This window comes from Mobiluncus porci (assembly GCF_009695935.1).
GTDB classification, from domain to species: domain Bacteria; phylum Actinomycetota; class Actinomycetes; order Actinomycetales; family Actinomycetaceae; genus Mobiluncus; species Mobiluncus porci.
In genome coordinates, this window is the sequence record NZ_VUMY01000007.1 from 1 (window position 1) to 57671 (window position 57671).

At 55.6% G+C, this 57671-nt stretch carries 54 protein-coding genes (1 of these 54 running past the window's edge); 24 read left to right on the forward strand and 30 right to left on the reverse strand.

Annotation, left to right across the window (positions count from 1 at the left end):
* Positions 1–120: 120 nt before the first annotated feature.
* From FYJ63_RS04710 to FYJ63_RS04720, 3 genes are read right to left on the reverse strand one after another with little or no spacing between them, the layout of a single operon-like run.
* A complete protein-coding gene (locus FYJ63_RS04710; protein ID WP_229769977.1) occupies positions 121–345 on the reverse strand; it encodes a plasmid mobilization protein in 225 nt (74 codons plus the stop codon).
* Positions 346–347: 2 nt separating this feature from the next.
* Positions 348–1424 (reverse strand): site-specific integrase, encoded by a 1077-nt coding sequence (locus tag FYJ63_RS04715; protein WP_052792091.1) that lies wholly within the window; start codon positions 1422–1424, stop codon positions 348–350.
* 3 nt (positions 1425–1427) lie between these two features.
* Positions 1428–1628, reverse strand: a complete 201-nt coding sequence (locus FYJ63_RS04720) for a MerR family transcriptional regulator (RefSeq protein ID WP_154544318.1) — start codon at positions 1626–1628, stop codon at positions 1428–1430.
* 191 nt (positions 1629–1819) lie between these two features.
* Here FYJ63_RS04720 and FYJ63_RS04725 point away from each other — a divergent pair, with 191 nt between their 5' ends.
* Positions 1820–2353: a helix-turn-helix domain-containing protein gene (locus tag FYJ63_RS04725; protein WP_004221664.1), complete on the forward strand. Its 534-nt coding sequence runs from the start codon at positions 1820–1822 to the stop codon at positions 2351–2353.
* 195 nt (positions 2354–2548) lie between these two features.
* Here the strand turns inward: FYJ63_RS04725 and guaA are convergent, their stop codons facing one another.
* Positions 2549–4135 (reverse strand): glutamine-hydrolyzing GMP synthase, encoded by a 1587-nt coding sequence (guaA, locus tag FYJ63_RS04730; protein ID WP_154544320.1) that lies wholly within the window; start codon positions 4133–4135, stop codon positions 2549–2551.
* A gap of 176 nt (positions 4136–4311) precedes the next feature.
* On the opposite strand from guaA, the gene FYJ63_RS04735 reads away from it, so the two are divergent.
* The 8 genes from FYJ63_RS04735 (at position 4312) to FYJ63_RS04765 (ending at position 11546) form a co-directional block, all read left to right on the forward strand.
* Positions 4312–5064, forward strand: coding sequence for a GntR family transcriptional regulator (locus FYJ63_RS04735; protein ID WP_154544322.1), 753 nt, complete (start codon positions 4312–4314; stop codon positions 5062–5064).
* A gap of 273 nt (positions 5065–5337) precedes the next feature.
* Entirely contained in the window at positions 5338–6327 is a 990-nt protein-coding gene (gene pta, locus FYJ63_RS04740; protein WP_154544324.1) for a phosphate acetyltransferase, read from the forward strand.
* 53 nt (positions 6328–6380) lie between these two features.
* Positions 6381–7568, forward strand: a complete 1188-nt coding sequence (locus FYJ63_RS04745; protein WP_154544326.1) for an acetate/propionate family kinase — start codon at positions 6381–6383, stop codon at positions 7566–7568.
* Between the two features lie 261 nt (positions 7569–7829).
* Positions 7830–8309: a MarR family winged helix-turn-helix transcriptional regulator gene (locus FYJ63_RS04750; protein WP_154544328.1), complete on the forward strand. Its 480-nt coding sequence runs from the start codon at positions 7830–7832 to the stop codon at positions 8307–8309.
* Between the two features lie 14 nt (positions 8310–8323).
* Positions 8324–10252, forward strand: coding sequence for an MFS transporter (locus FYJ63_RS04755; protein WP_229769978.1), 1929 nt, complete (start codon positions 8324–8326; stop codon positions 10250–10252).
* Between the two features lie 8 nt (positions 10253–10260).
* The gene (locus FYJ63_RS11435; protein WP_338106828.1) at positions 10261–10716 is read left to right on the forward strand and encodes an AzlC family ABC transporter permease; all 456 of its coding nucleotides are present in this window, start codon (positions 10261–10263) and stop codon (positions 10714–10716) included.
* Positions 10717–10779: 63 nt separating this feature from the next.
* Positions 10780–11217, forward strand: coding sequence for a hypothetical protein (locus tag FYJ63_RS11185; protein WP_229769979.1), 438 nt, complete (start codon positions 10780–10782; stop codon positions 11215–11217).
* Complete coding sequence (locus FYJ63_RS04765) at positions 11214–11546, forward strand: branched-chain amino acid transporter permease (protein WP_154544332.1); 333 nt, start codon at positions 11214–11216, stop codon at positions 11544–11546. Before FYJ63_RS11185 ends, FYJ63_RS04765 begins: the two co-directional genes overlap by 4 nt.
* A gap of 137 nt (positions 11547–11683) precedes the next feature.
* Here the strand turns inward: FYJ63_RS04765 and FYJ63_RS04770 are convergent, their stop codons facing one another.
* Positions 11684–11821, reverse strand: coding sequence for a hypothetical protein (locus FYJ63_RS04770; protein WP_154544335.1), 138 nt, complete (start codon positions 11819–11821; stop codon positions 11684–11686).
* A 47-nt stretch (positions 11822–11868) separates the two neighbouring features.
* Here FYJ63_RS04770 and FYJ63_RS04775 point away from each other — a divergent pair, with 47 nt between their 5' ends.
* The 6 genes from FYJ63_RS04775 to FYJ63_RS04800 all read left to right on the forward strand — a co-directional run bounded on the left by FYJ63_RS04775 (position 11869) and on the right by FYJ63_RS04800 (position 16605).
* On the forward strand, positions 11869–12804 hold the full coding sequence (locus FYJ63_RS04775) for an ABC transporter ATP-binding protein (protein ID WP_154544337.1): 936 nt from the start codon (positions 11869–11871) through the stop codon (positions 12802–12804).
* Positions 12801–13553, forward strand: a complete 753-nt coding sequence (locus FYJ63_RS04780) for an ABC transporter permease (protein WP_154544339.1) — start codon at positions 12801–12803, stop codon at positions 13551–13553. The genes FYJ63_RS04775 and FYJ63_RS04780 overlap by 4 nt, the downstream gene beginning before the upstream one ends.
* Positions 13550–14290: a hypothetical protein gene (locus tag FYJ63_RS04785; protein WP_154544341.1), complete on the forward strand. Its 741-nt coding sequence runs from the start codon at positions 13550–13552 to the stop codon at positions 14288–14290. The genes FYJ63_RS04780 and FYJ63_RS04785 overlap by 4 nt, the downstream gene beginning before the upstream one ends.
* Positions 14287–15519, forward strand: coding sequence for a sensor histidine kinase (locus FYJ63_RS04790; protein WP_154544343.1), 1233 nt, complete (start codon positions 14287–14289; stop codon positions 15517–15519). Before FYJ63_RS04785 ends, FYJ63_RS04790 begins: the two co-directional genes overlap by 4 nt.
* On the forward strand, positions 15512–16195 hold the full coding sequence (locus FYJ63_RS04795; RefSeq protein ID WP_154544345.1) for a response regulator transcription factor: 684 nt from the start codon (positions 15512–15514) through the stop codon (positions 16193–16195). The genes FYJ63_RS04790 and FYJ63_RS04795 overlap by 8 nt, the downstream gene beginning before the upstream one ends.
* A 104-nt stretch (positions 16196–16299) precedes the next feature.
* Positions 16300–16605, forward strand: coding sequence for a FitA-like ribbon-helix-helix domain-containing protein (locus tag FYJ63_RS04800; protein WP_154544347.1), 306 nt, complete (start codon positions 16300–16302; stop codon positions 16603–16605).
* Between the two features lie 464 nt (positions 16606–17069).
* Here FYJ63_RS04800 and FYJ63_RS04805 read toward each other — a convergent pair whose 3' ends face one another.
* The gene (locus FYJ63_RS04805; RefSeq protein ID WP_154544349.1) at positions 17070–17423 is read right to left on the reverse strand and encodes a transcriptional regulator; all 354 of its coding nucleotides are present in this window, start codon (positions 17421–17423) and stop codon (positions 17070–17072) included.
* On the reverse strand, positions 17423–18082 hold the full coding sequence (locus FYJ63_RS04810; protein ID WP_154544351.1) for a hypothetical protein: 660 nt from the start codon (positions 18080–18082) through the stop codon (positions 17423–17425). Before FYJ63_RS04810 ends, FYJ63_RS04805 begins: the two co-directional genes overlap by 1 nt.
* A 319-nt stretch (positions 18083–18401) precedes the next feature.
* Between FYJ63_RS04810 and FYJ63_RS04815 the strand changes: the two genes are divergently transcribed.
* From FYJ63_RS04815 to FYJ63_RS04825, 3 genes are read left to right on the forward strand one after another with little or no spacing between them, the layout of a single operon-like run.
* Positions 18402–20024 (forward strand): Na+/H+ antiporter NhaC family protein, encoded by a 1623-nt coding sequence (locus FYJ63_RS04815; protein ID WP_154544353.1) that lies wholly within the window; start codon positions 18402–18404, stop codon positions 20022–20024.
* A gap of 2 nt (positions 20025–20026) precedes the next feature.
* Positions 20027–21241, forward strand: a complete 1215-nt coding sequence (locus FYJ63_RS04820; RefSeq protein WP_154544355.1) for an NAD(P)/FAD-dependent oxidoreductase — start codon at positions 20027–20029, stop codon at positions 21239–21241.
* A 56-nt stretch (positions 21242–21297) separates the two neighbouring features.
* Positions 21298–23124, forward strand: coding sequence for a DUF6568 family protein (locus tag FYJ63_RS04825; RefSeq protein WP_154544357.1), 1827 nt, complete (start codon positions 21298–21300; stop codon positions 23122–23124).
* Between the two features lie 139 nt (positions 23125–23263).
* On the opposite strand, the gene FYJ63_RS04830 is transcribed toward FYJ63_RS04825, so the two are convergent.
* The 3 genes from FYJ63_RS04830 to FYJ63_RS04840 form a co-directional block, all read right to left on the reverse strand.
* Entirely contained in the window at positions 23264–24172 is a 909-nt protein-coding gene (locus tag FYJ63_RS04830; RefSeq protein ID WP_154544359.1) for a carbohydrate ABC transporter permease, read from the reverse strand.
* A complete protein-coding gene (locus FYJ63_RS04835) occupies positions 24169–25134 on the reverse strand; it encodes a carbohydrate ABC transporter permease (protein ID WP_154544361.1) in 966 nt (321 codons plus the stop codon). Before FYJ63_RS04835 ends, FYJ63_RS04830 begins: the two co-directional genes overlap by 4 nt.
* Positions 25135–25229: 95 nt before the next feature.
* Positions 25230–26522 (reverse strand): ABC transporter substrate-binding protein, encoded by a 1293-nt coding sequence (locus tag FYJ63_RS04840; protein WP_154544363.1) that lies wholly within the window; start codon positions 26520–26522, stop codon positions 25230–25232.
* A gap of 415 nt (positions 26523–26937) precedes the next feature.
* Here FYJ63_RS04840 and FYJ63_RS04845 point away from each other — a divergent pair, with 415 nt between their 5' ends.
* The 3 genes from FYJ63_RS04845 to FYJ63_RS04855 are packed head-to-tail and all read left to right on the forward strand — an operon-like array spanning position 26938 to position 29785.
* On the forward strand, positions 26938–27984 hold the full coding sequence (locus FYJ63_RS04845) for a FecCD family ABC transporter permease (protein ID WP_338106829.1): 1047 nt from the start codon (positions 26938–26940) through the stop codon (positions 27982–27984).
* The gene (locus FYJ63_RS04850; RefSeq protein WP_154544367.1) at positions 27981–28766 is read left to right on the forward strand and encodes an ABC transporter ATP-binding protein; all 786 of its coding nucleotides are present in this window, start codon (positions 27981–27983) and stop codon (positions 28764–28766) included. The genes FYJ63_RS04845 and FYJ63_RS04850 overlap by 4 nt, the downstream gene beginning before the upstream one ends.
* A 14-nt stretch (positions 28767–28780) precedes the next feature.
* Positions 28781–29785: an ABC transporter substrate-binding protein gene (locus FYJ63_RS04855; RefSeq protein WP_154544369.1), complete on the forward strand. Its 1005-nt coding sequence runs from the start codon at positions 28781–28783 to the stop codon at positions 29783–29785.
* A gap of 241 nt (positions 29786–30026) precedes the next feature.
* Here the strand turns inward: FYJ63_RS04855 and FYJ63_RS04860 are convergent, their stop codons facing one another.
* The 3 genes from FYJ63_RS04860 to FYJ63_RS04870 all read right to left on the reverse strand — a co-directional run bounded on the left by FYJ63_RS04860 (position 30027) and on the right by FYJ63_RS04870 (position 35422).
* Complete coding sequence (locus tag FYJ63_RS04860) at positions 30027–31016, reverse strand: malate dehydrogenase (protein ID WP_154544371.1); 990 nt, start codon at positions 31014–31016, stop codon at positions 30027–30029.
* A gap of 220 nt (positions 31017–31236) precedes the next feature.
* Entirely contained in the window at positions 31237–32916 is a 1680-nt protein-coding gene (gene pgi, locus FYJ63_RS04865) for a glucose-6-phosphate isomerase (protein WP_154544373.1), read from the reverse strand.
* A gap of 91 nt (positions 32917–33007) precedes the next feature.
* A complete protein-coding gene (locus FYJ63_RS04870; protein ID WP_154544375.1) occupies positions 33008–35422 on the reverse strand; it encodes a 6-phosphofructokinase in 2415 nt (804 codons plus the stop codon).
* A 213-nt stretch (positions 35423–35635) separates the two neighbouring features.
* On the opposite strand from FYJ63_RS04870, the gene amrB reads away from it, so the two are divergent.
* Positions 35636–37090 carry an AmmeMemoRadiSam system protein B gene (gene amrB, locus FYJ63_RS04875; protein ID WP_154544377.1) on the forward strand — a complete coding sequence of 485 codons (1455 nt, stop codon included), beginning with the start codon at positions 35636–35638 and terminating at the stop codon, positions 37088–37090.
* 60 nt (positions 37091–37150) lie between these two features.
* Here the strand turns inward: amrB and FYJ63_RS04880 are convergent, their stop codons facing one another.
* From FYJ63_RS04880 to FYJ63_RS04940, 13 genes are all read right to left on the reverse strand, one after another.
* Entirely contained in the window at positions 37151–37453 is a 303-nt protein-coding gene (locus FYJ63_RS04880) for a hypothetical protein (protein WP_154544379.1), read from the reverse strand.
* A complete protein-coding gene (locus tag FYJ63_RS04885) occupies positions 37446–37748 on the reverse strand; it encodes a hypothetical protein (RefSeq protein ID WP_229769980.1) in 303 nt (100 codons plus the stop codon). Before FYJ63_RS04885 ends, FYJ63_RS04880 begins: the two co-directional genes overlap by 8 nt.
* 158 nt (positions 37749–37906) lie before the next feature.
* Positions 37907–39043 carry a hypothetical protein gene (locus FYJ63_RS04890; protein WP_154544384.1) on the reverse strand — a complete coding sequence of 379 codons (1137 nt, stop codon included), beginning with the start codon at positions 39041–39043 and terminating at the stop codon, positions 37907–37909.
* Between the two features lie 152 nt (positions 39044–39195).
* Positions 39196–40383, reverse strand: coding sequence for an amidase domain-containing protein (locus tag FYJ63_RS04895; RefSeq protein WP_154544386.1), 1188 nt, complete (start codon positions 40381–40383; stop codon positions 39196–39198).
* A 137-nt stretch (positions 40384–40520) separates the two neighbouring features.
* A complete protein-coding gene (locus FYJ63_RS04900; protein ID WP_277027004.1) occupies positions 40521–41270 on the reverse strand; it encodes a succinate dehydrogenase/fumarate reductase iron-sulfur subunit in 750 nt (249 codons plus the stop codon).
* Positions 41267–43240: a fumarate reductase/succinate dehydrogenase flavoprotein subunit gene (locus FYJ63_RS04905; RefSeq protein WP_154544388.1), complete on the reverse strand. Its 1974-nt coding sequence runs from the start codon at positions 43238–43240 to the stop codon at positions 41267–41269. The genes FYJ63_RS04900 and FYJ63_RS04905 overlap by 4 nt, the downstream gene beginning before the upstream one ends.
* Positions 43241–43256: 16 nt before the next feature.
* On the reverse strand, positions 43257–44051 hold the full coding sequence (locus tag FYJ63_RS04910; RefSeq protein WP_277026999.1) for a succinate dehydrogenase cytochrome b subunit: 795 nt from the start codon (positions 44049–44051) through the stop codon (positions 43257–43259).
* Positions 44052–44241: 190 nt separating this feature from the next.
* Positions 44242–44733: a GNAT family N-acetyltransferase gene (locus FYJ63_RS04915; protein WP_195839341.1), complete on the reverse strand. Its 492-nt coding sequence runs from the start codon at positions 44731–44733 to the stop codon at positions 44242–44244.
* 61 nt (positions 44734–44794) lie between these two features.
* Positions 44795–45523 (reverse strand): tRNA (adenosine(37)-N6)-threonylcarbamoyltransferase complex dimerization subunit type 1 TsaB, encoded by a 729-nt coding sequence (gene tsaB, locus FYJ63_RS04920; protein WP_154544392.1) that lies wholly within the window; start codon positions 45521–45523, stop codon positions 44795–44797.
* 27 nt (positions 45524–45550) lie between these two features.
* Positions 45551–46567, reverse strand: a complete 1017-nt coding sequence (locus FYJ63_RS04925) for an auxin-repressed protein (protein ID WP_154544394.1) — start codon at positions 46565–46567, stop codon at positions 45551–45553.
* A 3-nt stretch (positions 46568–46570) separates the two neighbouring features.
* Positions 46571–47173: a tRNA (adenosine(37)-N6)-threonylcarbamoyltransferase complex ATPase subunit type 1 TsaE gene (gene tsaE / locus FYJ63_RS04930; RefSeq protein WP_154544404.1), complete on the reverse strand. Its 603-nt coding sequence runs from the start codon at positions 47171–47173 to the stop codon at positions 46571–46573.
* Positions 47170–48525 carry an alanine racemase gene (alr, locus tag FYJ63_RS04935; RefSeq protein ID WP_154544406.1) on the reverse strand — a complete coding sequence of 452 codons (1356 nt, stop codon included), beginning with the start codon at positions 48523–48525 and terminating at the stop codon, positions 47170–47172. Before alr ends, tsaE begins: the two co-directional genes overlap by 4 nt.
* A gap of 66 nt (positions 48526–48591) precedes the next feature.
* Positions 48592–50298, reverse strand: coding sequence for a bifunctional ADP-dependent NAD(P)H-hydrate dehydratase/NAD(P)H-hydrate epimerase (locus FYJ63_RS04940; RefSeq protein ID WP_338106830.1), 1707 nt, complete (start codon positions 50296–50298; stop codon positions 48592–48594).
* A 155-nt stretch (positions 50299–50453) separates the two neighbouring features.
* Here FYJ63_RS04940 and FYJ63_RS04945 point away from each other — a divergent pair, with 155 nt between their 5' ends.
* Together FYJ63_RS04945 and coaA are read left to right on the forward strand one after the other, a co-directional pair.
* On the forward strand, positions 50454–51623 hold the full coding sequence (locus tag FYJ63_RS04945; protein WP_154544408.1) for a hypothetical protein: 1170 nt from the start codon (positions 50454–50456) through the stop codon (positions 51621–51623).
* A 99-nt stretch (positions 51624–51722) separates the two neighbouring features.
* Positions 51723–52763: a type I pantothenate kinase gene (gene coaA, locus FYJ63_RS04950; protein WP_195839343.1), complete on the forward strand. Its 1041-nt coding sequence runs from the start codon at positions 51723–51725 to the stop codon at positions 52761–52763.
* A 44-nt stretch (positions 52764–52807) separates the two neighbouring features.
* Here coaA and FYJ63_RS04955 read toward each other — a convergent pair whose 3' ends face one another.
* From FYJ63_RS04955 to rpsI, 4 genes are all read right to left on the reverse strand, one after another.
* Complete coding sequence (locus FYJ63_RS04955; protein WP_154544412.1) at positions 52808–53512, reverse strand: DedA family protein; 705 nt, start codon at positions 53510–53512, stop codon at positions 52808–52810.
* 8 nt (positions 53513–53520) lie between these two features.
* Positions 53521–55521 (reverse strand): glutamine--fructose-6-phosphate transaminase (isomerizing), encoded by a 2001-nt coding sequence (glmS, locus tag FYJ63_RS04960; RefSeq protein ID WP_154544414.1) that lies wholly within the window; start codon positions 55519–55521, stop codon positions 53521–53523.
* Between the two features lie 110 nt (positions 55522–55631).
* Entirely contained in the window at positions 55632–57086 is a 1455-nt protein-coding gene (gene glmM / locus FYJ63_RS04965; protein WP_154544416.1) for a phosphoglucosamine mutase, read from the reverse strand.
* 288 nt (positions 57087–57374) lie between these two features.
* Positions 57375–57671, reverse strand: partial view of a 30S ribosomal protein S9 gene (gene rpsI / locus FYJ63_RS04970; RefSeq protein WP_277028499.1) — the 3' portion only. It continues 198 nt past the right edge of the window; only the last 297 of its 495 coding nucleotides appear in the window; its start codon lies off the right edge, out of view; it ends in the stop codon at positions 57375–57377.

Sequence of the window (57671 nt, forward strand, 5' to 3'; positions counted from 1 at the left end):
CAGCACATCACCAGGCGAAGCCTCCCCGGATGGGGCGACGGAATCATCTGGAACGAACTCCACCACACCACCCCCTACAACAACACCTGGGACTAACCGGCCAGACACACAATTTGTCCTTTAACCCAGAACGGCGGCAAGCTGGTCACGCAGGGCTTTGTAGACCTTGGGATTACCCTGTACCACTACGTCCCGGCACAGGAGGCGTCTTGTGATGTAGTCCTGCTTTGTCAGGCCGGAGAGCCGCACAGCGGCCTCGATCTGTTCATCTTCCTCCGGGGACACCCGGAAGGCCACGGTCTTGTTCCTCCAGCGATTTTTGTTGTCTCGGTTTTTCAGTGACATGGTTACGTTCCCATCCTTTCAAAGTCCAGTTTGTCCGCCATCTCCGTCTGCCTTGTAGGAAACAGATGGGCGTAGCGGTAGGTGATATCGATACTCTCATGCCCCACCCGGTCAGCGATTGCCAGGGCGGTGAAGCCCATATCAATCAGCAGGGAAATGTGTGAATGTCGGAGGTCGTGAATTCTGATCCGCTTCACTCCCGCCGCTTTCGCACCTCTGTCCATTTCATGGTGGAGATAGTGCTTGCTGACAGGGAAAATCCGTTCATTTGCCCCGGTGCTGTAAAACATCTTTAAGTAGTCCTCCATCTCTCCACAGAGGAATTTGGGCATCTTAATGACACGGTTGCTCTTTTTCGTCTTAGGAGTGGTAATCACGTCCTTGCCCTTGAGCCGCTGATAGGATTTGCTGATGGACACTGTACCCGCCTCAAAGTCGAAGTCTGTTGGGGTGAGGGCCAGCAGTTCCCCCTCCCGGATACCGCACCAGTAGAGCATTTCAAAGGCATAGTAGGAGAGGGGCTTGTCCATCATGGCGTCGGCAAATTTCAGATACTCTTCCTTCGTCCAGAACAGCATTTCACGCCGTTCCTCCACCCCCATGTTCCCGGCCTTGGCCGCAGGATTGACCTGGAGGCCGTAGTAGCGGACAGCATGGTTAAAGAGGGCACTTAACTGATTGTGGACGGTTTTGAGATAGGTAGGGGAATAGGGTTTTCCCTTGGCGTCCGTTAACCCTCGGATCGCGTTCTGCCAGTCCATCACGTCCTTGGCGGTGATTTCCGACAATTTCCGTTTTCCAAAATACGGCAGGATTTTCTTCTGGATGATGCTTTCTTTTGTCAGCCAGGTGTTCAGTTTCAGCTTGGGCTTCATATCCTTCTCATAGAGCTGGGCGAAGCTCTCAAAGGTCATGTTCACATCGGCCTGCTTTTGCATCAGAAACTCCCGTTCCCACGCCTGGGCCTCTTTCTTGGTGGCAAAGCCACGCTTTAACTTCTGCTGGCGCTCTCCTTTCCAGTCCGTATAGCGGAATTGGACGTACCAAGTGCCGTTGGCCTTGTTCTTAAACGCCGCCATAGGTTAATCACTCCTTTCGCTCTGGCTTCTTGTGCCATAAAATTTTTCGTGGAAGAATTTGCGGTCGATGCGGCCTGAAATGGCAATACAGCCCGTCTTTTTCAACTCCGCATTCATAGAACGAATCAGCTTATAGGCATAGGGGACAGAAACCCCTAATTCCTCCGCTACCTCGTCCACCCGCATGAACATGGTGCTTGCCATTGTGCGCTCACCTCCTTTCATGGCCCCAGAACTAAGCCTTTATGCTTAACCTATTATAACTAAGCAAATTTGCTTTGTCAAGTGGCTTGCGGAATAATTTTTAACTTTTTTGTTTAAGATACTCTTGACTGTTACTAAGCGAATATGTTATACTACTTTCGACAGAAACCACCAGATAGGAGTTGGCATTTATGGCAATAGGAGAGCGCATCCATTTTTTCCGCACCCTCCGGGGTATGACACAGAAGTATCTTGGTATGGCGGTGGGCTTTCCAGAGCGTTCCGCCGATGTTCGTCTGGCACAGTACGAAACAGGCACCCGGACGCCGAAGGCCGACTTGACCGCTGCCCTGGCGCATACATTAGATGTATCGCCCCAGGCGTTGAGCGTCCCGGACATAGACAACTACATAGGTTTGGCCCATACGCTGTTCGCCTTGGAGGATGTTTACAGTCTGAAAGTGGTAGAGGCGGATGGACGTGCCTGCCTGCAAGCAGATATTTTTCAGGGAGGCCGTCAAGCCAGTGAGCTGAACAAAATCTTGATTGCGTGGCGGGAACAGGCGGCGAAGTTGGAGGCCGGGGAGATCACCAAGGAGGACTATGACCGCTGGCGCTACAACTACCCGAAGTACGACACCACCCAGCGGTGGGCCAAAGTCCCCTCGAAGGAATTAAGCGATGCTCTGATAAAAGGATTGAAGAAACAGAGAAAAGACAAATAACAAAAAAGGTCTTGCCGACTGGTGAAAGTCAGCAAGACCTTTTTCTTAGGATATGGAGGATTTACCCGCAAGCCACCCGTTATACGGGAGTGAACAAAGTAAATCCGGTTTTGGTATCTGCTATCAATTTGCTATCAAATGCCCCGTTTCCGCTTTAAGACCCCAGTGTTTTCAAGGCTTTGCGGGTTTTGTCAGTTATTCCCACTCAATCGTCCCCGGTGGCTTGGAGGTGCAATCCAAAACTACGCGGTTAATTTCGGGAACCTGGTTGGTGATTTCGTTCGAAATCCGAGCGACCAAATCCCAATCGAGACGCGACCAGTCGGCAGTCATGGCGTCCTCCGAGCTCACCGGCCGTAAGACGATCGGGTTGCCGTAGGTGCGACCGTCGCCCTGCACCCCGACCGACCGCACGTCGGCCAACAAAACCACCGGACATTGCCAAATCTCGTCATCCAGACCCGCGGCTGTGAGCTCGCGGCGCACAATGAAATCCGCTGCTCGCAAAATCTCCAGCCGCTCCTCCGTCACTTCACCAATAATGCGAATCCCGAGGCCCGGGCCGGGGAAAGGCTGGCGTTTTACAATCACTTCGGGAACCCCGAGTTCGCGCCCCAAAGCGCGCACCTCATCCTTGAAGAGTTGCCGCAAGGGTTCGATGAGTTCAAACTTCAAGTCTTCTGGTAGACCCCCAACGTTGTGGTGGGACTTGATGTTGGCCGTTCCTGTTCCCCCACCGGATTCCACCACGTCGGGATAGAGCGTCCCCTGAACGAGGAACTTCACTTCCTTACCGGCGGCTCCCGCTTCCGCGACCACTTCGCGCTGGGCGGCCTCGAAAGAACGAATAAACTCGCGGCCAATAATCTTGCGCTTCTGTTCTGGATCGCTCACACCCCTAAGAGCCCCCAGGAACCGCGCGGATTCATCTACATACTTCACGCGAATCCCCATGCCAGCGGCGTAATCCTTCTCAACCTGTTCCCGCTCGCCGGCGCGCAACAGTCCGTGGTCAACAAAAATGCAAGTCAACTGGTCACCAACCGCGCGATGCACCAGCGCCGCCGCTACTGAGGAATCCACCCCACCCGACAGGCCACAAATAACCTGCGCATCTCCAACCTTCTCGCGGATAGCCGCGATCTGGGTGTCGATGATCGATTGCGGTGTCCACACCGGCTCGAGTCCCGCACCTTCATAGAGGAAACGCTCCAGAATCTTTTGACCGTAAGCCGTGTGGTGAACCTCGGGATGGAATTGCACCCCATACAGGTGTCGCCCAGGGTTTTCAAAGGCAGCGACCTTTGTCGCTTCGGTGCTGGCGGTAACTTTAAAACCGCTGGGAGCCTCGGTGACTGCATCCCCGTGGCTCATCCAAACCACCTGTTCCGAAGGGGTTTCATCCAAGAGTGTCTCCGGAGACAACACGCTCAAAGTCGTATGTCCGTATTCGGAAGTTCCGGTGGCGGTTACGACCCCGCCAAGGGCTTGGGCCATGACCTGGAAGCCGTAACAAATCCCAAAGACCGGCACGTTTGCATCAAAAACCGCCGAGTCGAAGGCCGGAGCATCCTCGGCGTAAACCGAAGACGGCCCACCTGAAAGAATGATGGCAGCGGGATTTTTCGCCAATATCTTCGCTGTCGGCATCGTGTGAGGGACGATTTCCGAGTAAATCTGCGCTTCGCGCACCCTGCGGGCAATCAATTGGGCGTACTGAGCCCCAAAATCGACAACCAGAACCGGACCTGCGGGTTTACCGTTTTGCACATTTTCTTCCATGCCTTAATCCTATGGCAAAACTGCGACCAAAAATTCCACTTACCATTCAGTCAGTTTCCAGAGAGATTTCGTTGATATTCCAGCACATTTGCCCTAATGTCCTAGCAATATTTGTCGATACATATGGACGTAAGGGTTAAAGGAATTGACCCGACTGGTAAACGGAGGTAACCACCATGTCACAGGCACCAACTTACTTCGAAGCTGATGTGAGGCTCGACCGGAATTCGCCCGTCCCGCTGTATCACCAGATTGCACAACCAATTGAGGACATGATCCTCTCCGGCCAGCTCACGCCCGGAACCCGCCTGGAGGATGAACTCTCGATGGCTCGCCGCCTGAACGTGTCTCGTCCGACCGCTCGCCGCGCGTTGCAACAGTTGGGAGATCATGGTCTTTTGGTGCGCCGTCGAGGTGTTGGTACCCAAGTTGCCCCCACTCGGGTTCACCGTCCCAACCAGCTTCAGACCGTCTTTGACCAGATGAAGTCGGAAGGTCGCAAGCCCACAACTGAAGTGTTGTCATACGGCTCTTCCCCCGCTTCGGCGGAGGTTGCCGCCAAACTTGAGATTGCCCCCGGAACGAATATCACCACGATCCGGCGTCTGCGTCTGTGCGATCATCAACCTGTTGGCCTCATGTTTGACGTCGTGCGTTCGAGTATCGCTCCGGCTGCTATCGCCTTGGAACGAGATTCTTTCGAATCCGCCTTGGCTGAACGCGGGGTTATCGTTTCTATGGCCCGCCAAACTGTATCCGCTCGGAAAGCCACCAATCCGGAAGCCCAGCTGCTTCGGATTCCCACCGGTTCAATCGTTTTGAATCTTCAAAATATCTCCTACGATGAATCCGGTAAAGTCACCACTTACGGTGAATACCTCTTCCGCGCTGACCGATTCGCGCTGAAAGGAACTCTTTTTGCTCATTAATTCTCCTTCTCATTCCACACCGCTCCAAGCGGCACAACTCAATCACAATTGCATCCCCTCAAGGACGACGTTGTCCTTGCTTACTCGATAAAGCGCTTATAACCCTCCGTTGTAGGCGCTTTACCGATTTCAACACACAGTTGGCCTAGCGACCCCATTCGCACCTAGGCCTTAAGTCCCAACTTTACCAACGAGACACCTTGCGTTAGGATAACCTTTAATCACAGTTATCTATCCCCCATCCCCGAAAATGCAGTAAAGGAGCTGTAAAAAATGAGCGATTTCAAGGATACTTTTGTTGCTGACCTCACCAAGAAGGCAGCCTCAGCCCCTAAGCGTATCGTGCTACCCGAATCGGAAGACGAACGCATCTTGAAAGCGGGCGCCCAAGTTCTGAAAGACGGCTCCGCGGAGCTCATTTTCATTGGTGAATCATCCGAAATCGAGACTAAAGCCCAAGAGCTCGATCTTGATCTCTCGAAAGCCACCGTTGTTTCCCTTAATGACGAGGAGCGTCTCGGTCGCTATATCCCGAAGCTCGTGGAACTGCGCGGGCACAAGGGCATGACCGAAGAAAAAGCCCGCGAGACCTTGAAAGACATCTCTTTCTTCGGGACTATGATGATTGTTTGCGGGGACGCGGACGGAATGGTTTCCGGCGCCGCCCACACGACCGCCCACACGATTCGCCCCGCCCTCCAGGTCATTAAGACGATGCCGGGAGTGAAACTCGTTTCCGGAGCCTTCCTAATGGTCTTCAACGACCACTTCGATGTCTATTCTGACTGCGCCGTTACGATTGCCCCCGACGCGGAGCAGCTCGCCGATATTGCGGTGGTTTCAGCAAAGACCGCCGCGCAATTCGGACTCGACCCGAAAGTCGCGATGCTGTCATACTCGACTATCGATTCTGGAACCGGTCCGATGGTCGACCTCGTTAAAGAGGCGACCTCGCTGGCGAAGGCTGCCGCGCCTGATGTCGCGATTGACGGCCCACTCCAGTTTGATGCGGCTGTAGTGGAATCGGTCGCCGCCAAGAAAGCCCCCGAGTCCTCGGTTGCCGGAGCGGCCAATGTATTTATCTTCCCCGACCTGAATGCCGGAAACATCACCTACAAGGCCGTCCAGCGCACTTCCGGAGCACTCGCCATCGGCCCGGTTCTCCAGGGCCTGAACGCCCCCGTCAATGATCTCTCTCGCGGAGCCACCATTGATGACATCATCAACACCATCGTCATTACCGCCATCCAGGCTCAAAGCTAGCGAGTGCTTGCAGGCGAGCAAAGAATAAAACGACCAATTGAAAAGGAAAGACTATGAACCAACAAACCATTTTCGTCATCAATTCCGGCTCATCTTCCCTGAAGTACCAGCTCATTGAGCCGGTTTCAGGCGATGTCCTTGCCAAGGGCTTGGCCGAGCGAATCGGCACCGACCGCGGGGAAGTTACCCACATTGTTCACGGAGAAAAGCACACCGACACCTTGCCGTTACCGACCCATAAAGAGGCCTTGAACCACATTATTGACCTGTTTAAAGAAAACGGGCCGGATTTGGATCACGTTGGCCTCGCCGGTTTTGGCCACCGCATCGTTCAGGGCGGCTGGTACTTCAAGGGCGCAGCCATTGTCAACGACGATGTCCACGCTAAGATTACCGAGCTCTGCGACCTTGCGCCCCTGCATAATCCGGCTCACCTCATTGGAATCGATACCGCCATGGAGCTGTGGCCAGATCTCCCCCACATCGCCGTATTCGACACGGCATTTTTTGCTGACCTCCCCGAAAAGACCCGCACTTACGCACTCGACAAGGAAACCGCCCACAAGTACCGCATCCGCCGCTACGGCGCCCACGGCACCTCCCACGAGTTCGTCTCCGGAACGGTGTGCGACTACCTCGGCAAAGACACGGTCAGGCAAATCACCCTCCACCTCGGCAACGGTGCCTCCGCTTGCGCCGAACTGGGGCGGAAAGCCATCGACACCTCCATGGGTCTGACCCCACTCGAGGGTCTCGTGATGGGGACCCGTACCGGCGACATCGATCCGGCAGTAGTATTCCACCTCTTGCGCAAAGGCATGAATGTCGAGGAAATCGACACGCTTTTCAACAAGAAATCGGGGATGCTTGGGCTCTGCGGGGACAACGATATGCGCGATGTGTGGCAGCGCCGCGATGATGGCGACTCTGATGCGCTCCTTGCCCTCCAGGTTTACCAGAATCGTCTCTTGAAATACATCGGCGCCTACACGTTCGAACTCGGCGGCCTCGACGTCTTGACTTTCACCGCTGGCATCGGGGAGAACGATGCAAGGACGCGGTACCGCCTGTGCGAAAAACTCGAGTTCATCGGGGTCAAGATCGACAAGGAGCTCAACGAAAATCGCGACCCGTCGAAGTCGGTGTGGCGGATTTCCACCGAGGATTCCAAAGTTCTCGTCTTGGTTGTCCCCACGAACGAGGAACTGGCCATCGCCCGCCAAGCGATTCGGTTGATTTAAACCTCAGCTGAGCCCTGACCCAGTCTTGATTAATCGACTTCCCGTCTTGGGCGGCCGCTTTCGAGCGCTTTTTAAGGTCAGGGAAACCGCACAAATTTCCCTGACCTGCGCTTATTAAAATACGAGCCTATGAAGATTAGCCCCCTTGTGGCCACCCAGGACACTATTCGGTTTCCCCCACGATTTCCGCGAGGGAAACCCGTTTAAACCCCACCGCCCCCAATTTGATTAAGTTTCTTAATTATCAATATACTTAACTGCATGACCGAAAAAACCAGCTCATCCCCCGACGAATCCAACCCCCGTCATTCCCAGCGTGATGAGCTTATTTATAACCTCCACCGCCTGATTTTTGTCGCCAACAACCTTGTCGACCGCTATTCCTCCGCCATGGGAATGCGCGGGAAAGATGGGGAGGCCGTGCTGTTGGTTTGGCAGGGGGAGCTCGAAGGCCAGCCCTTGACCCCTTCAGAACTTGCTGACGCCTTACACCTCACTCGCGCAGCCGCAACTTACCAGGTGGATCGCCTCGTGAATCAAGGCCTCTTGCGCCGGAAAACTGATCCCAAAGATCGCCGTAAAAGTCTTTTATCCCTTGGTGAAAACGCAGCCCATGTCGGTCACGATTTTTCCAAGCCGCTCGCCGACAGTCTCGACACCGTCCTCGCCGGAAGAACCGATGACGAGATGAATAGTTTTACCGAATTGCTCGGCAAACTCGCCGATTCCCTCAACGCTTAAGAATGAGAAAAACCATGACTACTGAAACTCTTACAAATACTCTTGAGAAACAGCCCCAGGCACCGAAACATTGGGTGTTGGTGCTGACTCTTTACCTGGCGGGAATCGCCATGGGCGCCCTCGATATGGGCATTGTGAATCCGGCGCGAACCGTGATTCAACACAGTCTCGGAGTGTCTGACCAGGCCGGAGTGTGGGTCTTCACGATTTACACCCTGGCCTACGCCGCGGGGATTCCCATTATCGGGAAGGTCGCGGATCTTATCGGCAGAAAACCGGTCTATGTCCTTGCCATCGGGCTGTTCGGCCTCGGTTCTCTGGGCTGCGGGCTGGCCCAGGATTTCAATTCCTTCCCGCTGCTGCTGGCCTCTCGTGTGGTGCAGGCCATTGGTGGCGGCGGTATGATGCCGGTCGCGACCGCCGCCGTGGGAACGATTGTTCCGCCTGCGAAGCGCGGCATGGCGCTCGGGCTTGTCGGCATGGTTTATGGAGTGGCCTCCGTTTTTGGTGGATCGGTCGGCTCTTTAGTCCTCGACATTGCCGGAGCCTCGAATTGGCAATGGATTTTCTACATCAACGTCCCCATCGCCCTCGTCGTAGTGGGGCTCGGGATTTGGGCCTTGCCGCCCCAAGAATCGCGCGATTCTCGGCACTTGGATCTTCCGGGAATCGTGATTCTGGTGGTGATGATAACGGCACTACTTTGGGAATTCCAACACCTTGATTTCACTCAGATCGCGAGTTCCGTCCAGGATCCGAACGTGTGGGGTGGCCTCGTGATTTTCCTCGCACTCACGCCAGTTTTCTGGCTCCGCGAGACTCGACTGGCTCACCGTGGCGGGGATCCGATTATCAACTTTGCCTACTTCGCGACCGTACCAGTCGCCACCACACTCCTCATTGGCGCCGTTTCTGGGATTCTCATGATGACGGTCATGTTCATTCCGCAATTTGCTGAAAACTCCATGCGTCTTCCTTCCGGCGCAGGCGGCTATCCGACGATCATTATCGGTCTAGCTTCAGCAATCGGAGCCCCGATTTCGGGGCGCTTGACGGACAAGTATGGCCCGCGCCTGGTTCTCGGGATTGGGGTCACGATCTCGACCCTAGCCGGTTTGCTGCTCATCTTCTGGGCTACTCCCTACCCCGGTTTCTGGTCCGCAGCCATTGCCATTTTTGTCATGGGTCTGGGACTCGGTTTCTTGATGGGCGCGCCTCTGACCTATCTCATCTTGCACCTCGTTCCCGAGCGTGACGCCAACTCCGGCCAAGCGACTCTATCCCTGATTCGTTCAATGGGGACGACCCTGGCTCCTGCGATCTTGGTCGGCTTGTTGGCAACTTCCTTGGGCGGTTTGGGAGGCTCGGTGATGGCAGCGCTGCCGAAATTTACTCCGCCACCAATGCCTCAAGTTAGCGCGACCGCCTCTACTCCCGGCTCTGGTCAGACCCTGAACGCCGCGGGCGCCGGATTCGACATGTCTAAGCTCCCGGAGAACCTCAAGTCGAAGCTGCAAACTGCTGACGTAACCAACATCGTCGCGCGTTCCAAAGAAATCGCGACTTTCATGTTCGACCAGCAGTCCGCAGCCATGGAGTCCTCCCTGAAATCTCAGATTGAGTCCTCCATCAATGCCCAGATGGCCCACGCCCCGCAGGCCGCGCGTCAGGCCGCAAGCCAGACTGCGGTCGACCAGGCACTTGCTGGCGCGAAAAAAAACTTTTCTCAAGCGCAAGCCGACTACCTGGCTGAGATTGACCGCGCCGCGCCGCGTATTGAATCCACATTCCAACTCGAGCTCAACAAGGGCTTCGCGCGCATGTTCTGGTTCTACACGTTTGTGTCGCTGGCTGGTTTGCTCTTACTCCTCGGGGTTCCCTCCAAGCGCGAGATAGATGTCAAGATTGCCGCGGATTCCAAGGATAACAACACCGTCATATAATCAAATTCGTGAATAAACGCGAGGATCTGGGGCAAGGTGATTCGTCCGATATAACAGCCGACGAATCGACTACAGAGCCGAATTCAGAGCCAGCACCCGATCATAAGAGCGAGTCCGCTGATTTGACCGCCACTCACCCAGGCGCCGCCCGCCGCGCCTTCATCGCCTCGATTCCGGTTATGACCGGCTACGTTTTCCTTGGGATCGGCTTCGGGATTTTACTCCAAAACTCTGGCTTCGGGGTCGGCTGGGCTCTCGCGATGAGTCTCGGGATTTACTCCGGCGCGACCCAGTTCGTGGCTATACCTTTGCTCGCCACCGGCGCAAGTTTTGCGACGGTGGCGCTGACGGCTTTCATGGTCGGCTCGCGGCACCTGTTTTACGGCCTCTCGCTTATCGATAAATACCGCAACGCCAGGTGGCGGAAGCCATATCTCGTTTATGCCTTGACTGATGAGACATAGTCCCTCGTCACCCAAGATCCGGAGGGCCTCGATGGTAAGGATAAGCTCAACTATTACTTTCTTTTGACCCTATTCAACCAGTCCTACTGGGTAGCGGGTTCAGTCATCGGCGCGCTGGTTGGCGACGTTTTGCCATTCAACACGGAAGGCATCGATTTTGCACTCACCGCCCTGTTCTTGACCATCGTCACGGATCAATGGCTGAAGGTTCCCCATGGACGCGGGCACGTCCCCGCCCTAATCGGATTCGCCACTTCCGTAGTGTGCTTGGCAATTTTTGGACCAGACAACTTCCTGATTCCCACAATGCTCATCATCCTGGTCGCGCTCTTACTCGGCAAGAACACCCTCGAAGCCGAGGCCCGCGAGCGCGCGACCGCCATGGCTGAAAACGCAAGCAATCCCGCCTACCCTGCTGCGTCGGCTGAGTCGTCCGCGGCTGAAAATCCGAGTGTCCCGACCAATCCGAGAGACCTAACCATAGAATGGGGCGACCGATGACCCCTGCCACAGCCGCCATCGCCGTTGCCATTATGGCCGCAATCACCATCGCCTCCCGCTTCACGCCCTTCCTAATTTTCCGCGGTGGGGACGGCAAAGAGACGCCAGCCTGGGTCGTTTACCTCGGCAAGGTTTTCCCCTACGCGATTATGGCGATGCTCGTGGTTTATTGCCTGCGAACGGTCACCTTCACCGCCCCCGCCGACTGGGTACCGGCACTTGTCGCGAGCCTCGCCACCGTCGCCCTCTATGCCTGGCGGCGGAACACCTTGCTCGCAATCCTCGGAGGGACCGCCCTCAATATGCTCCTAATCCAAGCCGTCTTCTAAAGAATTTGAACATCTTCGGACATCTATCACCCTGTAGAATTTCGAATTGAAAAACAAACTCGCAGGTGAAAGTAATTTGCTAATTTCACTCGGGTCTAAAATGCCGAGTTTAGAGGGGGTTAAATGTCCGAAGTTGCTTAAGTCTCCACAATCCCGCACAATGCCTTGATGCGCCCGAGGTAGGCGCGGCTATTCCCAGTCAGTTCCGATTCGACGCTTACGTGTCCCCCTTGGTGGACAAAATATTGTTCTTTGTGGAAACAGTTGCCTTCCATCAAGCAACCTTGAAGTATCCACTTTGAAGAACTGGAAGGAACCATAGATGGAATATGCGATTGAAACAAAGGCCTTGTCGAAAGTGTATGGCGAGCAGGCTGTGGTACAGGATTTGTCTATTCATGTTCCACAGGGTGGTATTTATGGTTTTCTGGGACCCAATGGGGCGGGGAAATCTACCACGATGAAGATGCTGCTTGGGTTGGTGAAGCCCTCGGGTGGGCAGATCACGGCTTTTCCGAGCGGGGAGGGTCAAGGCGCGGAAAAAATACTGCCGGGGCGTCTGGTTGGTTCGCTGATTGAAGGACCGGCGTTTTACCCGAATTTGAGCGCGGAAGAAAACGTGGATTTGCTGTGTGATTATCTTGGTGTCCCGCGCCCGCAAGGTCGGGAGGCTCTGGGTGTGGTTGGGCTTGCCGGGGTGACGGGCAAGAAACCAGCAAAAGCGTTTTCTTTAGGGATGAAACAGCGTCTGGGTATGGCGTTGGCTTTGGCTCCGAATCCGCCGGTGTTGATTTTGGATGAGCCCACGAACGGGCTGGATCCGGCTGGTGTGGTGGAGATGCGTCATTTGATTATTAACTGGGCTCGCCAGCGGGGTACCACGGTGATGATTTCCTCCCACATTCTTTCCGAGATTGAGCAGATGGCTGACTATGTGGGGATTATTTCGGCGGGAACTTTGCGTTTCGAGGGGCGCATGGATGATTTGCGTTCTGCCGGGCATTTGCAGTTGCAGGTTTCTGATCCGCAGGCTGCTGCCGGGCTGATCGCCAGTTCTGGTATCGCCCACCAGGTTGATAGGCAGAGCAGTTCAGTGACGTTACCTGTGCTTTCTGATGAAGCAGTGGCTTCACTGGTAGCTAGTCTGGTGAATCAACAAGTGAAAGTGTATAGGGTGCAGCTGGTGCGCCAATCTTTAGAAGAGGCCTTCTTGGCGCTCACCGACCCGATTTATACCTCGAAGGTGGTAGCACAGTGAAACAGTTTGTTTTGACGCTAAAGAGTTTGCGCCACCGCCAGATCGGGTTGATCACTTTATTGTTTCTGGTGGTGGTTGCTGCCTGGTTAGGTGCGGCGCTCGCTAAACGCGCTGGCGGAGCCGCCGAAACTCGCCTGAGCGTGTTGGCGCTCAACGAGGTGATGATGCTCGCTATCTATGTGCTGCCGATTATCGCGGCGATTGTTGCTTCGCGGGTGGTGACCACGGCTCGTGACGGTGGCATGGACGCGAAACTGCGTGCTATCGGTGTTTCTCCGATCCGCCAGTTTGGCGCGAATCTAGCCGTGACTATCGTGGTGACGGTACTGGTGGCTGGTTTTGTGTTGGCATTAGCGCTGCTAGCCTCGAGCATGTTTGGGTTTAGCACTCCAAGTAATGTGGTTCCGATTGCGTTGTCCGCACTGCTGGCATTGGTGGGCGATGCGGTTGCGGTGAGCGCGGTACACACGTGGGCGGCGACGCGTTTCATGCAGCAGGGCGTGACGCTCGGGCTGGCTGTGGTGGCTGCTATCGGCACATCTGCGCTGCCGTTTGCTGGGTTGAACCATTTTTCGTGGATACTGCCATGGGGGCTGGTGAGCGCGGCTAACCCGGTTGTTGGCTCAACTGGCGGCGTAGTACAAATCAGTGCCGTCCCGCTCCCGGCAGGCATTATCGCGGTGATTATCTCACTTGTGTGGGCTGCGGTTTTCATGCTGGCGATTAAGATTAGGAAGGTGGAACAGTGATGAATCAGGTATTTGCTTGGGAATGGCGCAAAAACAATATCGCCTGGTATTGGCTAGCATTAGCGGGAACCTCGTTCCTGGGGCTGCTCATGGGAATCAGCCAATACACGGCCTACCGGGCAGACTTCGAAGCTCAAGGAGCCACCTACCTTGCAGTGTGGGGGCAATCTGCGCTGCTACCGGCCACCCTGTTCATTCCGATTCTGGTCGGCGCTCTGCAGGCTCAGAAAATGTCTGGTGAACACAACGGGCGCAACATTGCTCGCCTGAAAACTATCGGAGCGGAGGGTAAATACGTAAAAGCTGTTACGTTTCACGCTTTCGTTGTTTCCCTGTTTTCCGCGCTGCTATTTGGGGTTTTACAGCTCGGTGCGGGCGTGTTTCTGGGGTTCAGGATTGCGGACGCGTTTTCACTGATGCCGCGCTTGTTTGTGCTGGCTTTAGCAATGACGGCTTGGCAACTGATCGTGATCGGTATCGGGGTGCGCCTGTCAGGGTTTTCCTCTATCGTTACGGTCGTGTTAATTGCCTCGCTGATTGGTTTCGGTATGGCTATCGCCGCTCCTGCGCTTTCAGCGATTTATCCGCCAGCCCTGCTCGCCCACGCTAGTGCGGTGCGCTCCATAGGTGACTTTTACGCCACCGGATCGATGATTGCTACTGGTTTCATCTGCCTCACGTGGATCATTCTTGGCATGATATTTGTAAAGATCCAATTCAATCGAGCCAAACTATGAACACAGATACACACGCGTCATCCTTGTTTCGCTCCTCTGTAGGTGGGGTGAAACAAGCGCCCTCCACCACTTATCGGGGAGGTTTTTTCGACCAAATCTATGCCGCCTGGATAGGAAACCCCGAGCCGGTATGGATTGTGGGTGGGCTCTATGCCATCTACCAGATTCTGATTGGGCTTCGCAGCGAGGCTGCGCCTGTAATCGTGTGGCTGGTGTCAGTGCTTTCTTGTTTGGCCGTTTTGGGACGACGCAAATATTGGTATCTTTCCGTGCCGCTCGTCCTGATGGCTGCTTCTATCGCAGCATACGGAGGAGATATTGCCCTTGTCATGCTCGCGATTTACCTCCTGGCGTTTTCCTGTGTTTGTCTGTTCGAGACCAAGAAAACACTGGTGGTGTTGTTAGTGCTTGGTGCCGGAATGATTGGAGCCTCGTTCTATGAGTATGTAACGTCAGGCAAAACCTTCCTGATTCCCGCCATCACGGTTTTCGCATTCACTTGCCTCAGCGCAGCGTTGGTTCGTATGCGGGCAAACTCGGTGGTAGCGAAACAAAAAGAACAAGCAATACTAGCGAGGTTGCAGGGGAGCGAATCGCAAGCCAGAGCCAGTGAAAAAGCCACCCAAATGGCTACCACCTTGCATGATTCTGTTGGACATTCCCTTACCGCCATCATCACCCTCACCGAAGGCCTCCAAGCCGACAACGGGCTACAGCCGGAAACGCAGGAAATAGTAGAACTTATCAACGAATATGCCCGCTCCGGCCTACGCCAGACCCGCACCCTCGTCACTTCAATAGCTGAGGGGAAACAAGATAAGACAGAAAACCACACTCTTGAAGAGGTGCGCGAACTAACACAAGGAATCAACCAACTCGGGATATACGCCAAACTGGAAATAGCCCCAGGCGTTCCCGATTCAGGAGCGCAGATCGGCTTGGCTTACCGGATTATTCGCGAAGCCATAACCAACACCCTCAAACATGCCACCGGAGCCACTGCCGTCACCGTTAGGCTTACTGCCACAGATGCAGACCACCTGGAGGTCACCGTCACCGATGACGGCAAACAAACAGACCTGCACGAACACACCCCCTCCAGTGGCTATGGTCTGTCAAAGATCCGCGCAGATCTGACCAGTCTCGGCGGGCAGCTCACAGCTGGGCCAGATATTAATGGTGGATGGAAACTACAAGCACTCATCCCCAAGGAGCCCGCCCATGATTGAAAAACAAAAGATCAGGGTAATGCTCGTCGATGATCAAAAAGCTATACGCTACGGCTTTACTATGCTAATCAGCAAATCCGCCACCTGTTCTGTTGTTGCCACGTGCGAAAACGGTCAAAAGGTGCTTGATACTCTCGCACAGCTTGCAGAGCGCCGCGAGCCTCTGCCCGAGGTCATCATCATGGATATCCGAATGCCGGTGATGGACGGAATCGCTGCCACTAAAGAAATCAAAACCCGCTATCCGCACGTCCAGATTCTCGCACTCACCACTTACGATCAAGATGACTACGCCTTCAAAATGCTGAGCGCCGGAGCCTCCGGATTCCTTCTCAAAGACGTGCGCGGTCCGCAACTGATTGCCGCTATCGAAGCGATCCACGCCGGGGATGCCGTGCTCACCCCAAGAATCACCGGGAAAATCCTCGCCCGCCACGTCACCAACCTGGGAACCAGCGAAGACGTACAAGCCGCGCGAGCACAATTCGATGCGCTCACCGAACGTGAAATCGAAATCGTCACCCTAGTAGCCGCCGGCCTCAACAACACGGAAATCGCCGAAAAGCTCTATATCGAACCAGACTCCGCCAAAAAAGCCGTCTCGCGAATACTCACCAAACTCGGAATGCGCGACCGGGTACAGCTCGCCATCCAATGGACCAAAGCCGGATTATAGCCCGAGGAGGAATTGTCTCCAACTTGATTACCATTGCTCGCCCAAAGAGTAATTCGTCTCAGTGGTAAATGAGATCATTGATAATAATGCTGCCGGAGGTTGTTATGTCCGCTATTACTGTAAGAAACCTCTCTGATGAAACCCACCGAGGTCTGCATATTCTTGCGGCGCAACATGGACGCAGCACCGAGACTGAAGTGCGGCGCATACTCGACGGGGCGGTGCAACAAAGCGAAGTTACCGCTACGCACGGGACAGGAAACATCGAAGACATGGAAACCCAAATGATGCAAGCCGCCCGCAAAGCTTTCCTAAAACTCTGCGAAGAAGCCAAAAACAACGGGTTGCAGGACATGACTCCAATCGAGATCGAGACGGAAATCGATGCCGCCCGTATTGAGGCACGCTAAAATGGCGAGCTTCGCAGCTATAGACATGAATGTGTTTGTGGCTGCGATCTTTTATCTAAACATGACGATTCTGCCACTGTAAAGGTTCTAAGCTTCATTTTGATGGGAAAATCACACCCGCAGTAAGTGAAGATAATCCTACTGAATACCGCCAAGTGCTCTGTCGAACAAAATGTCACTTCACTCCCGCATTCGTTGAGTCTTTCGTTTCATCAATCCTTACCTTTAGCGAAATCTTTTCCCCAAAACGATTTCGAGGAGCCATACCAGATTTGAACGACCTGCCATTCTATGAAGCATTTCTTGACATAATCGAAAACGGAAGTGCACTCGTCGGTGGGAATCTCAAGGATTTCCCCAAAAGCCAACGCATCATATCCCCTCGAGTTTTCCTTGATCGTTTCCGTTTTTAAGACCATCTCGGTTCGGAACATTCGTTCACGAGATTCTGCCTTCGCTAGCTTCTATACCCTCGTGATCTCGCGCAGCGCCTTGATGTGTCCAAGGTAGGCGCGGCGGCCCGCGTCGGTAAGTGCCGCCCAGGTCCGGGGGCGTCCAACCTTTTCAGGGCGCTTTTCGAGCGTGACATAGCACGCATCGGAAAGCAGCTTCAGTTGCTTGGACATCAACTGGGTCGTAATCCCGATTGCCGCCTCGAGGTCAGCGAACTCGATTTCCGCCACCGCCGCCAGTGCTGCACAGATTCGCAAGCGATTGGGCGAGTGAATGAGTTCATCAAAGGCTGGCTTGACCGACTGGGCTCGAGCGTCCGCCGCAGGCTTTCCCCGGTCGGGTATTTCCTTTTCAGCAATGGCCATCAACGTTTTTCCGCCTTGTCCCTCGCGTCCAGCTCAGCGAGCCGCCGATTGATTTCGCGCTGCGCGGAGTCCCACATCGCCTCTGACTCGGTGAAGTCAAAGGCTCGCACCTGAATCCGGCGGCGAAACCACCGCAGAACCGCCACGAGAAATACGAAATTAATCAAAGCAATAATCGCAAAGGCAGCCGCCGGAATGTACCAGTCCTGCAGCCCCTCAATCAACCCACGGGTTGCCCCGAGAAAGGGCCAGCACCAGATAACCGGCAAGAACATAAGCCAGGTCTGCATCAACTGACGTTCGTCTTGCCCCAGTCCAGTACGAACCAATTTTGGCCACGTCAAATATAGAACCCAGTAGAGCGCAGCCATTGGCAGAAATGCCAGGAGGGCCAGGTACTTCGACCACCCTAGAGACAAGATGTAGTCCTGCAGAATAGCCCCTCCCGCGTACGCCAAGGCCGGCAAGACCACATACATCGCCATCCACCACTTCGGAAAGCGGTCGATTGTCACCACCCGCGTCGCAACGTCGTCAACCGCCACCAACATCTCCGCTGCTTCCTCTGGGCTCAACGTCTCCTTCGCGACTTCTCCCCCAGACGGCTCTCTCACTGCCTCTTTCGCCACGAAATCAGCTTGCTCACTGTTGCTTTCCATGGTCTACCTCCGGGTCGGGTTTTGCGGAGCATTCGGGGACGGTTTCGTCTTTGCTTAGTGCAACGGAGCAAAGACGAAACCGTCCCCACAACGCGAAGCAAAAACTTAGTTGCCATTATGGCAAGCATAAACCCTTACTTGTCTCTTTGGCAACTAACTCGCTACTGTAAAAATTCATCGAAAATAAGGCCTTTAGTCCCTTTCGCAGCGGCCTCAAAAAATCTAGTATGAAATTGCCTAGCAATCTGGGTAAGAACGGCTTAGTGACCGAATGTTATTCCTCGCGCTTCGTCAAGTGCGTTTTTCTAAAGGTGTCGCTATGCCCGTATGCCATGCACATAAAGACTCCCAACCCAATCCCAAAGATACCGAGCGCCCCGCTTATCCAGTGGAATTCTACGGCGGTCCAGCCATGGTTCTCGTTATGGTGCTCGTATTCATCGCTTTAAGCGGTGTCATCGCTATCGGCTTCAAGGTCTACACAATTGAAGGCCTGCTCCTCGCTTCTTTTCTTTCCCTTGTGTTCCTCTCGCTGTTTTCCAAGAGCTGGCCTAAGTTCTGGGGAACCGCCGCCCGCGGGCTGACCAACCTCGGACAGGCGAAACTCATGAGCGTTTTCCTAGTTATCGGCGTGTTTTCCCACCTCTTGATGGACGGAAAAATCGGCCAAGGCCTCGTGTGGGTAAGTCTCAACACGGGGATACGCGGCGCTGGCTTCCTTGTCTTCGCCTTTCTCGGAACCGGACTCGTCGCGATTGGGTGCGGGGTTCCTTTCGCCGCTATCTTCACAGGTTTTTCAATCTTTTATGCTCCCGGAATATTTATGGGATGCAATCCCGCAATTCTTGCCGGAGCGATTATTGGCGGGCTCTACTTTGGGGACACCCTCGCGCCTTCCTCCCAGCTCACCTTTGGCGCGCTCAGCACCCAAACGAATTCCCTCACTGGAGCCCCTGCTGACCTCGTTCGCTTTCTCAAACAGCGCATCCCCTGGACTATCGGCGCAGGCATCATCTGTCTCACTCTCCTTGCTGTCTTCCCCGGTAAAGGCGTAGACATGGGGAATTCTGAAGCTATCCAAAAGCTCGCCGACCCGCGGGGATTGTGGATGCTGATCCCCATTTTCGTGGTCGTCGGGGTGTGCCTGTGGACCAAAGAAATCCTCACGGGTCTTTCCGCTGCCTCCCTTGTCGGTTTCGCGGTGGGTCTCGCCACCGGCTTGTTCAAACCATCCGACATCATCAACTTTGACCCCACCCAGAAGCCCGCCATAACTGGAGTCATCATGGAAGGCATCAACTCTATGGGAGCCATGGCGCTCATGATGGTTTTCCTCGCGGGGATTATATATCTCATGAAAGTCACCGGAGCAGTTGATCTCATCATGAGCTGGCTTGACCACTTCAAGTTCACCAAGACACCTTGGGGAGCCGAGCTAATCATCTTCTTGTTGAACGCGCTGATGAACGCGTTTATCTGCGGAGCAGCACTTCCGAGCGTTTTGATGATGGGTGAGATCACACAACGAGTCGGCGCGGGCGCCGGTCTCTCCCCCGAAAGACGCACGCTGGTCGCATTGACCTCCTCAATCTCGATTTCTGGGGTGGTGCCCTTCAATTCAATCTTTGTTCTGGGCGGTATCGGGGTGGCCCACGATCTGGCCAACACCTACGAGGGGATGCCGGTTCCCTCCGCAGTCTCAGTCTTCTTAAGCTGCTGGTTCGGCTGGCTGATGACCGCACTATGCGTGGTGTGGATTCTCACTGGGTGGGGGCGAACCTGGGAGAAGGATGCCGAGGAAACAGCAAAAACCATTGAAACCACGTCAAGCACTGCGACTGAGAACGGTCTCGGTTCTGCAAAGCCGCACCCGGAGCAGGGCAGAAACACCACTTTCGAGACTGAAAAAGCTTCAAGAACAACACAAAAAAGTAAGGAGTAACAATGAGCGATGAAGTCTATGACCTCGGGATAATCGGGGGCGGATTCGGTGGTATGACCGCCGCAATTTACGCCGGAAGGGCGCATCTTAAGACCGTCTTGGTCGAGAAGGGCGCTTGGGGCGGTCAAATCAACGACTCGATAATGGTCGAAAATTACCCCGGTCTCCCCAGTCTTCCCGGACGCGACCTGACCGCGCACGTCAAGGCTCACGCGGAACAGTACCGGGATGACGTCAAAATGGTGACCGGTCGCGTCGAGACGCTCAGCGTGAACCCTGACGGTATCAAAGTTATCCACACGAAGCGCAAGGGCGATTTCCTTTGCCGCGCGGTCATTATCTCCACCGGCTGCAAGCCGCGCGTACTGGGGATTCCCGGGGAAGAGGAATACTCCGGCAATGGCGTGAGCTATTGCGCAACCTGCGACGGCGAGTTCTACACCGATAAAACCGTGGCGGTTCTCGGTGCCGGTAACTCCGCGATTTCCAACGCACTGTTGCTGACCCATTACGCCAAAGAGGTCATCTGTGTCGTGATGAACAATCCCGGCAAACTCGACTGCAACGAAGCGGAGGGACGCGAGGCCCAATCCGACCCGAAGATGACCTTCATCTGGAACTCCACCATCTCAGCGATTCGCGGGGACGACACTGTCAACGGCATTACCGTGAAAAACGTCTTGACCGGCGAGGAAACCGAGATGGGCGTGGACGGCGTGTTCAGTTTCGTCGGTATGGTTCCCCAAACCGAGTTCCTCAACGATTCTGGCGTCAATATGGACAAGCGCGGCTACATCCCGGTCAAACGCAACATGTCCACCAATGTGCCGGGGATCTACGCGGTGGGCGACTGCACTGACACGCTAGTACGCCAGGCGATTACCGCGGCCGCCGATGGCTGCGTTGCGGAAGTTCAGGCCGAGAACTATTTGAAAGAAACCGCAACGGTGGATGCGATTCTTGGCTCGGGAAAGCCCGAAGCAATTTTGTTCTATTCACCTTATGACAATGCCGCGGTCGCGAAGCTGCACCAAACCGAAGAGGCGGCTTCTGCCAAAGGCTATCACTTCAACGTCATCGACATTACCCGTCAGCACCTGCTGCGCGACCAACTCGGGATCACCGACTCGATTGCGGTGGCGCTTTACGGAGCCGACGGGAAACTCGAGACAACTCTCCCGCTTACCGGCGAGGACTTTCTTGAGACTCTGAAATAACAGGATTCCAAAGATTTCCCAACAAGCAACAACACAATTCGAAGGAGAAAACAACAATGGGACAACCAACAGTATTTCCGATGGGAACCACGGTTTACAACCCGGACAAAGCCTTTAACGGCTACACCATCGTGCCGCTTATCAACGATGGCGTGCTGGTCTTTGATATGAACGGCAACGAAATTCGCCGCTTCAACATGATGGCTATGCCGCCAAAGATTCTTCCCGGCGGCCATATTATGGGCTATTCCGGCGTGCGTCACCCTGAATACGGGATGCAAGACGGCGTAAACCTTATCCAGGTCGATTGGGACGGCAAGATTGAATGGGAATTCGACCATTGGGAAAAGATCGACGACCCCGGTCATGACCACCGCTGGATGGCGCGACAACACCACGACTACCAGCGTGAAGGCGCCGCGGCCTACTACGTCCCGGGTGAAAACCCGAAGCTTGATGGCGGCAACACGATGCTGTTGGTACACCGCACAATTCACAACCCAGGAATCTCCGACAAGAAGCTCCTTGATGACGTCATCATCGAGGTGGACTGGGGAGGTAATGTGTTGTGGCAGTGGTCAATTGCGGATCACTTCGAGGAGTTCAACTTCCCGGAGGCTGCCAAGAACGCCTTATTCCGTAACCCGAATATGCGCACCCCTGATGGCGGCGTGGGCGACTTCATGCACACGAACTGTGCGAGCTACCTCGGGCCGAATAAGTGGTATGACGCCGGAGATGAGCGCTTCAAGCCGAATAACTTGATTTGTGACTCCCGCGAAACTAACATTTTGTTCATTATTGACCATGATTCCGGCCACATCGTCTGGCAGCTTGGCCCCGATTACCTAGATGACCCGCGTGGTCGCAAGATTGGCCAGATTATCGGACAGCACCACTTCCACATGATTCCGAAAGGACTGCCGGGTGAAGGCAACCTGATGGTCTTCGACAATGGCGGTTGGGGTGGCTACGGTGTGCCCCACGCCGAGGCTCGCGACGGCTCCAAGGTGGCACGCCGTGACTACTCCCGCGTCATCGAATTTGACCCGATTGACCTGAACATCGTGTGGAAGCTCACTCCGGCGGAGCTCGACTTCAACATGCCGGTGGACGCCTCGAAGTTTTATTCTCCGTACGTATCGAGCTGCCAGCGGCTCCCCAACGGAAACACGCTCATCACCGAGGGCTCCGACGGGCGCCTCATCGAGGTCACCCGTGAGCATGAAATCGTGTGGGAATGGATTTCGCCATACTTCACTCACGTGGAACCGGGCGCACCTTCCAACAACATGATTTACCGCGCGAACCGATACCCCTACGACTACATCCCCCAAGAGCCAAAGCCTAAGGAAGTCCCAATTGAACCGATTGATAACACGACTTACCGATTGCCGAACTCTGGACAAAAGGGCACCGCGAAGGTGGTCGACGTGGAGGGCACGCTGCCCTACTATGCTTCGGTCGCGCTGTGTGTCGCGGAGGTTGACGAGACCGACGAGCTACAGGCGGCTAAAAAGAATCTACACCTGTTCGACGTGAACGAGGACGTGTTCAAGGAACTCGACAAGATAAAGTTCAATGAGTTCGTGATGAACCCGAAGAACACCAAGCCGACTCTGGTCATGTTCGGGGCGGAACGTTGCACCCATTGCAAGGCAGTTCACCCACTTCTGGAACAAGCGATCCAGGAAGAGTACGAGGGCAAGTTTGATGTTTACTACGTGAATGTCGACCGCACTCCGGAGCTGGTTCAGCCGATGCGCATCTCCGGCACGCCAGTGGTGGCCGTGTTCAAGAGCGGTAAAGAGGTCAGTCGGTTCCGCGGCGAAATCGACTACGACGGCCTGCTCGACTTCCTCGATGCCGCCCTCGAGAAGTAAACAAGCGTAGCCGGCGGGTCGAATCTCTCTGGCGTAGTTGCGCCAGCAACGTAGCCGGAAGGGTCTGACCCAAACGGCACAGCAGTTAAAGCGTGGCAAGGGGTTTTCCTTTGCCACGCTTTAACATTTACACAATGATCTAGCCCTTGACCGACCCGGCCATCATGCCACCAACGAAGTACTTGCCAAGCGCAATGTAGACAATCAGAGTCGGCACGGAAGCAATCAAAGCGCCTGCCATGGATCCACCATAATCGGCCATAATCGAGCCGTGCGCGAGTTCGTTTAGAGCCAAGGTCACTGGCCCGTGCTGAGCCCCGCCACCGAAGAACAACGCAAAGAGGAAGTCGTTCCAGGCCGAAGTAAACTGCCAGATCAGAACCACAACGAAGGACGGGATCGAAATCGGGAGCACCACTGAGAAATAAGTCCGGAGCATCCCCGCACCGTCAATGCGCGCGGCCTCGATCAAATCCTTCGGGACGGACTCGTAATAGTTCCGGAAAATTAGGGTGGTGATCGGAATGCCGTAAATGATGTGCATCAAAATCAGGGTGTGAATCCCGAAGCCAATTTGGGAGTTCACGACGATACGCATCATCGGAATCATCACGGCCTGGTAGGGAATGAACATACCGAACAGAATCAGGGTGAAGACGATATTCGCCCCGGGAAAGCGCCAGCGTGAGAGCACGAATCCATTGGCGGAACCGAGCATCGCGGAAATAATCGAGGAGGGGATAACGAGCATCAGGGAGCGAACCAATCCGTCCTTGAGGGCATCCCAGGCTCGCACCCAGTTGGCGGTATCCCACTCCGTCGGTAAGAACCAGGTTCGAGACGGGTCGGCATCCCCCGCCCCCTTGAAGGAGGTGATGATAAGGACATAGACCGGCATCAACACTACGGCCATGAAGAAAATCAGGATGACGTAACGGATAGCCTTGGAGAGGGTGCCTTTACCCTTACCACCCACGGTTCCGTTGGCATCGGTTTTCTTGGCGGTGATAGCGGCGGAACGCTCGTCAATAGCGGTGGTGGAACTCATCTGGCGCCCTCCTTCGCATCGTGAATCAAGTAGGGCACGACCAGTACCGCCACAATCACCAAGAGCACTGTCCCGACGGCGGCAGCGTTGGAGTAGTCGGATACTGTCATGAAGTTGTACATGTCGATTGCCGGCACCTTGGTCTGGTAGAAGGTCTGGTCAGCAACGGCCATAATCAAGTCGAAGGATTTCAGCGACATATGGCCGATGATGATAATCGCAGACAAGGCTACCGGAGCCAACTGCGGGAAAATAATGTAGCGATAGAGCTGGAACTCATTGGCGCCATCCACGCGTCCGGCCTCGCGGAGATCATCGGGAATTCCGCGGAATCCGGCCAAAAACAGCGCCATGACATAACCGGAAAGTTGCCAGATTGCGGGGATGGCGATTGCCAGCACACCAAATTTAGCGTTGGATATCCAGTCATTTTGAAGAAAACCGAGGCCAATCATCTGGAGTAAACGGTTCAAACCCGAAGCGTTTTCGTCTTGAGCGGAGTTCAATAACCAGCGCCACACCACACCGGAGGCGATGAAAGAGACGGCCATTGGGAAAAGGAACACCGAGCGGAAGATGCCCTCTCCTTTGAGGGGCTTGTCGAGTAGCCAAGCCCAGATAAATCCCAAAATCAGCGTCCCTAAGAGGAACAGCACCGTGAACATCAAGAGGTTCACGAGAGAGTGTTGGAAGTCAGCGGAGGCAAATAGCGCCGCGAAGTTGTCAAATCCCACGAAGTTGACGGGCTGTGCTCCCGAAATCTGGGGTGCCGTGTGGTTATTCTGCAAGGATGTATAGACGTTCGATCCCAGAAGACCGTAAACAAAAATGGCCACCAAAATTAGGGACGGGGAAACCAGGAGTAGCCCCGGGCCCCATTGTTTAAACCCATTGGAGCTTCGGGCCTTTTTTCGCGGCGATTTCGCGCGCTCACGCTTATCCAGTGCTGTCTCAGTTGCCATGCATTTCCCCTTTGAAACGGTTCCGTGAGTTTTGTTTTCCGCGTTGAGGGGTTGGGACAAAGTGCTCGTCCCAACCCCTCAATACTTGGATGTAATTACTTCAGGGCTGCGGCTGCCGCGAGCTCCGTCTGGAGACCGGCGACATCCTTGTTAGCCATGAATTTACCGAGAGCTTCCTTCATCTTCTCGGTAGCGGCCAAAGGCAGAGCCGCACCGTGAGCGATGGAAGAAACGATGGTGTCTTTACCAAAGGATTCCATGGCGGACTTCTGGTAGTCGGAGAACTTGCTTAGTTCTTCTTCGGAGAGATCCGAACGAGACGGGATAGAGCCCTTGGCTACGTTGAATGCAATCTGGCCTTCCTTGGAGGAGATGGTGTCCAACCAAGCCTTCGTCCCATCCGGGTGCTTGGCACCAACGGGGAGAGTGAAAGAGTCCGCAAGGAAGTCGAACACGCCCTGGTTTCCAGGAACCGGGAAGGTGACGTAGTCCGTGCCCCACTTCATGTTGGCATTGTCAAAGGCCGGCGGGGCCCAGTCACCCATCACGTTGTAGGCGGATTTGCCGTCAATAATCGGCTTCATCGCCGGCTCCCAGTCCTCGGAGTAGAGGGCGGGATCGGTGAATTCAATAATCTTGGCGTAATCCTCGAGAGCGGTCTTCACTTCCGGACCAGCCCAATCGGTCTTGCCGTCCATCAAACCGTTGTACTTTTCCACTCCGAGATCAGAAATCAAGACGGTTTCCAACAGTTCGAGCTGGGTCCAGGTGGCACCAACAGTGATGGGATATTGCACTCCCGCAGCCTTCAGCTTCTCCATATCAGCAATCCAGCCTTTGATGTCTGCCGGCGGGGTATTCGGATCAAGTCCGGCCTTCTTCATTACTTCCACATTGGCCCACACGACGTTCGCGCGGTGGATGTTGGAAGGAACGGAGTAAATCTTGCCGTCCACAGTGAGGCGGTCGACCAAATCCTTCGGGAAGGCATCACGAAGCTTGAACTCGTCATACAGCGCCGAAACATCTTCAAGATAACCAGCAGCGATATCAGCAGAGAGCTCCGCTCCGGCGTGTCCCTGATAGGTGTCCGGCGGGTTCTTGGCCGCCAGGTTAGCCGCTAGTTTCTGCTTAGCGTTGGTGCCGCCACCACCGGATTCGGATTGTTTGACGAGCTTCACCTCGGGGTGTTGCTTCTTAAAGACTTCAGCAAGGGCATCAAAGCCTTCCTTTTCAGAACCGGCAGACCACCAGGTCACCACGCCGACTTCACTGCCGGTGGCACCCTTGTCTCCTCCAGCGTTGTCAGTTCCACCAGAGGTGGAAGAGCACGCCGACATAGTCACGGCTAGCGCCAAAGCGCCAGCAGCCGCAATAAGCTTTCGCATTGAATCTCCAATCGGATAAAACTTCATTGTCTTGCGTCCCCTTGCGGAGACGTCCGGCTGAACACCGGTTGAATACATTATCCATCAAACTGGCCGCAATTTGTTAAAACTACGCAAACAAATCCGGAATTTGACCTAACTTTTGTTCTTTCCTTAGTTTGATGGCGCATAAACGCTCACAAATCATGACCTTTGGGGAAGAATGGATGGAGTTTGTATTCACAAGTCAAACGCAACCCTACACGGGGTCGAACGTTAGCATCGCCACCAATAATCAACCGTCTCCGGCGATTCGAGCGCCGACAGAAACGAGCTCTTCCAGATAATCGCCCGCACTCAAATGGTCCACCTCAGCGCACCATCCCTCCCATCTCAAACTTGATAATGAGAACCGTTTTCAACTACGCTGTCTTCCGTGCTTTTAAACCAGTCAGCCACCCGAATGCGCATCCTCTACGCAATTTTGGCGTGCGTCCTGGTAGTTTGCATCGTGATAGCCACCTCCGTGGGGCCTGCCGGCATTGGCTGGAACCACACCCTTAGCGCACTGTTGCGAGCTATTCCCGGAGTGGAATCCTTGCTGGCAGAACACCTGGCACCGGTCACTCCCGCTCAAAGCGGATTAATCCTCGGGGTACGCCTCCCCCGCGTCATTCTGGCCGCTCTCACCGGAGCGGGCTTGTCCATTGCAGGTGCAGTCATGCAAGGCGTCTTCGCCAATTCTCTAGCCGAGCCCGGAGTCACCGGAGTTTCCGCCGGCGCAGCCGTGGGCGCAGTTTTTGTCATCGTCTTTGGCGGAGTCTGTCTTCCACCGTGGTTCCTCACTTTGACCGCTTTCCTCGGTGCCCTCGCCGCGACGGTGGCCGTCCAGCTCCTCGCTGGAATCCGCGGCTCTCACGGGGCGACCTTACTTCTCGTGGGAATCGCCATTAATGCCCTGCTAGGGGCGGTGGTCTCTGCGACCATTGCCAACGCCGACAGCTCCGACAAAGCACAAGGAGCCATGTTTTGGCTGAATGGCGACCTCTCCGCCGCGTCTTGGAGGGATGTTTCAGTAATGGTTATACCTTTAATTTTTGGCTCTCTGCTGTTACTCTTCCTCTCCCCCGAACTCAATTTGTTAACCCTTGGTGACGCCCAAGCCACCTCCACCGGAGTCAACACCCAGCTCATGCGGCATCTCTTGCTCGGACTGGCGGCCTTGGTGACCGCGGCCGCAGTTTCAGTAACCGGAATCATCTCCTTCGTGGGTCTAGTCGTTCCCCACATCTGCCGGCTCCTGTTTGGTGCGAATCATCGGCGGATTCTTCCCCTGTCCCTACTGGTGGGAGCGATTTTCCTGGTTCTCGCCGACTTGGTCGCGAGGCTCTTGCTGCATCCGGTGGTACTTCAAACCGGAACAGTTACCGCTTTCATCGGCGCTCCTGTATTGCTCTATCTCGTGGCGAGGAGAGCTCGATGATAACTGTGAGTAATTTATCTGCGGGATATTCTCGGCCCATTGTTGAAGACGTAAACCTAGAGATTCCCTCCGGCACGCTCCACGGCATTGTTGGACCCAACGGCGCCGGAAAATCCACACTTCTCACCGTCCTCGCCGGATTAAAACGCCCGATTACAGGTGAAGTCCAGATAGACGGAATCGATGTTTTCCAGGTTCCCATAAAACAGCGGGCACACATTTTGGCATACATGCCGCAAGACACCCATGTTCACGGGGATCTCACCGTGCAGGAGGTGGTGGAGTTGGGACGCTATGCGCATCGCTCACGATTCGGATCTTCGCGTCTGGACTCTGGAGAAAAGGAGCTTGTCGCTTTCGCATTGGAGCTGGTAGGTCTCCTAGACCTGACAGCGCGCTCCATCAAGGAGCTCTCCGGAGGCCAGCGCCAACTGGTACTTTTGGCCAAAGCGCTGGCTCAAGATACCTCGGTTCTCCTTGCTGATGAGCCCGTTTCTGCGTTGGACATCAAGTATCAGCTCACGGTGTTGGAACTGTTGCGCGACTTCGCCAGGAGGGGGAAAACTGCGGTGGTCGTGCTCCACGACCTGAATCTGGCGGCTCGTTATTGCGACGAAATTAGCCTCGTTGCGCAAGGCCATCTCTCGGTGACCGGAAAACCGGAAACCGTTTTTACTGAGCAAGTTCTTCGAGAATTTTTCGAGATAAACACCGCAGTGGATTTGGATCCCGCCACTGCCGCTCCTCGAATCACCGCCTTGGGCAAATCGTCCAAACGCTAAATGAAAGGAACAAAATGAAATCTCCATTAAGGGCACTTTTGTCTGTGACTCTGGGGGTGGCTCTGGCTGCCGGCTTAGGAGCCTGTGCCCAGACCGATGGTAAAGAACCCGAGGAGAAGCCCTCCGCGGCCACTGGTTCCACTCAGGGCTGGCCTAGAGAGGTAACTGTCGGTTCCCAAACCGTCTCCCTTGCGGCTAAGCCCCGAGCCATTGTGGCGCTAACCACTGAAACCTCCGATGTTTCCCTGCAGCTCGCAGGTTCTTCCCGCCTTGTGGCCATCTCGAAGAGCTCCGTTACTCCCGGTTTAGGAAACGAAATCGAACTGGCCCGTGCGGTTCCCAATACTTTCCGCGAAAATACCCCTCCCGATCCGGAACAGATTCTCGCGCTCAATCCAGATTTGGTAATCACCACCGGACGTCATGGAAATGACCAAAAGCTAGCCGCGGCTCTGGCCCAGTCGGGGGTGCCTACCGCCACATTTGAAACCTCGGACTTCGCCACTCCCCAAGCCGTGTCTACCACGCTCTTAACTATGGGAAAACTGTTGGGAGAAGAAGACAAGGCCACTAAACTTGCGAAATCTCTGGATGCCAAGGTCGAGTCAGTCCTCGCGAAACTTCCCCAGGATGAGCAGCAATCGCGCCCGGGGGTGATCTGCCTTTTCAAACGGGGTAACACCACCATGATTATGGGCTCGGATCTAACTTTGCCGCTACTGGTGGAACAGGCTGGAGGAAACAATATCGCCAAGGAAAGGGGCTGGAGACAAGGCATCCCCGCTGAGATTGAAACCATCATTGCCGCAAAACCGCAAGTCATCCTGGTGCAAGATTTTATGGGTCAAGGCCTAGACCCGTTCCAAGAGCTACTCGCGAATCCGGCATTGTCCGAGGTCGAGGCAATTAGGGAGCATCGGGTTCACTTGGTGGCGGGCAATATTGCCTCAGCCACAGCCGCCACCCGCCTCGGCGAAGGCTTGGAAGAAGTGGCCAATCTGCTTCATTCCGACCGCTAAATGAGGACGACTGTAGGGGACGGTTTTTACCTTGTGTAACGAGTAAGTGCGTGGAGCAAAGAATAACTGTCCCAAGCTTTCATACACATCAAGGATTTCCGGCGGGTCAGGCGTAGCCTGCGGGTCAGACCTCTTCGGCGCAATGACCGAAGGGAATGTAGCCGAAAGGGTCTGACCCGCTGGAGCAGCAAAACAAAATTCGGGGCCGGTTTCCCGACCCCGAATCTGTTTAAATCAATCGCTACTTCATGATGCCCAAGGACTTCACTGTGTCGATTTCTTCCTGCGCCTTCTTCGCGTTGAATTCAATCTGCTTCTTGGTCTTATCACTCAGCTCCAGACCCTCGACAATCTTCCATTCTTTGCCATCCGAAGTCACGGGGAAGCCATAGGACAGCCCTTCCGGAACACCGTATTCTCCACGGGACGGAACTGCTGCGGTCGTCCAGTCCCCTTCGGGAGTTCCCAGGGCCCAAGAGTGCATGTGGTCAATGGCCGCTCCCGCCGCGGAAGCCGCTGAGGAAGCGCCGCGAGCCTCAATAATTGCCGCACCACGCTTGGCGACAGTCGGAACAAAGTATTCGTCCAGCCAAGCCTCGTCTACTAAGCCAGAGGCAGCCTTGCCTTCAACCTCACAGAAGGAGATATCCGGGTATTGATCCGCAGAGTGGTTGCCCCAAACAACCATCTTCTTGATGTCAGCGACCTTGGCGCCTGTTTTCTCGGCGAGCTGAGAGATGGCGCGGTTGTGGTCGAGGCGCATCATGGCGTTGAAACGTTCGGCGGGAACATCCGGAGCGGAAGCCGCCGCGATGACCGCATTCGTGTTGGCGGGGTTTCCGACAACGAGGACTCTAACGTCATCAGCTGCGTGGTCATTAATGGCCTTGCCTTGCGGACCGAAGATGCCACCATTGGCGCTAATGAGATCGGCGCGTTCCATGCCCTTCTTGCGAGGCATAGCACCCACCAAAAGTCCGAAGTTACAGCCGTCGAAAGCTACGTTTGGGTCATCGCTGATGTCGATTCCAGCCAGCAACGGAAAGGCGCAGTCGTTCAACTCCATTGCAGTACCTTCCGCAGCCTTCAAAGCTGGGGTGATTTCCAGCATCTTAATGCGCACCGGCTGATCCGGTCCGAGCATCGCACCCGAAGCAATACGGAAAAGCAAGGCGTAACCGATGTTGCCAGCGGCACCGGTGACAGTAACGTTAACTGGGGTTTTAGTCATAATTTGACTCCTTAGTATCTGTTTCAAAGACGCTTCCACTCTGAATGAGCGCCCTCGCCCTTAACTTTATCTCAATATCGAGATAATCACTTAAAAACCGTGTTGCTATTCACGCAGCCACCCGGGTCAGACCTCTTTGGCGTAGTGACCGAAGGGAACGTAGTCAAAAGGGTCTGAGACCCTGGTGGCGTAGCCCGTCCCCACCGGTAAATCGCGTCGCTTACTTATTTGCGAAATAGTACTCCAAGAGCCCGCGCGTCGAGGGATCGGTCGCAGCAAGCGCAGCACTGTCCCCGGCAATTGCCGGCTTCAAATCAATAGCCATCGCCTTGCCGAGTTCCACGCCCCATTGATCAAAGGAATCAATCCCCCATACAGCGCCCTCGACAAACACAATCATCTCGTAAAGCGCAATCAACTCCCCGAGAACTCTCGGGGTCAACTCGCGGGCCATAATCGAAGTCGAAGGCCGGTTCCCGGGGAAAGTCCGGTGGGCAACGAGCTCCTCGATTGTCCCCTCAGCCCGCACCTCGTCCACGGTTTTCCCGAATGCCAAGGCGCCGGTCTGGGCAAAGAAGTTCCCGAGGAAAAGCTCGTGCTGGCGCGCCTCGGTCTCGTCGTCTTTCAAATCCCAGGCGGGCCGAGCAAAGGCAATGAAATCCGCGGGGATGAGCCGGGTGCCTTGATGCATTAACTGATAGAACGCGTGCTGGCCGTTAGTGCCAGGTTCGCCCCAGAAAATCTCACCCGTCTCATAGTTCACCAAAGACCCGTCGCGACGAACCCGCTTCCCGTTGGACTCCATGGTGAGCTGTTGGAGATAGGCGGGGAAACGGTGGAGATATTGGGAATAGGGCAAAACCGCGTGGGTATGGGCCCCGAGGAAGTTCACGTACCAGACGTTCAACAAGCCCATCAAGAGCGGCACGTTCTCGGTGGGAGCTGCGGAACGGAAGTGTTCATCAATGGCGCGGAATCCTGACAAAAACGCCTCGAAACCGTCGCGCCCAATAGCCACTGCAAGTGAAGTCCCGACCGCGGAGTCTACCGAGTAGCGTCCTCCGATCCAGTTCCAAAACCCAAAGGCGTTCTTCGGGTCAATCCCGAAGGCCGCAACCTTGTCGAGCGCGGTGGAAACGGCGACGAAATGCTTGGCAATCGCGTCTTTCGTTTGCGCCTCGGATTCATCAATCGCCCCCGCTTCACGCAGCCCCGCAAGGAGCCACGCCTTGGCTGCCCGCGCATTCGTCAGGGTCTCCAGAGTCGTGAAAGTTTTGGACGCAATAATAAACAGAGTCGTCTCCGGGTCGAGATCCTTGGTTTTCTCCCCCACATCGGTCGGGTCAATATTCGAGATAAACCGGCATTCGAGACCCTTTTGAACATAGGGCTTCAGCGCCTCGTAGGCCATTGCTGGCCCCAAATCGGATCCGCCGATGCCGATGTTGACGACCGTCTCGATACGCTTCCCGCTCACGCCTTTCCACGACCCGTCTCTTACGGAGTCAGCAAAGGCGTACACCCGCTCCAACACTTCGCGAACGTCACCGACGACATCTTGCCCGTCAACGTTGAGGCTCCCGACTTTTTCCTCCGGCGCCCTTAGCGCCAGGTGGAGCACCGCGCGATCTTCCGTGTTATTGATGTGTTCTCCGCGCAGCATCGCCTCCAACAGGCCTTGTATATTGGTCTGGCCGGCGAGTTCCAAGAGCTTCTCAAAAACCTTCTCCGTCAGGAGATTCTTAGACAAATCCACGTGTAAATCCGCGGCCTCGAAGGTCAGTTTTTCCGCTCGCCCGGGGTCGGCTTCGAAGGCTTTCCGAAGATCGAGATGGAATCCAGCGGCCATCTCCTGTAATTCTTTCCAAGAGCTTAAGGTGCTAGGGTCTTTCGTTTCCATGTTTTTCCTTTCCTATACCTTGTGGGACAGTGGGGGCGTGCTTTACTGTCCCAAAAGTGGGACGATAAAGCACGCCCCCCATCGTTCCAGTTCAACAATAGGGCGTTTCTTCGGGATTCTGTCTCGTCAAATCCACCACCGGCAGCGGGAAATCTTTCACCGCCGGCTTGGAAGACGCCATCACTCCAATCAGCGGTCTCATACTCATCCACCACTGTTCACGCGGCCGACGTTTAGCGGGGTCAACTTGCTTCTCCATATCCGCAATCTCATGGAAGGAAACCTTCCCGTTTTCTTCCCCGATATATTCAATCCGGTTTTCCCCATTGTCCAAGGCTTCGTCAATGCGCGCCATTGCTCGATACATCAGGCGCGTCGCCAAAAGCCGGTCAAAGGGCGACGGCGCGCCGCCTTGTTGAAGATACCCGATGGCGTCAGTGCGAACGTCATAGAAACCGTGAGATTCCTGTTTGAAAACATCGGCCATAAAGTCGAGGTCGTATTGTTCCCCGGCCAGCTCGTTTCGAACCACCAAAGCCAAACGCCTTCCCTCCTTGAAGGATTTGCGCATCTCGGCGGCATCTCGCCCGAGTTGTTCCAAAGTGATGGTGTCTTCTTCCAGATAGGTCGTTTCCGCTCCGGAAGAAATCGAGCTCATTAAGGCGAGATACCCGCAGTGTCGTCCCATCGTTTCCGCGATAAAACACCGCTTCGAAGCCGCAGCCGACTCTTTAATGAGATCCATTGACCAAGTCAGATTGTTCAACGCCGTGTCCGTCCCGATTGAAATCTCTGCCCCCGGAAGATTGTTGTCAATCGAAGCCGGCACGAGAAGCATCGGAATCTTTAGGGCCGGATAGCGATCCAACTCGGCAGCAATCCCCTGAGCCGAGAGATAAGAGTTGTACCCCCCGATTAGGATCAGCGCATCAATCTTGTGGTTCTCCACCGAACGTCCGATAGCGTAGAACTCCTCAATCGTCGGAATCTCGCGTTTCGTCCCGAGCTCCGCCCCGCCGAGGTAATCCCAGCCTTCTACGTCTTTCCAGTCCAGGGTTCTAATGTCGCCATCAATCAACCCTTGGAAAGAGCCTTGCACCCCGAGAACTTCCAGGCCTCGCTGCAGACCGAACCGAACCGCGGCACGAGCCGCCATATTCATCCCCGGAGCCAGTCCCCCGACATGCATAATCGCCACCCTTTTGGCTTTGCGCTCCAGGGGCGGCAAGAGCGAGGGCGGGGTGGAGAGCACTCGGAACACATCTACCATGTCAGTAAAGGAAGACCCGCGGGAGGCCACCGCCTTATCGTATTCGCCCGCTTCGATGAGTTTGCGGACATGGCGGGTGTCAGCAACGGCCTTGGTCAAATCGAGGCGCGCAATTCGGTTGTATCGCACCCCGAGAACTTTGGCTCCGTCCCCAGGAGCGGCGCCTATAGCCTCTTTCGCTGCCGCGTATCCGAGCAGAGTTGGCATCCACCGGTCATAGGCGCTTGGTGAACCCCCACGTTGAATGTGGCCGAGAATCGTCACCCGAGCCGACTCTTTGGTACGTTCCTCAATGGCTTCGGCAACATAGGAGGCCGTAATCGGGTTGCCTTCTCGGTCGCGAGCTCCTTCGGCGACGATAACAATCGAGTCGCGTCGACCGTGTTTGCGACCTTCGGAGAGCTTCTTGCACATGTCGTCTTCCCAACCCGCTGTCGGAGGCATCTCCGGAATGAGAACATAGTCAGATCCGCCCGCGACCGCGCTCATCAACGCCAGATACCCGCAGTTTCTCCCCATCACCTCCACTACGAAAGTGCGCTGGTGGGAGGCCGCGGTGGAGGACAGTTGATCCAAGGCCAGTACGATGCGGTTCAGGGCAGAATCTGCGCCGATCGTCATATCAGTGCCGGTCATGTCGTTGTCAATGGAGCCTACCAGTCCCACCACCATAAGATTCGGATGCGCTTCGGCTTGGTCGGCCGTTATCCGGCCTTGTTTCACGAGCTCCGCTACCAGTTCCGGCCACAATTGGCGGAGTTCCTCGGTGCCGGACAGGGTTCCGTCCCCGCCGATGCTCACCAAGCGGTCAATGCCGTTCTGGATAAGGTTTTCTACCGCCTTCATCATTCCCGAGCGTTCACGGAACTCATCGGAGCGGGCGGTGCCGATAATCGTGCCGCCCTTGGAGATAGTGTTGGAAAGATCTCCCCATTTCAGTTCGTGGATGAGGTCCCCGCCTTCGACGGCTCCATACCAGCCTTCGCGGATAGCGTAGGGCACCGCTCCGAGCACAATCGCGGAGCGGGCGGTAGAGCGAACTGCGGCATTCATCCCCTGAGCGTCCCCGCCGCTCGTGAGAATTCCCAGGCGTACCCCCTCGGCCTTAGACTTCGCGCCATCCCTCAATCCCTTAGCCACTGTTGAGCCCTTTTTCAAAGCTTTCTTCTCCGTCACTGTTTGACCAGATTTTGCCTTATCAGCTTCAGTTTTCTCTTCGTCATTACGCGTTGCCATAACACCTCTCCTTGGAATTTCCCTCGCCTCTATTCTGCCAACATCGGGAGGTGGTCGGAGGCTTTTCACGCATATTTACCTTTTAGGCCCGTCCCCGATGGTAAAAAATTTACCAATGGGGACGGGCCTAAAAGGTAAATCGCCTCCATCTCGCTTTGGCTTTTACTCAACGAAACCCTCCCCAAAATTCCAGTTTTAGGCGAAAATGGGGCTATGGCTAATGTTCGTCCCCCCGCTGTTGCCGGTTCTTTCTATCCCTCCGACCCTGCTGAACTGCAAGGAATGGTAGACACTCTCCTGGAGCAGGCTACCACCTTGGTGACCCCTGTTATCCCGCGAGATGTTGGCGGGAAGCCCCTGCGCGAGCTGGTCGCCCTGCAGGTTCCCCACGCGGGCTACATATATTCCGGAGTTATCGCGGCCGCCGGTTATCAACTGTTGCGCGGATTGAAACCGAAGCGGGTCGTGGTGGCTGGACCCACTCACCGTGTCGGGGTGCGGGGGATTGCGCTTTCCAAGGCCGCGGCTTTTGCGACGCCGCTCGGAGAGCTGCCTGTTGATCAAGCCGCCCAGTCATACCTCGAAGCGAATGCCGAGTTGGTGAAGTTTTTTGAGCCCTCTCACGAGGAGGAACATTCCCTCGAGGTGCAGCTGCCTTTCCTGCAAACTGTCCTCAAAGGGGTGGATTTCAAGATTGTGCCGCTGGCGGTTGGGGATTGTCCGCCGGATAAAGTGTCCGCCGCCCTACAGACTTTGCGTCAGCTTCCTGGAGAAGACCCCAGCGACACCTTGATAGTGATTTCCTCCGATTTGTCCCACTATCTTCCCTATGATGAGGCGCGCCAGGTTGACGCCATTACCTTGACCCAGGCTCTGTCCTTGGAATATCCCCTCGATCCGCGTCAGGCCTGCGGTTCTTTCGCGTGGTCGGGGATGAACCGGCTGGCTCGGAAGGTTAAGCTCCAAGCCGAGCTACTGGCCAATGCGAATTCGGGTGACACCGCGGGAGATAGAAACCGCGTGGTCGGCTATTCCGCCGTGGCCTACTGGAAATATAATCTCCCTTCCTCGCAGGAGGGGATTCCCGATGAGTACGGGTCGCGTTTCCCCGCATTAGCAAGGAGGGTTCTGGAAGGCGCTTTTGCTGAGCCCCGCAAGGAGCCGCAACGTAGCGTTACTGATTTCACCACCGGAGACCCCGTGCTGGAGACCTTGTTGGATGCTCCCGGCGCCGCTTTCGTGACCCTCACCAAGTCTGGCGAGCTCCGCGGCTGTATCGGTTCCCTCGCGGCTCACCGGAAACTCGGTGAAGACATTGCCCAAAACGCAATGGCCGCTGCTTTGGAAGACCCGCGATTCCCCCCGGTTCGCTTCGAAGAGTTGTCGGAGTTGAGAATCGAAGTTTCCGTTTTGAGCGAGCCGCGCCCATTTGACCGGAATCCTGGAGAAACGGAAGCGGACTACCTAGGGAGACTTCGGCCCGGAGTGGATGGGGTCATCTTGCGCAAGGGATATAATCGCGCAACCTTCCTCCCACAGGTTTGGGAGGATCTGCCTCAGGTTCGCGACTTTATTGACCACCTGTTGCGAAAGGCCGGACTACGCCCCACCGACTTCGATGCCGAGGTTCAACTCGAAACCTATCAGGTTCAAGCCTGGTCGGAATAATAGGAAGCTGGTAGTAAGAACACAACAGTGTCAACCGCGGCTGGTTGCGTCGCCTGAGGGTCAGCCTCCTTCACCGCCATTTTTCAGCAACACGCTCAACGGCTCTTTCGGCAAGACAGCGCGCGAGGTCGCTAACGGAAAGCAGTTTTCCTCCAGCGTAACGGCGTTGACGAGCGGTTTCGTCCATCTCCCAAACTTTGACTGCGGTTTTTGAAAGTCAGCGCTCCAATTGTGCAATGCCAGCAAGCTGCCAATCTTCGGCACCTCAGCAGACGCCTGGGCATCGTCCTTGGCGTTCGGGTCGATCAATGTTATATTATTCAGATCCCGCATCAGCCCCACGCTCCGAAATACATTATTCATGCTCAGGAAGTCCTTTGGTGAAACTTCCTATCGGGACACTGCAGAGGTCTTCACGGAGCTCCGCGGCGTCACGGGGCTTGTTTCCGCCCAACTCGTCCCGCAGAGACTGCATCATCACCAGCGGATTATTCCCCCAAACTTCCGCATTGCAAATTTCCGTGACCTTGCGTAAAACTCCAATCTGGCTTGGACTCAAAAACCCTTCCAACAGGTCATAAACCAAGACTGAATGATCCTCTGTTTTAAGAGCCTGCCGGGAGTTTATTGAGACTCCGCTGCGCTCATAAATGTCCACAATTGGTATCCTCGCCCGCGGTCTTACCGCGACCTCCGGCACGGGTCTTTTACCTGCGATGCCACCAAAAGTAGGAAAACCGCCCGCGTAACCAGCACTACCGACTGGAATCATGGCTACACCTCCTGAACCTTGCCGGATTCTCCGTGCAGCGCAGCCTACTTCGCGCGAAGTTCGGCCAGGTCAATCTTCGGGGTGGTCTTGGGCTCATTGAACCGAGCCTTGAACTCGGCGTCCTCTCGGGAGAACTTGGTGGTGTCAACATAACGCGTGTGAACATCGCCCTTGACACCGTAAGCCGAATCGGGCGCGTCGGGGTTTTTGCCCTGACGAATCTTAGACGCAGGGTCGGCCTCGCTGAGTTCCTCGCCGGACTTGGCTCTCAATTTGCGGGCCTCTTCTTGGGTCTTGAGCTCGTCGCCAATGTCGTGGGTCATGTTGTAAATCACGAACTTGTAGGCAATCTTGTCGACCTTCTTGAACTCGTAGGATACCTCGGGGTCGCCGTAGGGCCCTATGCGATCCTCTGCCTTGGCGTACAGCATCCCCACGAAAACCTTGTCATTATCGGTGAGGTTCCGCACGGCCTCGTCGTTCAGCCGGTGCTTGTACTTGGCGAAATAATCAAATCCATTCTTGACCTGGTCGGCGGAAAAGCCCATGAATCCGGGCTTAGTAACGGCCACGCCTTTGTTCTCGGAGGCTTTCCCGACGGAATCAATAAGACTGGCAAACTTCTTCGCCACCCCATTCTTATCGGAACCAATCTCTACGTCTTCCCCGGCCTGCCCGCTCGCGGAGCCAGTCCCCTGCAGCTCATTAATGAGTCCACGAATCTCCGCAGCCGGATCTTTACCTTCAGCCCACACAGCCTCCGCAGGTAGCTCTTCACCAGAAACCAAGGACTTGATCTGGTCATCGGTGAAAACCTGACGCAACACATTCAGCAAATTGTCTTCCACGCGGTTCGAGCCGAAAGCCTCAGCCAGAGCCGTGTCCGTAATTTCGATGGAGTCTAGCCTCGAATACTGAGATTCAACCGACCCAGAAGCCGCAGTTTCCGTGGTTTTGAGCGCTCCTTGTTGCGGGTTTATCCGGTCGACCAGCGGGGAATGATACTCTGACTTAGCGCGGTCGACTTCCTTTTGGCGTTGCTTGTCGAGCTCGGATTCAGCCAATCGATCCAGCGCACTTTGCACCATCCCGGTTGCCGCCCTGTTTTTGGCTCGCGCAAGAGCCACTCCGCCCAGCGTTCCGCCGGTCATATACATCATGTTTGCGCTGATAGTACTCATGCTTCCCTCCGTGGATGATGAGACCCATTTGTCGACAGCCTTAACAATCGGCAACTCCCCGCCGGATTTAAGAAAAGTGGGACGATGGGGGCATGCTTCGTAGTTTCAAAAGTGAGACGGCCAAGCATGTCCCGACCGACCCACATTGCGCGTCATATTGAAGTGTTATTGGAATACCATTTGAGTTGTATGCATGTTAACGCTGGATTACCGTAGTCGGAAAGAGGCTTATTTAAAGCTGCGGAAGTATGCGCGGAAACATATATAGTACCACTATTATTTCTATACACAACCACGGAATGATAATTGCCCAATTGGACTATATCACCCGTTTTTAAATATGTTTTGGATGTCAAGAATCCGGAATAATGCCCAACCTCTCCCCTATTAGATAATAGGTAGCCCCTCAAGGCAAGCACGGATGTCCATGAAGGAGATCTTGAATTATAACCGGAATAGTACCATTTATGTGTGCCCTGTTGGTCAAAGCCCGGCGTACCGGCATACATAACTTGGGAAGCATAATTTGTACAGTCACCACCCATACTGGTGAAATTTCCCCACGAAGGATTAAAACTATAGGCCCAACGTTCCATGTACGCTTTCATCAAGGATCGATTCGGTTCCATATAACCAACACCCTTAGGTAATGTGGGCACAATTTCCGGCTCACCTAGCCGAGATTGTAAGGCCGAAATGTATTCTTCATACTCGTGTTTGTAATCACTACTATTCTTTTTTAAAAGACTCGGTTCCGTCCATTCTTCATGGTCGAATGTGTCATCAGAGGTTATCGAAATTAGTCTTAATTTGCCGTCCTCAATCTTTACCAACATTGTAACCTCGATTTGAGAAAAGCTCCTTTCGGGACTCCAAAGAGTTTGATAGGAATAGTTAGCAAAGGCCTTAAGCTCGACGAGTTCTTCACCATACGTCTCTCGACTGGTTGAGATATCCCAGCTAAAATCAGAATGTCCCATATCTGTATTAACAGAGTGCTGGTAGTCTATAGTTTTCTGCCTGTAAACGAGCTTCTCTTTGGCCTTTGGATCAACACTATCAAACAAGGATATTACATCTTCGGCGTGGCAAGATTCCGCGGGATAGTTCCGCACCACCGCTTGCGCGATGTATTCCAACCTACCCTCCACGGAGTTCCAGGTCTTCCTCTCCATTTGGGGAGTCTCAGCATTAACATCCACATCGCTTGAAATCACATTCTCGCTCTCAGACACCGACCGGAAGCTAGGTTTAGCTTCATTATCCGGATTGGCACCGAGTGTGGACCACGCTAAAAATGCTGTTGAAATAACAGCTATTAAGGCAACCGGGGTTCTCATAGGTCTATCTTACCAAGATAACGCTCCCTATAAGTGTGAGATTCGTCACAATTCCCTTGAAAAGGGAACCCCGGACTGAAAAGCCCGGGGTTCCTTACGTATTCGATTATTCACGCCTCAAACCAGCGCTAAGCGGTTTACTTCCCTTTCAAGAACGCCTTGCCAAGCTGGCGATTCAGGAAGGAAATGCAGTCGAGCGGAATCTGCTTCGGGCAGACCTTCGCGCACTCGCCCACATTCTGGCAAGCGCCGAATCCCTCGGCATCGTGCTGGTTCAACATATTCACCACACGGTCGTAGTTTTCCGGCTTGCCCTGTGGCAGGAGCCCGAGATGCGTGACCTTCGCGGAGGTGAACAGCATCGCCGACCCGTTCGGGCAGGCCGCGACGCAAGCGCCACAGCCAATACACACGGCCGCCTCAAAAGCTCGGTCGGCATTTTCCTTCGGCACCGGTACGGAGTGCGCCTCAGGGGCTGCACCCGTGTTGACCGAAATGTAACCACCGGCCTGGATAATGTGGTCGAAAGCCTCGCGATTCACGACCAAGTCGCGCAAAATCGGGAAAGCTTTAGACCGCCACGGCTCGACCGTGATAGTGTCGCCGTCCTTAAAAGTCCGCATGTGGAGCTGACAGGTCGTGGTGCGGTTCTTGTGCGGGCCATGCGGGACGCCGTTGATGACGACACCACACATGCCACAGATTCCCTCACGGCAATCCGAATCGAATGCGACCGGTTCCTCTCCGGCAGCAAAAAGCTGCTCATTCAAGATGTCAAGCATCTCAAGGAAGGAAGCATCCGGGGAAATGTCGGTGAGATGATATTCGTGGAGCGCGCCTTTATCCTGCGGCCCCTTTTGACGCCAAACTCGTAATGTAATGTTCACTTGTAACTCCGTTGCTTCAGCTGAATGTCCTTGTAGATGAGATCCTCTTTATGCAGCACAGGCGCAGCATTCGGCTCGCCGCCGTATTCCCACGCCCCCACGTAGAGGAAGTTCTCATCGTCACGTTTCGCTTCGCCTTCCTCCGTTTGGGATTCAGCGCGGAAGTGACCGCCACAAGATTCCTTACGGTGCAAAGCATCGATGCACATGAGTTCGCCGAGCTCCAGGAAGTCTGCCAGACGGCAGGCCTTTTCCAAAGACTGGTTCAACTCATCGGCGCGACCCGGGATCCGGACGTCTTTCCAGAAATCCTCGCGAAGTTTGCGAATCTCACCAATGGCTTCACGCAAACCGGCGTCAGTGCGTTCCATGCCGCACTTTTCCCACATAATGTGGCCGAGCTCCTTGTGGATGGAATCGACCGAACGGGTGCCTTGGATCGCCATGAGCTTGTCAATCTTACCGGTGACTCGCTCCACAGCCTCCACGACCGCCGGATCGTCTTCCTCCAGTTTCGGCATCGCGCCGTGCGCCAAGTAATCCGAAATCGTGGCCGGCAAAACGAAGTAGCCGTCAGACAAGCCCTGCATCAAAGCCGAAGCGCCGAGGCGGTTCGCGCCGTGATCGGAGAAGTTCGCTTCACCGGCCACGTACAGGCCTTCAATGTTGCTCATCAAGTCGTAGTCGACCCAGAGGCCACCCATGGTGTAGTGGACTGCCGGATAGATACGCATCGGAACCTCGTAGGGGTTATCGCCGGTGATGCGCTCGTACATGTCGAAGAGGTTGCCGTACTTGTCAGACACGGCCTTCCGCCCCAGACGCTGGATTGCCTCCCCGAAGTCGAGGTAAACCCCGCGGGCTACGCCGTTAATCTCCGGCCCCACACCGCGACCTTCGTCACACATGTTCTTGGCCTGGCGAGACGCAATGTCACGCGGGACGAGGTTACCGAAGGAGGGGTAGATCCGCTCGAGGTAGTAATCGCGATCTTCTTCGGGAATCTCGCGCGGATCCTTCTTGCAGTCCTCTTTCTTCTTCGGCACCCAAATCCGCCCGTCGTTACGTAGCGACTCCGACATCAAGGTCAACTTCGACTGGAAATTGCCGTGTTGCGGGATGCAGGTCGGGTGAATCTGGGTGTAGCAAGGGTTAGCGAAATAAGCGCCGTGCTTGTAAGCCTTCCACGCTGCCGACACGTTGGAACCCATCGCATTGGTGGAAAGGAAGAACACGTTGCCGTAACCACCACTGGCCAACACGACTGCGTCAGCCAACCAGGTCTCAATCTTGCCGGTCGTCAAATCGCGGGTCACGATGCCGCGCGCCTTGCCGTCCTTAATGATGAGGTCCATCATTTCGTGGCGTTGGTGCGGGATAACCGTGCCGGCCTTGATTTGACGGGAAAGCGCCTGGTAGGCGCCAATCAAGAGCTGCTGACCTGTCTGGCCGCGAGCATAGAAAGTACGCGCGACCTGGACGCCACCAAAGGAACGGTTATCCAACAGGCCACCGTATTCGCGCGCGAAAGGCACGCCTTGAGCAACGCACTGGTCAATAATATTGGCCGAAACTTCCGCCAAACGGTAGACATTGTTTTCACGGCTGCGGTAGTCCCCACCTTTCACCGTGTCGTAGAACAGGCGCTGGGTGGAGTCATTATCGTTGCGATAGTTCTTGGCCGCGTTGATGCCGCCCTGCGCCGCAATGGAGTGGGCGCGACGAGCGGAGTCTTGGTAGTAGAACACGTCAACGTGGTAGCCGAGTTCCCCGAGCGAGGCCGCTCCGGCGCCACCGGCGAGACCAGACCCCACCACGATGATGTGGAGTTTGCGCCGGTTAGTGGGGTTCACCAATCCGCCGCGGAATTTGCGGGTCTGCCAGCGGTCTTTAATCGGCACGTCCATTGGCGCCTTGGTGTCGGCAATTTTTTCGCCTTCGGTGTAGAAACCGTCAATAAGTTCAGTCATTTTATTCCTCCCCGTCCTATACAGCCATCACCGGAGCCGGCACCAGACCCGCCAAGATAGCAACGGGCGGAGCCAGGAACATCACGAGAACCAGCAGACCAACCAGGCCGGAAATCACCTGAATCGTGCCCTGGGTGTTGCGACGCAACCAACCCATGGTCTGGAGCGCCGACCACACGCCGTGGGAAATGTGGAGGCACAAGGCTCCAACTGCGATGGCGTAGATAAGCACCATCCACCAGTTCGAGAACGTCGTGAACATCATGGCGTAGGGGTTGCCCTCTGTGACGGTCATAGCGCTCATCGCCTCGTCGGTTACCACAGCACCGGAAGCACTCAACATGACTTCATGGGAGTCATAGGCGGCAGCGTCACCAATCTTGGCAAACTTCAAGGTGAATTGGGCAAGGTGGAAAATAATGAACAGCAGCAGGATGATGCCGCCCCAGCGCACGGTGCGCGCCGCATAAGCAGTCGCCAGCGACTTCTTCATCATGTAGCGAGACCCGCGAGCCGCGGAGGCGCGATGCCACAAGACGAGAGCGGAAATAATGTGCACCAGGATGAGCGCGATAAGCACAACCCTGAGAATCCACAACAACCCTTCATAGGGAAGTATAGGCATGAGGAATGTACGCAGATGAAGCGCATATTCGTTGTAGTTGGTCTGCCCCAGGAAAACCTTGAGGTTCCCGTAGGCATGCAAAATCAAAAACCCCACAAAAAACACGCCAGAAATTGCCATGGCTTGTTTGATGATAACGGTGGTCTTGATTGCTCTGTTATCTGTAGTAAGTGTTGTATTGGCCACGGCTAAGAGCCTATAAGATTTTGGGTGCTCGCTTGGGGCGTTTCCCCTGAGTGGTTTATTTTCAACAAGTTGATAACTCTTTGACCTGCACTTTTAGGAAATCGTCTGGGTCGAAAGTCCTGGACATGAGGGGCCTCGGAGCGAAACCCACCGCCGGAGGACTCAAAGCTTTTCGCAACTTAGATGTTTTTTAAAATTGCTTTACCCAAATTTCACCGTCTTCTTCCGGAGATTGAAACCACGCCGGCAGAACTGCTACCCGATAGAACCCCAGGCTCTCATAGAGACGGCGAGCCGGAAAATTGCGGGGGCGAACCTCGAGAACCGCTCCGGAATACCCCTCCGCCTGGGCTTTTTCCAACCCCTCGACCAGGAGGCTCCGCGCGAAGCCGCTGCCTCGAAATTCTGGAAGGGTAGCGATAGACATCACTCGGATGAAGCGGTGGTTTCCGAGGTCTCCGCTAAACGCGGGGATGTCTGCGGCTTGGAAGGAACGAGTTCCTTTTCCCCACACTACCCAAGACCGGAGTTTTCCCGCTTCATCCTCCAGAAGCCAAAAACATACCTCGAGGTCATTGAACAGCCATTCGAGGCCCTCCGCGTCCCAGGCTTCCTGACCGAAACAGACCTGTTCCGCCTCAGCCAGTCGCGGCAAATCCGCAGCTTCAGCCCGTCGTATCACAGTAACATCCTTGTTTTCCGGCATCTCTAACTCCACTGCCCCCACGGCGCGAGGCGGGGGCCTATTTCTTTTCTTGAATATCGGGTCGGCGCAGATACTCCGGTTCAGTCCCGAGCCCCAGCACCACCAGTTCCGTCTGCGTTTTCCCGCGCAGATTTGTCCACTCTCCCCCGCTCAACGTTACTACGAGACCTCCCGCCGCTTTCGCCTGATCAACAAGGGCGACTTCCAGAGGCGATACTCCTTCCAACTGGTTAGCGGCATTCCCGACCGCCACCACTCGCGAATCGCTCCAGTTAGGGAAAGTCGCGTCCCACTGGGTAAGCATCCGCGGTAACTCAGCCGAGGCTCCCACCCAGTCAGGACCTTGGCGAAGAGGCTCCCCGTTAGAACCGCGGCGGAACAACGCCGCATACACCTCGTGTCGGCGGGCATCCACGCAAGGAATCACCCATTCTTGCTCGCGCTCCGCCGACAGCAATTTGTTATTGCCCGCTGCTGCTAGCAGTTCCAATTCATCAAGCCCGAAAACCGGAACTCCCCAGGCAAAGCCAAAAGTTCTCGCACTCACGAGCCCCACCCGAAGTCCCGTAAAAGGGGCAGGGCCGCGAGAAACCACCACGAAATCGGGGGTTTCGGATTCGGGAACGACCTTCGCCACCAAACCGGCGAGATCCTCCACTTGGGAGCGGGTGTCGGCAGTTTCTGCCACCCCCAAATTCTCCTCGGATTCCGAGTCGATCCAAGCGGCGCCAGCTCCGTGGGCAGTATCAATAAATAGGTAACGCATTTTGCTTCTTTCTCATACAAATGGGGTTTATTTTCCCCGCGGCAGGGTCGGGATGGCCGAAGTATGTGGCGGTGGAGGAACAATGATGAGTTCCGGATCTGGTAGTGGCAGCACTTCCTCATCGCTATCACTTTGACGTCGCAGGCTCAACCAAATCAGCAGCCCCACGAGACCGGCCCCGATTAGTGCCGCCAACACGACTGAAAAGACAGTGGGAGCCGCGCTCGTCCCCGCCACAGTTGGCTCCGGAGTGGGAGTGGTTTTCGCGGTTCCCCACCACGATTGGATGGCCTCGCGAACTTCCAAGAGACCCGCGGTTCCTCGCAAGCGGGCTCGCGCCGCAGCGCTGACCGGTGTCAACTGATCCTCGACTAGGATAAACCAACCATCAACGACCGGATCATAGACCGGAAAGTTGGGGCGTTCCGAGCTCGGCGGAGCCGCTATCAAGGCCCGAGCCAGTTCAGGCAGGATATAGGCGGCTCCCGGCGGATCTGCTTTGACGGCGAGATGGGAGTTCTTCGGCTCCACCACCCCCGCAGTCAGAGCATTGGAGGTCAGGGTAGGTTCGGGAATCCCCTCACTCGGTTTGGGAGCAAGGTCTGATTTCTTCGGGAGCGGAGTGGGAAATAACTGGCTTTCCGGCTCGGTATAGACCACGACTCCCAGGGCAATCCCTCCCTGCGTCACCGGAGCCACCCACATGTCAATCGGGATGGTCGAATTTTGCAGGGAATAGGTCCCTTTCAACATTGCGTTCGTCCAGGTAGAGACCTGGGCAATTTCCCCCACCTCCGGTTTAGAGTCGGGAGCAACCTCCAGTTGGCTCGGAAGATACATAGCAGTTGCCGCGGCCAGCTTATTGCCTTCGCTCGCGAACCACGCCCGAGCCTTCGCATAGGGACTATCGGCAGCAGCACTTGCTGACGGCACCAAACCCACTCCCGCCACCAGCAACGCGAGCATCCCCGCCGCCACTCGCAGCCCGAAAGGTATTAGGGATTGCTTAGGATGGCGCAAGCCGGTAAACCACATTTTTCTCACCGGTTATTCCTCGGTGTCATCGGTCTCTACAGCAGCATTGGCTGCCGCAACGAGGCTTTGCCACGCCTCTTTTACCCCCGAAAGATTCCAGTTTCCCGAGACGCTTCGGAAAGTCGCCATACAGTTGGTATCTCCGGGAATATCCGCGATGGTTCCGGTCACCGGAATTTCCTCGGTTTGGGGACGCTTCAGTTCAATCAGCAAGGTGTGGGCGGAAAGATCCTCGACTTTGCCGCGTCCCCATTCCACTACCACAATCGAGTTTTCCAAGGCAGATTCCAAATCGAGGGCGTCCACATCGTCTCCGCCCTCCAAACGGTAGGCATCAACGTGGACAAGTTGCGGTTTTCCGGAGCCGCTTTCTGCGCGGTGGGTTCGGGCAATAATAAAAGTCGGCGAGGTCACCCGCTGTTTTACCCCGAGCCCCGCCCCGAGGCCCTGGGTGAAAGTGGTTTTCCCCGCCCCGAGTTCTCCCTCCAAAATCACCAAATCTCCGGCATCCAAGAATTCAGCGAGAGCCTGCCCGAGGAGTCGGGTCTCCTCTGCAGATTTCGTCTCAATGTTTTCCAAGGCCGACGCTTGGGGTTTGCCTGTGTCTCCAGTCATCTTGTCGCCTCCGTTGGTTCCGGATAGATTCGCGGCGTGGAGTCAGCAATCGCGGTCAGCACCTCATAGGAGATGGTTCCCGCTGCTGCCGCCAGGTCATCGGCGCTCGGAACCGGATCGGCGCTCCAGGCGCTGTCGCCGGAAACGGTCTCATATCCGGCAACTTCCCTTGTGGAATCACCGAAAAGAATCGCGAGATCCCCCGCCGCTACTGGAGGTGGGACGGGATTCCCCGACTCGTCCACCGCGGGTCCCATATTGACGATGATTTGATCCATGGGAATCCGACCGACTACCTCTTCCAGGTGACCGCCAACCCACACTTTCGCCTTCCCTTGGACGGAACGCAGCAACCCGTCGGCGTACCCTATCGGCAACAGCGCCAGCCAAGTGGGTCGGTCCGCCACCCATTCTCCCCCGTAGGAAACTGCCGCTCCCGCGGGAATTCGCTTCACTTGGGCGACCTCGGTTTCCAAGCGCATGACCGGATGAATCCCCAAATCTTTGGAGGAGGCCATTGTTGGATTCGGGGACAGTCCATAACTGGAAATCCCCACGCGAACCAGGTTGAAGTGGCTTTCGGGGTACCAAATGATGGCTCCGGTCGCCGCAATATGCTTGAGTTTCGGGTTTAAACCGGCTTCCAGCGCCATCCCGTAGGCTTCCTCGAACCGATCCAGTTGCAGTTTCGTGAAAGCTTCTGCTTCCTCGGTGGGCTCGTCAGAGCGAGAGAAGTGCGACCATACTGCGCTGACCTCGATAAGACCGGAACGCTCTCGGGCTCGCGCCAGTTTACAGAGCACCGGAAAATCCTCGAGAGTCTCCCCGCCGCGAGACAGCCCCGTATCAATCTTCAGGTGGACGCGGGCGCGCAAACCCGCCGCGTCAGCCCCGCGAGCCACCTGATCGAGTTGGTCAAGGGAAGACACCGAGAGGTCGATTTCTCCTTGAATCACCCGCTTCAAGTCCGTTGACGGAGTGTAGAGCCAAGCAAGAATCCGCGGCCGCTTCGCAGTCGGGAGACCGGCCGCGTTGGCCTGGAACAGGCGCGAGCGCAGCATCGCGGTAGTGGGAGTATCTGCCAGATGATCGCGGGAAATTCCCTGTTTATCTAAGTATTTCCGCAATTGATAGGCTTCGGATGCCTTCGCTACCCCCAGCCATTCGGCGCCGGCCTCAATCGCAGCCAAGGAAATCCGCTCGATTCCGTGGCCATACGCATTGGCTTTCACGATGGCCATTTGTTGAGAGCGCGGCGCAAATAAGCGCATCCGCCGCAGGTTCTCCTGGTACGCTTCGAGGTCTATCACGGCTCGAACTGGCCACGAAACCGGATTATCTGTTTGAGTCATTGCTTTCCTTCTCGTCTAACCTTGACCCTAATAGTTTGTCACTTTTCGCTCCGAGATGCCGCCTCCCTAGAGGCTACTTTCGGAGTTGTCAAGAAAATTACGGTTTGTCTGGCTCACATAGCTTCGCAAAGCGGCTACCGCGGGACGAATCGCGTTGATAATGTCGGTAGTTCTCGGGGTGGGGGCCGCGAGCCTTCCCGCTTCCCCGTGAATCCAGGCTCCCACTGCCGCCATGAATCCCAGATCAGTAATGTCTCTCGTTGATGCGAAAAGAAACCCTAGGATCCCCGCCAGCGCATCTCCCGATCCCGCCGTGGCCAAATCCCGAGTTCCGTGGGTGACTGAATAAACCGTCCCGTCCGGGTTGGCTATTGTCGTGGCGGGCCCTTTCAAGAGCACCGTAGCACCCGAGGCAGCGGCCAGTTTCCGAGCCCACCGATAGGGATTGGCCTCGATTTCTTCACGGCTCGCTTCTAGGCCGAGCCCTGAAGCGAGAACAGCCGCCTCCCCTGCGTGCGGAGTCAACAAGCAGCGATCATCCGTTTCGATTGACCTCCCGACAAGGGATAATGCCCCCGCATCGAGAACCACATATTCTTCCGGCTCCCGCGTCTCCCAGGCTCCCAAGAGTTGGCCTTGATGATTCTCGTCGTGTCCGTCAAAACCCGACCCCATCACGAGAGCCTGGGAGTGTCCCGAACCAATTACGACTTCCGGCGAGGCTCCCAAAACCAGGGGCTGTACCGCGTCCTCCCCCAGGTAGCGAACGAAGGATGCACCGGAGGCGAGGGCCGCGGTCGTAACTAAAACTCCTGCTCCTGGATATTTGGCGGAACCGGCCAATACCGAGAGAACCCCGCGGGAATATTTGTGGTCGGAGAACTTTGGCCACGGCCAGGCTTGCGCCACGTCTTCGCGGGTGATTTGGGCCACTTCCGGGGTGAGATTGTCAAGGCCAATCTCTTGGATTTCCAAGTGCCCCACTGCGGTAGCCCCCTGACCCACGAGCATTCCCGTCTTGGGAGCCCCCATCGTGACGGTCAAATCGGCTTTCAACAGCGCATTTGACTTCCCCAAGTCACTGCCTTCTTCCAAGTCAATCCCCGAGGGATGGTCGCAAGCGACCACGATTGGTCTCGGGGCTGTTACGTAACTCAGGAGATTTTGGCCATCTCTGCCATTATTGGCACCTATGGTCGAATTTTCACGACTTACGGAAGATACCTCCGATATCAGCCACTCGTTTAAAGCTCTCACCAGACTCAAAGCCGGTTCTCGCAACGGGGGGCGTGCCCCGATTCCAATGATGGCATCAATAATGGCCGCGGGAGCCAACTCAATAATCTTGTCTCTGACTTCTTCAGAAATCCTGGTGGCATCATGGTTTTCTCCTGCGCCTTCGGCTAAAACTGGCCAAAAATCCACTCCGGCTTGGCGCGCCGCAGCCGCGCCCTGTTCGTGAATTTTCTGAGAGGTCGCAAGGACGGTAACCGGATAGCCACGCTGCGCCAAGTCGCGAGCCGCATAGAGGCCGTCTCCCCCGTTGTTGCCCGCCCCCACCAAGACCAGGATGCGACGCTCGGAAAGCGGTCGTATCTTGCCCACTTTTGCCGCTAGGCACGGGATTTTTCCCGACAACGCCAGGTGGGTCTGGTGGAACAGCGCGTGAGCTGCCACTTTCATCAAGGCATCGTCACCGCGAGCAGCGTTTGCTGCCTCCACCAAATGTTTTTCTTTTTCCGCGATTAGACGCGGGGAATATCCGAAAATCACCTTCCCACCTTAAGCGAAAAAACTTGAGCGCGGCAAGGATTCAAACCGTGAAACTCTCCTCCGACGATTCCCCGCGTTTTCAGACCTGAGAAAAAAACAGTAATCTTAGGGGGAACGTTCTCTAGCGAAACGTCAGCCACCAAGGAAAGGGCGATATGTCTCTAAATAAGCTGGAATCCTGGCTTACTGAAACCCCGAAGCACCTCGTGGCCGCCTTGTTTAGCCTGGCTGCGGCGGGTATCGTTCTCGTGATAGTGATTTTGTTTGTGGTGTCTCCGCAAATTGCTGCGATCCCAAATGACCCCGACGCTAAGGCTGGCCCCCAACCGAAATCCACCAAAACCGGTTCTTCCCAACTTTTGGTGGAGGTGAGCGGGAAAACCTACCGGAATAACTCCACTCTAAACATGGGGATTTTGGATGCTCCCTCCGCTACCCCTGCCGAGGGAACCAAACCGGCAGACAATGGGGCGCCGCTTCCTGAGCCGCCCAAAATTGATCCCCAAGCTCAGTTAAACCTAGATGGCGTGTCTGACCTCACCTATCCTTCGTCTTTGACCAGTGTAGATACCGATACGGAAGCCGAGGTTCCCACCCCGTCAAAAACCTCGAAGTGGGCGAAGAAAACCCCCACGAAGTCGCCAAAATCCAACCAGGTAAAAGCGGGCGACCCCCTGAATTTCGCGGGTTTGAAAGCATTTTTTGCCGACCTCAAAAACGGCGATTTCACGACCATGCAGCGAGCCTGCTGGACTATCACCCCCGAAGTTTTCACGGATCGTTTCACGACCCAACCGGCCCAATACGCCCTTGTTGAGGCCCTAGGAACCGCTCCAGAAAAAACCGAGGTGGGCTTGAAATGGAGCGGGAAGTTTGTTGAAGTGTCGGTGAGTTGGAGCGAATTGTCGACCCATTATTCTTGTCCAGTTCTGGCCTATGGTGGGGAGCTCGATGCCGTTTCGGTTCCCGATGTCACCTACGTCATGGAGCGGTTGCTGGCTAGGAATAGCTACCCTTTGAGCCCTAGCGATTCAGAAGACAATTACCCCTTGCTGTGTAGCGAGTGGAGCCCTCCCGCAGAATTCACCGAGTTCAGCCCCCGCGCTTCGGAAAAACTCACCCTAGACGAAAAGGGGCTGATTGATGATGCCACGTTCGCAACTCTCCAAAAAATACTGGAGTCAGATATCAAGCTCTACACCGTGAAAAACGAATATCCCATGTATCTTCGCGCTTCTGAATCGCAGTTGAAAGAACCGTCGGCGTACTTCTTCCGAGACAAAGACGGCTCACTTTGTATCGGTTCAGTAGTGGAAAAGCGCTAGCCGATGACGAAGATGACGGAATCAACCGGTTTCGAAGGTTCGACTCTTTCGGGAGAGACCTCGGGGCAAAACACTAGCTGGGCACCGAGTTCTGAGCTCATGCGGGATTTCTTGGATAATCCGGCTTCGGTCCAAGCCAAATACAGCAATGCTATGCGGGAAGTTTTGGCGGCTCGCCCCGAACCGCCCCGGAATGAAACCCCCGCGCCGTCCTCCCCCTTCGTGATGTACACGCGTGAGCAATGGTCGGCGCTCTCTGACCAAACTCCCCTCCCGTTGGAGCAAAACGATGTCGAGCGTCTGCGCGCCTTGGGAGATCCCCTGGATTTGGCGGAAGTGGATGCCATCTACCGTCCGTTGACGGCATTGCTCCAGATTTATGCGGCCGGAGCAGTGAAACTCCGGACGAGGCGAGCCGATTTCCTCGGCGAAGCCCAGCCCCAAACCACGCCCTTCGTTATCGGGGTGGCTGGCTCGGTGGCAGTCGGGAAATCCTCGGTGTCGCGGCTCCTACGGGAGCTCATGCGGCGCTGGCCGGGCACCCCGCGGGTTGACCTCGTCACAACCGACGGTTTTCTGTACCCCAATCGGGTCCTCGTAGAGCGGGGGCTAATGGACCGCAAGGGTTTCCCTGAGTCCTATGATCGTCGGGCGCTGTTACGGTTCTTGGCGGCGGTGAAATCCGGAGCTCCCGAGGTGGCGGCTCCGGTATATTCCCATGTCACCTACGATATTATTCCCGGAAAATACCAAATGGTTCGCTCTCCCGAAGTTTTGATTCTAGAGGGATTGAACGTTTTGGCTCCCCCTCGTATCACCGAGGGCGGTAACTCTCTTACAGTCTCGGATTTCTTTGATTTCTCAATTTATCTCCACGCTCGTCCGGCGGATATCGAAGAATGGTATATGGCTCGCTATCGCCAGCTTCGCGCCACCGCCTTCAGGGATCCGAATTCCTTTTTCCGCGAGATTGCTTCTTGGTCGGACGAAGAAGCGGAACAACACGCCCGCCAGATTTGGCGCGATGTGAACCTCAAGAACCTCATCGAAAACGTTGCTCCTACCCGCTCGCGAGCCACGCTAATCCTCGAAAAAAGCGCCGACCACCGCGTCCACCGCCTCCACTTGCGCAAGATCTAGCTTATTGCCGTGGGACGCCAAAGCACGCCCCCATCGTCCCACATTTATTTCTTGGTTTCGCGACGCTTCAAAAACCAGGTCACCAGCCGATCCATCACGAAGCTCAACACCAAACCTCCGACCATCCCGATAATCACCGCGAGGAGCGGGTTTACCCCACCGACGAGAGTCCCCGAAAGGAAACCAATCAGCATCCCGTAGCCAACCCAGCAGACCACCGCCACCGCATCCGTCCGGAGGAATCGCGGATATCCGAAATCCGTTGCTCCCGCGCACACATTCACCGCCACGCGTCCCCCCGGAATGAACCGCGCCACGAAAATAAAATAGGTACCTCGTTTATGAAGCAGGCGACTTGCCATGTCATAGGCCGGCTTCCCCTTGCCTTCAGTGAAAAACCGAATCCGCTCCACGGGAATCCGCGTCCCGATAAAGAACGCGAAAGAATCCCCGAGCATCGCCCCGATAACCGCGCAAATAAAGATCGCGGGCAAGGGCACGACTTCCCCAGGCGCCGAAGCGAAATACCAGGAAGTCAGTCCGATCACGATGGATTCTGCGGGCAGGGGCGGGAAGAATGCGTCAATAAAACATAATCCGGCCAACACCGCCAGAGCCACGGGCGATCCGGCGAAACCGTGAATCCACTCGGTGATTGTCGCCGTCAAAGTCCCCGGAGGAGGAATAGTCGCGTTGCTCGCGAATCCGACGTTATCCCCCAAAACTAGGGGCGCGAGGAGCGAATCCATGAAAATCCTCACTCCACGGTAACGGACTTTGCGAGATTACGTGGCTGATCCACGTCGAAGCCGAGATGCCCCGCCATCCGAAGTGCGAAAAGCTGCAGGGGCAAGACATCAACCAGAGGTCTCATCAAAGTCGGGGTTTTCGGAACCCGCCACACAACCTCCGCGAACTCGTTTACTGACTCGTCCCCGTCCTCGGCCACCACCAAAGTGACGGCTCCGCGAGCCCGCACCTCGGCGATATTTGACACCACTTTACGGTGCAACTCGGGTCGGCGCGGGGTCGGGACAATAATCACGACCGGTTGTCCTTCCTCGATAAGCGCAATCGGCCCGTGTTTGAGCTCGCCGGCCGCAAACCCCTCCGCGTGGAGGTAGGCGATTTCCTTGAGCTTCAAAGCCCCTTCCATCGCAACCGGATAGCCGACGTGGCGCCCTAAGAAGATAACCGACTTGATGCGCTCAAGGTCCACTCCTAAATCCGGGGATCCGGCGTAGCGGTCCAGCACCGTCTGGATTTTCGCCGGCATCTCGGAGAGCCGGTCCAGGTAGTCGGCGATTTCATCGGCATACTTATTGCCGCGCACTTGCGCCAAGTACAACCCCAGCAGGTAGCACGCCGCAATCTGGGCGGTAAATGCTTTCGTGGAGGCCACCGCGATTTCCGGTCCCGCGTGAGTCAAGAGCACCGCGTCTGCCTCGCGGGAAATCGTCGAACCGGGGGTGTTCACGATGGCCAGCACTCGCGCCCCTTGCTCGCGGGCGTGGCGAATCGCCATAATCGTATCCATTGTCTCGCCCGATTGGCTGATTGCAACCACCAGGGTTCGCACCGAAACCACCGGATCGCGATACCTGAATTCGTGAGCAAGCTCGACCTCGCAAGGAATTCGACACCAATGTTCAATCGCGTAACGCGCGACCTGCCCCGCATAGGCCGCCGTCCCGCAGGCCACGATAATGACCGATTCAATCCCGCGGAAGGTTTCCGCTCCGATTCGGAGTTCATCAAGGGTCAGCGCACCTTTCGCGTCCAAGCGTTCTTTCAAGGTCTCCGCCACAGCGCGCGGCTGTTCGCGGATTTCTTTCTCCATGAAAGTGTCAAAGCCTTCTTTCGTGACCCTGTCGGTCGCGAAGTCAATCTCAAACAAGCGCTCCTTTTCCGCGGGAGTCTTCGCGAAAACCTCGAGGCCACGCGTGTGGAGAATCTCCGTGCCCGTCTCATCAAGCACCAAGACCCCGCTCGGCGTCACGACCACAACCTCGTCTTGTCCGATTTCAAGCGCTTGGTGAGTTTGGGAGGCGAATGCCAACACATCGGAGCCGAGATAGTTCGCGTCCTCGGCCAACCCCACCACCAACGGCGAAGAGCGGCGCGCAGCCACAATCACCCCGGGGGCCTCCTCCTGGATAGCAAGTAAAGTGAAGGATCCCTCGAGGTCGCGCGCGACGCGGCTCATGGCGCGCACGAGCCTCGTGGCATCTTTCGGATTCGGGTTTTCGGGGTCAAGTTCGAGGATCGAAACCGACTCCGGACCGACCGGTTCTTCTCCTCCCGCGGGTTTCGGTTCCGCGAGAAATGCCCGTTCCAGAAGGTGAGCCACGACTTCCGTGTCCGTTTCGGACACTGTCTTGATGTCGAGAGTTTTCAGGTGTGCCCGATAAGCGTCGGCGTTTTCAATAATCCCGTTGTGAATGAGGGCGAGTTTTCCGTCCCAGGAGCGATGCGGATGGGCGTTTTCGCGGGTCACTCCCCCGTGCGTGGCCCAGCGGGTGTGGCCGATGGCGGTGGTGGCGTTCGGTAAGGGGTCTTCAGCAAGGGAGTTCCGCAAAGCCGAGAGTTTTCCAACTTCTTTCCGGACCAATATCTGTGGTTCCGCCGCGTAAGCGTCAGTAATCGCCACTCCCGCCGAGTCATAGCCGCGATATTCCAGGCGAGACAGCCCTTCGAGAACCGTGTCTAAAGCCTCAGAGCCACTCTCGCGACCTACCGCGCCAACAATTCCGCACATATTTTTTCCTTAACCTTATTAGCGGAGCAAATGGGGACGGTTTCGTCTTCGCGTAGTCCGCAGGAACGGAACAAAGTGGAACCGTCCCCAATCCTTATAGCTCCTCTATCCTACAAGCTCAAAAGTTCCTTCACCCGTTCAGCCAAAACTCCCGCTTCTTGGTCCGCCTGTTCCTGGGTGGCTGCCTCAATCATCACCCGCACCAGCGGCTCGGTTCCAGACGGGCGCAGCAAGACCCGTCCGGTGGTTCCGAGACGGCCCTCAACTTCACGAACGGTCGCTTGCAGTTGCTCGTCCCCTACTCGGGTTTTATCGACCCCGGGAACGTTGATGAGCGTTTGCGGCAACTTCTGGATGGGAGCCACCAGCTCGCTCAAAGGCGCGCGGTGAGAGGCAACCGCGGCCGCGACCTGCAGCGCCGTCAGAATCCCGTCTCCGGTCGTGGCGAAGCGCGCGTTGATGACGTGACCGGATTGTTCCCCCCCGAGAACGTATCCGTGCGCCCGCATCTCCTCCAACACATACCGATCGCCCACCGCGGTCGTGGCAATCTTGATTCCGACTTTCTCCATAGCGAGTCGCAAACCGAGATTCGACATGACCGTAACGACCAAAGTGTCAGAGGTCAAAATCCCCTGGTTCTTCATGTTAATCGCAAGCATCCCCATAATTTGGTCGCCGTCAACGAGGTTTCCGAGGGAATCGACGGCAAGGCAACGGTCCGCGTCCCCGTCAAATGCCACTCCGAAATCGGCTCCAGCGGCTTTCACCATCGACTGCAACTGTTCGGGATGGGTCGAGCCACAGTTCAAGTTGATATTACGTCCGTCTGGAGACGCGTTAATGACGACCACATCCGCGCCCGCCTCACGCAGGGCTCGCGGGCCGATTTCCGAAGCCGCCCCGTTGGCGCAGTCCACCACAATCCTCAGGCCGTGTAGGCTCACCGGCACCGTATTGACCAGGTGGTTTACATAAGCATCATCCGCAGCCTTTCCGTTGGCCACCACGTTACCAACCCCGGGACCCAAGGGCCTCTCCCAGTTTTGACCGAGCATGGCCTGGATGCGGTCTTCCATCTCATCAGGGAGCTTGTAGCCGCCGCGAGCAAAGAATTTGATGCCGTTGTCCTGCATGGGATTGTGGGAGGCAGAAATCACCACCCCGAGTTCAATGTCTTGAGCCTCGGTTAGATAGGCAACCCCTGGGGTGGGGATGACGCCGACGCGGGTAACGTCCATTCCGGCGCTCGAAAGGCCCGCCGCGAGCGCGTGGTCGAGGAACTGTCCGGAAACGCGGGTGTCTCGCCCAATAATCGCGCGCGGTTTCGCGGGCTCTTCCGGGATGAGTTGCGGGCGCTTGATGCCGGTGCGGGACTCGGTCATGGCCGAGTTACGCTGCTCTTTCAGGAGGTCTTTTACAATCGGCATCTGGCCGGTAGCCATGATGCGTTCCTCCACCACGAGCCGCGCCGCTGCGACTCCGAGGTCTAGCGCCAGTTCCGCGGTGATGTCTTCATTGGCTAATCCGCGAACCCCGTCAGTTCCGAATAAACGTTCGGTCATTTCATGCCTTCCTCTTGCTGATTAAAACCTTCCCCATTATCCCACGTCCTCATCACCCTTAAAAATGAGTCGTGGGGACGTGCTTTTTGACTCATTTTTCGGGCAGATTACGTCAGGCTAGTCCGCTTCACTTACGTAACTCAGGAGATTTTGGCCATCGCTGCCATATATGGCAGCAATCGCTATATTTTCCCGAGTTACGTAACACACCACAAGTAGTGCTCGCCTCAATTTCCTTAAAAAAGCGCGAGACCCGGGATCCCCCGGGTCTCGACGAAACACAAGCGATTAACGCTTCGAGTATTGCGGCGCCTTGCGGGCCTTCTTCAAACCGGCCTTCTTGCGTTCCACGGCGCGGGCGTCGCGGGTCAAGAACCCTGCCTTCTTCAAAGCCGGACGGTTCGCGTCACGGTCAATCTCGTTCAAAGCGCGGGCAATCCCGAGGCGAAGCGCACCGGCCTGTCCGGAAATACCGCCGCCATCGATGCGAGCCTTGACATTGAAACGTCCGCGCAAATCCAACAGCACGAAGGGTGCCATCACGAGTTGCTGATGCAGTTTGTTCGGGAAATAATCTTCCAAGGT

Excerpts from the sequence above, each read along its gene's own strand:
- FYJ63_RS04710 (WP_229769977.1), bottom strand. The coding sequence starts at position 345 with ATGTCACTGAAAAACCGAGACAACAAAAATCGCTGGAGGAACAAGACC.
- FYJ63_RS04715 (WP_052792091.1), bottom strand. The coding sequence starts at position 1,424 with ATGGCGGCGTTTAAGAACAAGGCCAACGGCACTTGGTACGTCCAATTC.
- FYJ63_RS04720 (WP_154544318.1), bottom strand. The coding sequence starts at position 1,628 with ATGGCAAGCACCATGTTCATGCGGGTGGACGAGGTAGCGGAGGAATTA.
- FYJ63_RS04725 (WP_004221664.1), top strand. The coding sequence starts at position 1,820 with ATGGCAATAGGAGAGCGCATCCATTTTTTCCGCACCCTCCGGGGTATG.
- guaA (WP_154544320.1), bottom strand. The coding sequence starts at position 4,135 with ATGGAAGAAAATGTGCAAAACGGTAAACCCGCAGGTCCGGTTCTGGTT.
- FYJ63_RS04735 (WP_154544322.1), top strand. The coding sequence starts at position 4,312 with ATGTCACAGGCACCAACTTACTTCGAAGCTGATGTGAGGCTCGACCGG.
- pta (WP_154544324.1), top strand. The coding sequence starts at position 5,338 with ATGAGCGATTTCAAGGATACTTTTGTTGCTGACCTCACCAAGAAGGCA.
- FYJ63_RS04745 (WP_154544326.1), top strand. The coding sequence starts at position 6,381 with ATGAACCAACAAACCATTTTCGTCATCAATTCCGGCTCATCTTCCCTG.
- FYJ63_RS04750 (WP_154544328.1), top strand. The coding sequence starts at position 7,830 with ATGACCGAAAAAACCAGCTCATCCCCCGACGAATCCAACCCCCGTCAT.
- FYJ63_RS04755 (WP_229769978.1), top strand. The coding sequence starts at position 8,324 with ATGACTACTGAAACTCTTACAAATACTCTTGAGAAACAGCCCCAGGCA.
- FYJ63_RS04765 (WP_154544332.1), top strand. The coding sequence starts at position 11,214 with ATGACCCCTGCCACAGCCGCCATCGCCGTTGCCATTATGGCCGCAATC.
- FYJ63_RS04770 (WP_154544335.1), bottom strand. The coding sequence starts at position 11,821 with ATGGAAGGCAACTGTTTCCACAAAGAACAATATTTTGTCCACCAAGGG.
- FYJ63_RS04775 (WP_154544337.1), top strand. The coding sequence starts at position 11,869 with ATGGAATATGCGATTGAAACAAAGGCCTTGTCGAAAGTGTATGGCGAG.
- FYJ63_RS04790 (WP_154544343.1), top strand. The coding sequence starts at position 14,287 with ATGAACACAGATACACACGCGTCATCCTTGTTTCGCTCCTCTGTAGGT.
- FYJ63_RS04795 (WP_154544345.1), top strand. The coding sequence starts at position 15,512 with ATGATTGAAAAACAAAAGATCAGGGTAATGCTCGTCGATGATCAAAAA.
- FYJ63_RS04800 (WP_154544347.1), top strand. The coding sequence starts at position 16,300 with ATGTCCGCTATTACTGTAAGAAACCTCTCTGATGAAACCCACCGAGGT.
- FYJ63_RS04805 (WP_154544349.1), bottom strand. The coding sequence starts at position 17,423 with ATGGCCATTGCTGAAAAGGAAATACCCGACCGGGGAAAGCCTGCGGCG.
- FYJ63_RS04810 (WP_154544351.1), bottom strand. The coding sequence starts at position 18,082 with ATGGAAAGCAACAGTGAGCAAGCTGATTTCGTGGCGAAAGAGGCAGTG.
- FYJ63_RS04815 (WP_154544353.1), top strand. The coding sequence starts at position 18,402 with ATGCCCGTATGCCATGCACATAAAGACTCCCAACCCAATCCCAAAGAT.
- FYJ63_RS04820 (WP_154544355.1), top strand. The coding sequence starts at position 20,027 with ATGAGCGATGAAGTCTATGACCTCGGGATAATCGGGGGCGGATTCGGT.
- FYJ63_RS04825 (WP_154544357.1), top strand. The coding sequence starts at position 21,298 with ATGGGACAACCAACAGTATTTCCGATGGGAACCACGGTTTACAACCCG.
- FYJ63_RS04830 (WP_154544359.1), bottom strand. The coding sequence starts at position 24,172 with ATGAGTTCCACCACCGCTATTGACGAGCGTTCCGCCGCTATCACCGCC.
- FYJ63_RS04835 (WP_154544361.1), bottom strand. The coding sequence starts at position 25,134 with ATGGCAACTGAGACAGCACTGGATAAGCGTGAGCGCGCGAAATCGCCG.
- FYJ63_RS04840 (WP_154544363.1), bottom strand. The coding sequence starts at position 26,522 with ATGCGAAAGCTTATTGCGGCTGCTGGCGCTTTGGCGCTAGCCGTGACT.
- FYJ63_RS04850 (WP_154544367.1), top strand. The coding sequence starts at position 27,981 with ATGATAACTGTGAGTAATTTATCTGCGGGATATTCTCGGCCCATTGTT.
- FYJ63_RS04855 (WP_154544369.1), top strand. The coding sequence starts at position 28,781 with ATGAAATCTCCATTAAGGGCACTTTTGTCTGTGACTCTGGGGGTGGCT.
- FYJ63_RS04860 (WP_154544371.1), bottom strand. The coding sequence starts at position 31,016 with ATGACTAAAACCCCAGTTAACGTTACTGTCACCGGTGCCGCTGGCAAC.
- pgi (WP_154544373.1), bottom strand. The coding sequence starts at position 32,916 with ATGGAAACGAAAGACCCTAGCACCTTAAGCTCTTGGAAAGAATTACAG.
- FYJ63_RS04870 (WP_154544375.1), bottom strand. The coding sequence starts at position 35,422 with ATGGCAACGCGTAATGACGAAGAGAAAACTGAAGCTGATAAGGCAAAA.
- amrB (WP_154544377.1), top strand. The coding sequence starts at position 35,636 with ATGGCTAATGTTCGTCCCCCCGCTGTTGCCGGTTCTTTCTATCCCTCC.
- FYJ63_RS04880 (WP_154544379.1), bottom strand. The coding sequence starts at position 37,453 with ATGAATAATGTATTTCGGAGCGTGGGGCTGATGCGGGATCTGAATAAT.
- FYJ63_RS04890 (WP_154544384.1), bottom strand. The coding sequence starts at position 39,043 with ATGAGTACTATCAGCGCAAACATGATGTATATGACCGGCGGAACGCTG.
- FYJ63_RS04895 (WP_154544386.1), bottom strand. The coding sequence starts at position 40,383 with ATGAGAACCCCGGTTGCCTTAATAGCTGTTATTTCAACAGCATTTTTA.
- FYJ63_RS04905 (WP_154544388.1), bottom strand. The coding sequence starts at position 43,240 with ATGACTGAACTTATTGACGGTTTCTACACCGAAGGCGAAAAAATTGCC.
- tsaB (WP_154544392.1), bottom strand. The coding sequence starts at position 45,523 with ATGCGTTACCTATTTATTGATACTGCCCACGGAGCTGGCGCCGCTTGG.
- tsaE (WP_154544404.1), bottom strand. The coding sequence starts at position 47,173 with ATGACTGGAGACACAGGCAAACCCCAAGCGTCGGCCTTGGAAAACATT.
- alr (WP_154544406.1), bottom strand. The coding sequence starts at position 48,525 with ATGACTCAAACAGATAATCCGGTTTCGTGGCCAGTTCGAGCCGTGATA.
- FYJ63_RS04945 (WP_154544408.1), top strand. The coding sequence starts at position 50,454 with ATGTCTCTAAATAAGCTGGAATCCTGGCTTACTGAAACCCCGAAGCAC.
- coaA (WP_195839343.1), top strand. The coding sequence starts at position 51,723 with ATGCGGGATTTCTTGGATAATCCGGCTTCGGTCCAAGCCAAATACAGC.
- FYJ63_RS04955 (WP_154544412.1), bottom strand. The coding sequence starts at position 53,512 with ATGGATTCGCTCCTCGCGCCCCTAGTTTTGGGGGATAACGTCGGATTC.
- glmS (WP_154544414.1), bottom strand. The coding sequence starts at position 55,521 with ATGTGCGGAATTGTTGGCGCGGTAGGTCGCGAGAGTGGCTCTGAGGCT.
- glmM (WP_154544416.1), bottom strand. The coding sequence starts at position 57,086 with ATGACCGAACGTTTATTCGGAACTGACGGGGTTCGCGGATTAGCCAAT.